General features: G+C 41.8%; 68 protein-coding genes and 1 tRNA gene (1 of these 69 cut by a window edge). 13 read left to right on the forward strand and 56 right to left on the reverse strand.

The window, feature by feature from the left end; genetic code table 11:
- The first annotated feature begins 1054 nt into the window (after window positions 1-1054).
- Complete coding sequence (locus tag GTU69_RS17065) at window positions 1055-1258, forward strand: transcriptional regulator (RefSeq protein ID WP_240921563.1); 204 nt, start codon at window positions 1055-1057, stop codon at window positions 1256-1258.
- A 280-nt stretch (window positions 1259-1538) separates the two neighbouring features.
- Entirely contained in the window at window positions 1539-1868 is a 330-nt protein-coding gene (locus GTU69_RS00580; protein WP_166166787.1) for a hypothetical protein, read from the forward strand.
- 523 nt (window positions 1869-2391) lie between these two features.
- Here the strand turns inward: GTU69_RS00580 and GTU69_RS00585 are convergent.
- The 4 genes from GTU69_RS00585 to GTU69_RS00600 all read right to left on the reverse strand — a co-directional run bounded on the left by GTU69_RS00585 (window position 2392) and on the right by GTU69_RS00600 (window position 4875).
- Entirely contained in the window at window positions 2392-3642 is a 1251-nt protein-coding gene (locus GTU69_RS00585; RefSeq protein WP_166166789.1) for a hypothetical protein, read from the reverse strand.
- Window positions 3643-3789: 147 nt separating this feature from the next.
- A complete protein-coding gene (locus GTU69_RS00590; protein ID WP_166166791.1) occupies window positions 3790-4023 on the reverse strand; it encodes a hypothetical protein in 234 nt (77 codons plus the stop codon).
- Complete coding sequence (locus GTU69_RS00595) at window positions 4023-4268, reverse strand: hypothetical protein (protein WP_166166794.1); 246 nt, start codon at window positions 4266-4268, stop codon at window positions 4023-4025. Before GTU69_RS00595 ends, GTU69_RS00590 begins: the two co-directional genes overlap by 1 nt.
- A gap of 31 nt (window positions 4269-4299) precedes the next feature.
- Window positions 4300-4875: a recombinase family protein gene (locus tag GTU69_RS00600; protein ID WP_166166797.1), complete on the reverse strand. Its 576-nt coding sequence runs from the start codon at window positions 4873-4875 to the stop codon at window positions 4300-4302.
- Between the two features lie 288 nt (window positions 4876-5163).
- On the opposite strand from GTU69_RS00600, the gene GTU69_RS00605 reads away from it, so the two are divergent.
- The gene (locus GTU69_RS00605) at window positions 5164-6135 is read left to right on the forward strand and encodes a hypothetical protein (RefSeq protein WP_166166800.1); all 972 of its coding nucleotides are present in this window, start codon (window positions 5164-5166) and stop codon (window positions 6133-6135) included.
- 58 nt (window positions 6136-6193) lie between these two features.
- On the opposite strand, the gene GTU69_RS00610 is transcribed toward GTU69_RS00605, so the two are convergent.
- The 44 genes from GTU69_RS00610 to GTU69_RS00825 form a co-directional block, all read right to left on the reverse strand.
- A complete protein-coding gene (locus GTU69_RS00610; protein ID WP_166166803.1) occupies window positions 6194-7393 on the reverse strand; it encodes a tyrosine-type recombinase/integrase in 1200 nt (399 codons plus the stop codon).
- A 435-nt stretch (window positions 7394-7828) separates the two neighbouring features.
- On the reverse strand, window positions 7829-8218 hold the full coding sequence (locus tag GTU69_RS00615) for a hypothetical protein (RefSeq protein WP_166166806.1): 390 nt from the start codon (window positions 8216-8218) through the stop codon (window positions 7829-7831).
- Window positions 8218-8514 (reverse strand): DUF6527 family protein, encoded by a 297-nt coding sequence (locus GTU69_RS00620; RefSeq protein ID WP_166166809.1) that lies wholly within the window; start codon window positions 8512-8514, stop codon window positions 8218-8220. The genes GTU69_RS00615 and GTU69_RS00620 overlap by 1 nt, the downstream gene beginning before the upstream one ends.
- On the reverse strand, window positions 8511-9020 hold the full coding sequence (locus GTU69_RS00625) for a lysozyme (protein ID WP_166166811.1): 510 nt from the start codon (window positions 9018-9020) through the stop codon (window positions 8511-8513). The genes GTU69_RS00620 and GTU69_RS00625 overlap by 4 nt, the downstream gene beginning before the upstream one ends.
- Window positions 9004-9249 carry a holin gene (locus GTU69_RS00630; RefSeq protein ID WP_166166813.1) on the reverse strand — a complete coding sequence of 82 codons (246 nt, stop codon included), beginning with the start codon at window positions 9247-9249 and terminating at the stop codon, window positions 9004-9006. The genes GTU69_RS00625 and GTU69_RS00630 overlap by 17 nt, the downstream gene beginning before the upstream one ends.
- A gap of 36 nt (window positions 9250-9285) precedes the next feature.
- Window positions 9286-9513 carry a hypothetical protein gene (locus tag GTU69_RS00635; RefSeq protein WP_166166816.1) on the reverse strand — a complete coding sequence of 76 codons (228 nt, stop codon included), beginning with the start codon at window positions 9511-9513 and terminating at the stop codon, window positions 9286-9288.
- Between the two features lie 57 nt (window positions 9514-9570).
- The gene (locus GTU69_RS00640; RefSeq protein WP_240921564.1) at window positions 9571-10122 is read right to left on the reverse strand and encodes a DUF4376 domain-containing protein; all 552 of its coding nucleotides are present in this window, start codon (window positions 10120-10122) and stop codon (window positions 9571-9573) included.
- Window positions 10122-14705, reverse strand: coding sequence for a phage tail protein (locus tag GTU69_RS00645; protein WP_166166819.1), 4584 nt, complete (start codon window positions 14703-14705; stop codon window positions 10122-10124). The genes GTU69_RS00640 and GTU69_RS00645 overlap by 1 nt, the downstream gene beginning before the upstream one ends.
- 54 nt (window positions 14706-14759) lie before the next feature.
- A complete protein-coding gene (locus GTU69_RS00650; protein ID WP_166166822.1) occupies window positions 14760-15341 on the reverse strand; it encodes a tail assembly protein in 582 nt (193 codons plus the stop codon).
- Window positions 15325-16074 (reverse strand): NlpC/P60 family protein, encoded by a 750-nt coding sequence (locus GTU69_RS00655; RefSeq protein WP_166167812.1) that lies wholly within the window; start codon window positions 16072-16074, stop codon window positions 15325-15327. Before GTU69_RS00655 ends, GTU69_RS00650 begins: the two co-directional genes overlap by 17 nt.
- Complete coding sequence (locus GTU69_RS00660) at window positions 16074-16871, reverse strand: phage minor tail protein L (protein WP_166166825.1); 798 nt, start codon at window positions 16869-16871, stop codon at window positions 16074-16076. The genes GTU69_RS00655 and GTU69_RS00660 overlap by 1 nt, the downstream gene beginning before the upstream one ends.
- Window positions 16872-16885: 14 nt before the next feature.
- Entirely contained in the window at window positions 16886-17329 is a 444-nt protein-coding gene (locus tag GTU69_RS00665) for a hypothetical protein (RefSeq protein ID WP_166166828.1), read from the reverse strand.
- Window positions 17323-18417, reverse strand: a complete 1095-nt coding sequence (locus tag GTU69_RS00670; RefSeq protein WP_166166831.1) for a reverse transcriptase/maturase family protein — start codon at window positions 18415-18417, stop codon at window positions 17323-17325. The genes GTU69_RS00665 and GTU69_RS00670 overlap by 7 nt, the downstream gene beginning before the upstream one ends.
- A gap of 283 nt (window positions 18418-18700) precedes the next feature.
- A complete protein-coding gene (avd, locus tag GTU69_RS00675; RefSeq protein ID WP_166166834.1) occupies window positions 18701-19048 on the reverse strand; it encodes a diversity-generating retroelement protein Avd in 348 nt (115 codons plus the stop codon).
- Between the two features lie 70 nt (window positions 19049-19118).
- Window positions 19119-20372 (reverse strand): SUMF1/EgtB/PvdO family nonheme iron enzyme, encoded by a 1254-nt coding sequence (locus GTU69_RS00680; RefSeq protein ID WP_166166852.1) that lies wholly within the window; start codon window positions 20370-20372, stop codon window positions 19119-19121.
- 188 nt (window positions 20373-20560) lie between these two features.
- The gene (locus GTU69_RS00685) at window positions 20561-20725 is read right to left on the reverse strand and encodes a hypothetical protein (RefSeq protein ID WP_240921565.1); all 165 of its coding nucleotides are present in this window, start codon (window positions 20723-20725) and stop codon (window positions 20561-20563) included.
- Window positions 20726-20846: 121 nt separating this feature from the next.
- Entirely contained in the window at window positions 20847-21188 is a 342-nt protein-coding gene (locus tag GTU69_RS00690) for a phage tail protein (RefSeq protein ID WP_166166858.1), read from the reverse strand.
- A gap of 57 nt (window positions 21189-21245) precedes the next feature.
- Window positions 21246-21665 (reverse strand): lipoprotein, encoded by a 420-nt coding sequence (locus GTU69_RS00695; RefSeq protein WP_166166860.1) that lies wholly within the window; start codon window positions 21663-21665, stop codon window positions 21246-21248.
- Window positions 21666-21720: 55 nt separating this feature from the next.
- Complete coding sequence (locus tag GTU69_RS00700; RefSeq protein WP_166166863.1) at window positions 21721-24231, reverse strand: hypothetical protein; 2511 nt, start codon at window positions 24229-24231, stop codon at window positions 21721-21723.
- 56 nt (window positions 24232-24287) lie between these two features.
- On the reverse strand, window positions 24288-24683 hold the full coding sequence (locus GTU69_RS00705; protein WP_166166865.1) for a hypothetical protein: 396 nt from the start codon (window positions 24681-24683) through the stop codon (window positions 24288-24290).
- Between the two features lie 64 nt (window positions 24684-24747).
- Window positions 24748-24957, reverse strand: coding sequence for a hypothetical protein (locus GTU69_RS00710; protein ID WP_346764423.1), 210 nt, complete (start codon window positions 24955-24957; stop codon window positions 24748-24750).
- Between the two features lie 17 nt (window positions 24958-24974).
- Window positions 24975-25412 (reverse strand): hypothetical protein, encoded by a 438-nt coding sequence (locus GTU69_RS00715; protein ID WP_166166868.1) that lies wholly within the window; start codon window positions 25410-25412, stop codon window positions 24975-24977.
- The gene (locus GTU69_RS00720; RefSeq protein WP_166166870.1) at window positions 25412-25891 is read right to left on the reverse strand and encodes a phage tail tube protein; all 480 of its coding nucleotides are present in this window, start codon (window positions 25889-25891) and stop codon (window positions 25412-25414) included. The genes GTU69_RS00715 and GTU69_RS00720 overlap by 1 nt, the downstream gene beginning before the upstream one ends.
- A gap of 71 nt (window positions 25892-25962) precedes the next feature.
- Complete coding sequence (locus GTU69_RS00725; RefSeq protein ID WP_166166873.1) at window positions 25963-26334, reverse strand: DUF3168 domain-containing protein; 372 nt, start codon at window positions 26332-26334, stop codon at window positions 25963-25965.
- Window positions 26331-26810: an HK97-gp10 family putative phage morphogenesis protein gene (locus GTU69_RS00730; protein ID WP_166166876.1), complete on the reverse strand. Its 480-nt coding sequence runs from the start codon at window positions 26808-26810 to the stop codon at window positions 26331-26333. The genes GTU69_RS00725 and GTU69_RS00730 overlap by 4 nt, the downstream gene beginning before the upstream one ends.
- A 6-nt stretch (window positions 26811-26816) precedes the next feature.
- Entirely contained in the window at window positions 26817-27143 is a 327-nt protein-coding gene (locus GTU69_RS00735) for a phage head closure protein (RefSeq protein ID WP_166166878.1), read from the reverse strand.
- A gap of 21 nt (window positions 27144-27164) precedes the next feature.
- Entirely contained in the window at window positions 27165-27380 is a 216-nt protein-coding gene (locus GTU69_RS00740) for a hypothetical protein (protein ID WP_166166881.1), read from the reverse strand.
- Window positions 27373-27534, reverse strand: coding sequence for a hypothetical protein (locus GTU69_RS00745; RefSeq protein WP_166166884.1), 162 nt, complete (start codon window positions 27532-27534; stop codon window positions 27373-27375). Before GTU69_RS00745 ends, GTU69_RS00740 begins: the two co-directional genes overlap by 8 nt.
- 9 nt (window positions 27535-27543) lie before the next feature.
- A complete protein-coding gene (locus GTU69_RS00750; RefSeq protein WP_166166887.1) occupies window positions 27544-27831 on the reverse strand; it encodes a head-tail connector protein in 288 nt (95 codons plus the stop codon).
- Window positions 27812-29086 carry a phage portal protein gene (locus GTU69_RS00755; protein ID WP_166166890.1) on the reverse strand — a complete coding sequence of 425 codons (1275 nt, stop codon included), beginning with the start codon at window positions 29084-29086 and terminating at the stop codon, window positions 27812-27814. Before GTU69_RS00755 ends, GTU69_RS00750 begins: the two co-directional genes overlap by 20 nt.
- Window positions 29087-29091: 5 nt before the next feature.
- Window positions 29092-29355: a hypothetical protein gene (locus GTU69_RS00760; RefSeq protein ID WP_166166893.1), complete on the reverse strand. Its 264-nt coding sequence runs from the start codon at window positions 29353-29355 to the stop codon at window positions 29092-29094.
- A gap of 54 nt (window positions 29356-29409) precedes the next feature.
- Window positions 29410-30735, reverse strand: coding sequence for a phage major capsid protein (locus tag GTU69_RS00765; RefSeq protein ID WP_166166896.1), 1326 nt, complete (start codon window positions 30733-30735; stop codon window positions 29410-29412).
- Complete coding sequence (locus tag GTU69_RS00770; protein WP_166166899.1) at window positions 30732-31346, reverse strand: HK97 family phage prohead protease; 615 nt, start codon at window positions 31344-31346, stop codon at window positions 30732-30734. The genes GTU69_RS00765 and GTU69_RS00770 overlap by 4 nt, the downstream gene beginning before the upstream one ends.
- A gap of 20 nt (window positions 31347-31366) precedes the next feature.
- Window positions 31367-31546 carry a hypothetical protein gene (locus GTU69_RS00775; RefSeq protein WP_166166555.1) on the reverse strand — a complete coding sequence of 60 codons (180 nt, stop codon included), beginning with the start codon at window positions 31544-31546 and terminating at the stop codon, window positions 31367-31369.
- Window positions 31543-33231 (reverse strand): terminase large subunit, encoded by a 1689-nt coding sequence (locus GTU69_RS00780; protein WP_166166901.1) that lies wholly within the window; start codon window positions 33229-33231, stop codon window positions 31543-31545. The genes GTU69_RS00775 and GTU69_RS00780 overlap by 4 nt, the downstream gene beginning before the upstream one ends.
- A gap of 1 nt (window position 33232) precedes the next feature.
- Window positions 33233-33736: a terminase small subunit gene (locus tag GTU69_RS00785; RefSeq protein WP_166166904.1), complete on the reverse strand. Its 504-nt coding sequence runs from the start codon at window positions 33734-33736 to the stop codon at window positions 33233-33235.
- A 299-nt stretch (window positions 33737-34035) separates the two neighbouring features.
- Window positions 34036-34206 carry a hypothetical protein gene (locus GTU69_RS00790; RefSeq protein ID WP_166166907.1) on the reverse strand — a complete coding sequence of 57 codons (171 nt, stop codon included), beginning with the start codon at window positions 34204-34206 and terminating at the stop codon, window positions 34036-34038.
- Between the two features lie 536 nt (window positions 34207-34742).
- Window positions 34743-35039 (reverse strand): HNH endonuclease, encoded by a 297-nt coding sequence (locus GTU69_RS00795; RefSeq protein ID WP_166166910.1) that lies wholly within the window; start codon window positions 35037-35039, stop codon window positions 34743-34745.
- A complete protein-coding gene (locus GTU69_RS00800) occupies window positions 35039-35392 on the reverse strand; it encodes a hypothetical protein (RefSeq protein WP_166166913.1) in 354 nt (117 codons plus the stop codon). Before GTU69_RS00800 ends, GTU69_RS00795 begins: the two co-directional genes overlap by 1 nt.
- Before the next feature lie 192 nt (window positions 35393-35584).
- Complete coding sequence (locus GTU69_RS00805; RefSeq protein ID WP_166166916.1) at window positions 35585-36058, reverse strand: hypothetical protein; 474 nt, start codon at window positions 36056-36058, stop codon at window positions 35585-35587.
- Window positions 36059-36457: 399 nt separating this feature from the next.
- Window positions 36458-38332 (reverse strand): DUF5906 domain-containing protein, encoded by a 1875-nt coding sequence (locus tag GTU69_RS00810; RefSeq protein WP_166166919.1) that lies wholly within the window; start codon window positions 38330-38332, stop codon window positions 36458-36460.
- On the reverse strand, window positions 38329-39237 hold the full coding sequence (locus tag GTU69_RS00815) for a primase-helicase zinc-binding domain-containing protein (protein ID WP_166166922.1): 909 nt from the start codon (window positions 39235-39237) through the stop codon (window positions 38329-38331). Before GTU69_RS00815 ends, GTU69_RS00810 begins: the two co-directional genes overlap by 4 nt.
- Window positions 39237-39731 carry a phage regulatory CII family protein gene (locus GTU69_RS00820; RefSeq protein ID WP_166166925.1) on the reverse strand — a complete coding sequence of 165 codons (495 nt, stop codon included), beginning with the start codon at window positions 39729-39731 and terminating at the stop codon, window positions 39237-39239. The genes GTU69_RS00815 and GTU69_RS00820 overlap by 1 nt, the downstream gene beginning before the upstream one ends.
- Before the next feature lie 2 nt (window positions 39732-39733).
- Complete coding sequence (locus GTU69_RS00825; protein WP_166166928.1) at window positions 39734-39964, reverse strand: Cro/CI family transcriptional regulator; 231 nt, start codon at window positions 39962-39964, stop codon at window positions 39734-39736.
- 100 nt (window positions 39965-40064) lie between these two features.
- Here GTU69_RS00825 and GTU69_RS00830 point away from each other — a divergent pair, with 100 nt between their 5' ends.
- From GTU69_RS00830 to GTU69_RS00860, 7 genes are all read left to right on the forward strand, one after another.
- Window positions 40065-40706, forward strand: a complete 642-nt coding sequence (locus GTU69_RS00830; RefSeq protein ID WP_166166931.1) for an XRE family transcriptional regulator — start codon at window positions 40065-40067, stop codon at window positions 40704-40706.
- A gap of 93 nt (window positions 40707-40799) precedes the next feature.
- Window positions 40800-41114 (forward strand): hypothetical protein, encoded by a 315-nt coding sequence (locus tag GTU69_RS00835; RefSeq protein WP_166166933.1) that lies wholly within the window; start codon window positions 40800-40802, stop codon window positions 41112-41114.
- A complete protein-coding gene (locus GTU69_RS00840) occupies window positions 41111-41335 on the forward strand; it encodes a hypothetical protein (RefSeq protein WP_166166558.1) in 225 nt (74 codons plus the stop codon). Before GTU69_RS00835 ends, GTU69_RS00840 begins: the two co-directional genes overlap by 4 nt.
- A 150-nt stretch (window positions 41336-41485) precedes the next feature.
- A complete protein-coding gene (locus tag GTU69_RS00845) occupies window positions 41486-41734 on the forward strand; it encodes a hypothetical protein (RefSeq protein ID WP_166166936.1) in 249 nt (82 codons plus the stop codon).
- A gap of 2 nt (window positions 41735-41736) precedes the next feature.
- The gene (locus tag GTU69_RS00850) at window positions 41737-42246 is read left to right on the forward strand and encodes a hypothetical protein (protein WP_166166939.1); all 510 of its coding nucleotides are present in this window, start codon (window positions 41737-41739) and stop codon (window positions 42244-42246) included.
- Entirely contained in the window at window positions 42239-42520 is a 282-nt protein-coding gene (locus GTU69_RS00855) for a DNA-binding protein (RefSeq protein ID WP_166166942.1), read from the forward strand. The genes GTU69_RS00850 and GTU69_RS00855 overlap by 8 nt, the downstream gene beginning before the upstream one ends.
- Window positions 42521-42547: 27 nt before the next feature.
- Complete coding sequence (locus GTU69_RS00860) at window positions 42548-42889, forward strand: hypothetical protein (protein ID WP_166166561.1); 342 nt, start codon at window positions 42548-42550, stop codon at window positions 42887-42889.
- 33 nt (window positions 42890-42922) lie between these two features.
- Here GTU69_RS00860 and GTU69_RS00865 read toward each other — a convergent pair whose 3' ends face one another.
- The 8 genes from GTU69_RS00865 to efp all read right to left on the reverse strand — a co-directional run bounded on the left by GTU69_RS00865 (window position 42923) and on the right by efp (window position 51351).
- Complete coding sequence (locus tag GTU69_RS00865; protein ID WP_166167818.1) at window positions 42923-43948, reverse strand: site-specific integrase; 1026 nt, start codon at window positions 43946-43948, stop codon at window positions 42923-42925.
- A gap of 145 nt (window positions 43949-44093) precedes the next feature.
- Window positions 44094-44170 (reverse strand) — tRNA-Val (locus tag GTU69_RS00870).
- A 31-nt stretch (window positions 44171-44201) separates the two neighbouring features.
- Window positions 44202-46211, reverse strand: a complete 2010-nt coding sequence (locus GTU69_RS00875; RefSeq protein ID WP_166167821.1) for a DUF3488 and transglutaminase-like domain-containing protein — start codon at window positions 46209-46211, stop codon at window positions 44202-44204.
- 3 nt (window positions 46212-46214) lie between these two features.
- The gene (locus tag GTU69_RS00880; protein WP_166167824.1) at window positions 46215-47120 is read right to left on the reverse strand and encodes a DUF58 domain-containing protein; all 906 of its coding nucleotides are present in this window, start codon (window positions 47118-47120) and stop codon (window positions 46215-46217) included.
- 24 nt (window positions 47121-47144) lie between these two features.
- Window positions 47145-48095 (reverse strand): MoxR family ATPase, encoded by a 951-nt coding sequence (locus tag GTU69_RS00885; protein WP_166166945.1) that lies wholly within the window; start codon window positions 48093-48095, stop codon window positions 47145-47147.
- Window positions 48096-48203: 108 nt separating this feature from the next.
- Window positions 48204-48506, reverse strand: a complete 303-nt coding sequence (locus GTU69_RS00890; protein WP_166166948.1) for a YbdD/YjiX family protein — start codon at window positions 48504-48506, stop codon at window positions 48204-48206.
- Window positions 48503-50608, reverse strand: a complete 2106-nt coding sequence (locus tag GTU69_RS00895) for a carbon starvation CstA family protein (protein WP_086195644.1) — start codon at window positions 50606-50608, stop codon at window positions 48503-48505. The genes GTU69_RS00890 and GTU69_RS00895 overlap by 4 nt, the downstream gene beginning before the upstream one ends.
- Before the next feature lie 173 nt (window positions 50609-50781).
- The gene (gene efp, locus GTU69_RS00900) at window positions 50782-51351 is read right to left on the reverse strand and encodes an elongation factor P (RefSeq protein ID WP_086195645.1); all 570 of its coding nucleotides are present in this window, start codon (window positions 51349-51351) and stop codon (window positions 50782-50784) included.
- A 70-nt stretch (window positions 51352-51421) separates the two neighbouring features.
- Here efp and epmB point away from each other — a divergent pair, with 70 nt between their 5' ends.
- The 3 genes in view from epmB to GTU69_RS00915 are tightly spaced (at most 13 nt apart) and all read left to right on the forward strand, a layout consistent with a single transcriptional unit that may run on beyond the window.
- Window positions 51422-52438, forward strand: coding sequence for an EF-P beta-lysylation protein EpmB (epmB, locus tag GTU69_RS00905; protein WP_166166951.1), 1017 nt, complete (start codon window positions 51422-51424; stop codon window positions 52436-52438).
- 13 nt (window positions 52439-52451) lie between these two features.
- Window positions 52452-54197, forward strand: coding sequence for a GTPase (locus GTU69_RS00910; protein ID WP_166166954.1), 1746 nt, complete (start codon window positions 52452-52454; stop codon window positions 54195-54197).
- Window positions 54179-55907 carry the 5' portion of an EAL domain-containing protein gene (locus tag GTU69_RS00915; protein WP_166166957.1) on the forward strand. 386 nt of this gene lie beyond the right edge of the window, so the window shows 1729 of its 2115 coding nt (coding positions 1-1729); its start codon is at window positions 54179-54181; the stop codon falls past the right edge of the window. The genes GTU69_RS00910 and GTU69_RS00915 overlap by 19 nt, the downstream gene beginning before the upstream one ends.

Here is a 55907-nt window from a genome sequence, read left to right on the forward strand (position 1 = left end):
AGGTGAAGTCTTTGATAACCATTTTATTATTTTTATTAACGCTGTGTTCTCTTGATGTAGTTAAAAATTATCACTCTAAAGCAAATTACAAAGTATAAAAAATATGCATAAATAGTTTCTGTTCGGTTACTTTAAGTTATTTTTGATTCTTGTTAGACAATAATAATTATTAAAATCTAATCTGGGTGCCCTGATATTGCTTACACAAAAAACATTTCTCAGGGCATTAAAAACGCTCACATTACTGTGAGCGGTTATGGTACTTCTCGTCTTTCCGAGTGTCAGTCGTTTTTCCCAGCTAGGCGATATATAACTTCGTCTAACCTGATAAAAAATTACCCGGTATTTGCTATTTAATCAATCAGTTTATTTCGTAATTTTTTGATAAATATCACGTTTATTTCACAGCTGATCTGATTTTGAATTGATTACCACAGAAGTTCTATGCTGTGGTTCATAGCGACTCACAATCACACCAACCTAACATGCATGGTCTGCTTTACTTGCTTTCATTCTAAAGTTTGTTTGAATTGTCACACCCGTGCGAGGTTTTTACTCTAAGGCATGTTCTGCTAAGCAACACCAAAGCAAGTTTAAGCCACCACGGCTATGGCGTAAACCACACGTTCTTGGCTTAGGTATTTTCATGACGCAAATTCCAAAAATCTTGACGTAAATTTAACTGCATTATCAGCAAAAAATAGCGATTTTAAAGATAGTGCTGTTAAAGGTAGACTTTATTCAAGACAACAAAAAAGGGTTTTAAGCTACTGATTTCGCTTAAAACCCTTATAGCACATGGCTTAGAATTTTGGTAGGTATAAGCAATACTTAAATACACCCTAACACATTGTTAAAAATAAAATTAAATTTAAATAATCCAAATGTGATACATATGTGATACACAAATCTGTTTGTTTAAATTACAAACAATTGGTTCATATGATTAAACAACAAGCACTTAAATCAACTTTAAACTTAAAAGTACATCCCGGCTAACTATAGTGTAACTGAGATTCACTTATGCCCATAAAGATTAAGGGATGCCAACACAATGAACTACAATATTCAACCGCTACGTCTTTCAATGAATGACACATGTAAAGTTTTGAGCATCAGCCGTAATGGTTTACGTTGTTTAATTAGTAAAGATAAAACATTTCCTAAAGCGATCAAGGATGGGGTATCTAAGCAAGCGCCCGTGTATTTCGACTATAATGACCTTCTTCAGTGGCATAATCAGAAGAAAGCTAGTTAAAAAAAAGCAACCTCTTGGTTGCTTTTTTTAGCATTAAAGGATCATCATAATTTACTGAGTCCTTCTTTCACTCAATATGTGCCATCAAACCGCACTAATTACGTTCCAACCTCTCATAATTATCAATATATATCAAGTAATTATCACAAGGCGTATTAATCAGTATTTGTTCACCCGTAGCACTTTGAATACTGTAAATGGTCGCATTCGCCGTATGTTGCTGGGCAATACCTCCTTGTAATTCGATCAAATCCGCTGTTTCTTCAGAGGAGGGGTAAGAATGTCATTAACTAAAGAACAAGCCGTTGAAAAAGCCTATCGCGGTATCGAATTAGAGCGAGAATTAGAGAACGTTATCAACCCAGGCCTCAAGAGAGCTTTGCAGTGGATGTTTTTATTCTTGGTTATTGGAATTTTTTTCTTTCCCTGCTTAGTGGTTGCCTTAATCTGCTTTGCTATTTATCACTTTGGAAGCAAGAAAAAGCAGGATTTGTCGCTGGAACTTCAAGAAATTCAAGCAACTTTAGTACATGAGATTGAAACGCTTGAAGAAACTTCTGAAGTACGAATCGCCCTAGCTGAGATTATGGCAAAGCATACTTCAATTTAGCCCTCTGAATGCTCCTAATTTGCGTTGTGAACGCGTTTAGCTTGTTAAGTGAAGAATCCCACATGCCCGATAATTAAATCGGGCTATCGTGTTAAGGTACAGGCAAGTAAAAGTTAAGAAGTATAAGAACTCTGAAAAAACCAGAATTTTTTTGAATGCTAGGCATAAGCCTACTTTTTGTACAGCTAAGACTTCGCTCATTATTCAATCACAAACATGCTTGAGGTTTTGCATAGCGGTAGCGGTGCAAAATCGAAAGGTGCTGAATGATCTTGGTTGCGGGTCTGTTGGTCTGGGTGAGAATTGACGGAGCGGAGCGTAGGCAATTCGATCGGTGGACGGTTGTTTGTCTTTAGCGTTCGTCACTCGCTTTGCTCGTTCCTCTCGTTTCTTTGTCTATATCTTAAGGTAGATAGGTTATTACTGTTATCAGGCAGTCTTATTTCACAATTCCGCTCTAAACGTTATGCTGTTTGGCTTGGAGCGGAATTGGTGTAAAAAAAAGTGTTCTCAAATTTGCGAATTAAAACCTTTTTACAAGAGCTTTCACGGCGGTTCGTTTTGCCTTATTCAGCCACGCATGACTTTCGATTGAATCGGGTAAACTTCGCTTGTGCCTACTGATACTCACCATGTCAGCCTGTTCTTTTCCAAATGGTTTGACTTGGGTGTAATACGTGTCTTTTTCCATTCCCGTTGCTCGTTTACTTAATTTAGTAAATTGCATTTTCTTGAATCCATAAGTAATGACTGCTGACAATTTGTCCAAGTGAAGATCAATCTCATCGTTGAGAAAAGCTGATTTCTGCAAAGTTACTTCAATACGTGCTCTGTGCTCATCAATAGGCAAAGGTTGCCCACCCTTGTCAGTTCGTTTGAAATACGCTCTCACACAAAACGCATCACTCCGATGATCACCCATGCCGATGTTAAAGCCAGTCTCAATAAGGTCATGTAGGGTATGTGGTGCAGTTGGTATATCTTGCTGTGTCCACTTTGTTTTATAGGTTCGTAACAGCTTAGCATCTACTGGATACTGCATGGCTTTATGTAATTTAATGACCATTGCCGAACCATTATCGCAATAAAAATCAAGCGATAATTCGATTGCATCAATGGTCATGGATTCATACTTTGAGCCATATTGTTTAATCAATAAATCAGTGATCTTTTTTAGGTCGCGCTTGTTACGAATATCATGCAGTCGAATCGTGAATGATGCATCGTATTGATTGATGTGACTCTCATCAAATGCAATGTAGTGGCGTGTGCCTGTCTGCTCTGTGATAAATTTTTTAATGTGGCTTCGTGCGTCAGGTTTTCTGTAAAACTTGCACATTGTTGGATCTACCGTAAACCGCAAGTCTAACCAGTCAATAACAGCTTCGATCTTCGCGGATGAAAAAGGCTCTATATTGATTGGATGGTAAAGCTCGGCATCTTTCACGTTGTCGGCAAGCCTTTCCTGATAGGCGTCAAGAGCTTCATTTAAACGTGCGGTTTCACCATATGGGTCTGTTGTTCTAGTTTCACTTTTCACTGAGAGAAATTTAGGAGGGACAATTTTTGCCGGTGTCGGCTTTGGCTTTTTGGTTCGCTTCGCCTTTTGTTTCGTTGGTCGGCTGTCATCCTCATCGGTAAGTTGGATATCATCCCAAGTGACTGAGAGCTGAGGCTTCTCCTTGAAAGAATCAAGCATGAAGCTGTCTAAATCTGCTGTGAGTTCATCAAGCTCACGTTGCTTAATTGGGCTTAAATATTGTGCAATTCTCATGTTGTACCTAACTGCTTTGAGTCGGTAAAAATGCTATAATGACGCTCAGTTCATTGGTCACTTGCACATGTTTTGCCGACTGTGTAATGAGGAAAAGGAAGTGTTTCAGCACTTCCTTTTTTTTGTATTTGTTGCTCGCTAAATCGTTTAGCGTAGTTGCCGTTTCAATTCGGTGATGACCGCTTGAACGTCAAATTTTTCACCTGTTGAAATTTCAAGGTAATCGACGATCAGTTCCGCCGTGGCTTGTATGCCTGCTTTACTTCTAAGGTTTAAGCCATCTGGGTTCTCAATTGCGTTCTGTACAGCCGATTCAATCAGCTGTTGCATTACGTCTACGGTATTGGCTATAGAATTGTCGGGCAATATTACTTCAATCATCACGCCACCTTTTTGGCTTGGTTTTGGTAGTGACCTGTAGGCTTGAATAAGTTTGAAAACGCTTTCAATCCGCCTAGTGTGTACATCAACTCACCTTCAATTAAGTGACTGTGAACACGTACACCGTCTTGCTGACGCCACTTTTTCGAATTCCAATGTAAGTAACCCCACCATTGTTGCTTTGTTTTGTGCGGCAATTCCTTTGCCAAAAATTGAGCTGCTTCGTTCATCGTGAACATTTGCATTGTCTGCATCCTTACTGTGTTATGACCGCTATCAAGCCGTCATTATTAAAATTTCTTCCTGATGGGCTTTAACAGCACGATCTACCGTACCAACTCCAACACCGAACTGCTTTGCAACTGCCCGATATGACATACCGCTGTCAATTGCTTTTTTCAGTTTTGCATAATCAACTTTCTTGCGTTTATCTTTGTTGTAAACGCCTTTCTCTTTGGCTTTTGCAATGCCTTCCATTTGTCTTTCCTTGATAATGGCACGTTCAAATTCAGCGAATGACGCCAACATATTGAACATTAAGTCTTGCATTGGATTTGCTTTGCCTGCTGAAAACTCCAAATTCTCTTTATGGAATTTTACAGTCACACCCTTTGCATTCAATTTTTTCACTAGATCTTTCAGGTCGGTTAATGAACGTCCCAAGCGGTCAATTGAATGAACATGTACCGTATCGCCTTCTCTCACGTATTCGAGCATTGCTTGAAGTTGTGGGCGTTGGGTGTCCTTACCGCTTGCCTTATCTTCAAACTGCTTGTCGACTAAAACACCATCCAATTGACGGTCAGTGTTTTGCTCGATAGTGCTTACTCGAATATACGCTACATATGCCATGTTATTTCCCCGCTCGGAACATAACTGTTCCGCATGTTCTAGATGTACCAATAATGCTCGTTCCGAGTTTCAAAATCAACCTTGCGGAACACTGAAAGATCAAGGTTTGCGCTATCAATTGGAACGTTCCAATTAAGTACACCATGTGGAACAAAAATTAAGATGCTATATGATCTTCTGATCGTGGATAAAATCATTAGCAGAAAATTATTTAAAAAATTGCCTTCACCCTTGAAGTATAAAAAACAATCCCCAAATACATTTTTTAAACTAATAATTAGGGGATCTATGACAACTAAACCAACAATTTATAAATATGAAGAACTTTTGAAGGTCGAAAAATTTGTACCTGATTATCCAATAACAACCGATACCTTTGCTAATGTGGTATGTGAATACCACATAGTAGAAACTGAACTTAAATGTTGTCTTATTCGAATTAACAATAAATGTAGTCGTCCACACAATAAAGGATATGTGGTCGAATTACAAAATGGGAATTTAAGCATAATCGGCAAAGACTGTGCCCATAACTATTTTGCAGCAAATTCGCAAATCAAGCTCAAACTCGAGACATTCGATAAAGAGTTAGCAATTCGAGAAAGATTAAGTACAGTTTATAAATATGTCGAAAAATACGAGCACATTAAAAAACAACTTGATGAGCTTCATACTACAATCGAGAAAAATCATCAGTACTTATTTCAAATTAAAAATGGCTTAGGTGCAAATGCAAACTTGCTTAATGAACGATACAAAGTTGATAAGCCGACAATTAATGTGAAAGCATACAAGTTTGGTGAAAAAGATAATTTAATCTATCAAGCTACCTACCCTATTGGAAATATCGAGTCTTTATCTCTTTTCGGTGACCATCCCAGTAAAGAAGAAGATCTTAAAAAACTTGGTAAATTATCTGAAGCGTTAAAAGATGCTAAAAGACTAGAGATTCAATTAAAAGCTGGGAATCAAATTAAAAGTAGGGACTTAAAAGAAAAAGTTAGCAGGATCATGAGTCAGCTCAGGGACTTAGACGATTTTATAGCAACTAAAAATCGTATACGGACAGATATACATAAGTTTATAAATTCTGATTTATCAATCTTATGTTACTTAAGTACAAATCCTAGATTACAAGAAAATGCTGCAAATTTCATTCTAGAACTAAATGAGGAAAGTATAGAACCATCCAAATTTATACGTCAGTTGGAATTAAAACTTTCAACCAAGTTTAAATGCCATAGAGTTCATGCTGAATAGCTATCTATTTTCTGCTAAGAGTAAAGGAGGCGATATCGCCTCCTTTACTTATTTGTAATTAGAATTGATCAAGTTCATCAGCCCACCACTGCATCATCATTATACGCTCCTCAAAATGTGCTCCCTTGTCATAAACGCCTTTCACCCCCTTCTTCATATGAGCTAAACAAGCTTCAACCACCTGTGGTTTATCGCTGAACTTGTTATTCAATTGCGTACTAGCAATATGACGAAAACCATGTGGATTTTGTCGATCTTTATAGCCAAGGCGATTAAGTGCCATATTGAATGTATTATCCGAAATTGGCTTTAACAAACTATCTCTGCTTGGGAACAATAAATCCCCTGTTCTATACGTAGCTAATTCTCGTAACAGTGTTATAGCTTGGTGTGGCAAAGGAACGCCGTGGCTAATACCCATTTTCATAATCTCAGCAGGCTTAACCCACACACCTTTCTCTAAGTCGAATTGACCCCAAGTGGCAAACCGCAGCTCAACAGGACGGGGGAATAGCAATACAAACAATTCCAAACCAATAGCTAAACTACGTTTCGGATACCCACGTATCGCCTTTAACAAAGTCGGCAGTTCTTCATATTCGACATACTTCATATTTCCACCTCGGTGTTTGTCGAGATGCTTAGTCATACCTTCAATGGGGTTATATGGCACTCTGCCGTGAAACTTTGCCCAATCATAAGCGTTCCGGCAATATGAGGTTAATTTCTCTACTTGGGTATGGATATTTAAATTACGTTGCAACCCTTGGAAAAAATCGAACCATTCCTTTGGCGAAATTTCATCAAAACTCCGCTTTCCAAACATTGGAATAATATGTCTTTCAATCGACTTAACTGCTTTACTATAAGTCGCTTCCCCCCAAGTATGTTGTTTGGTGTTAAGCCATTCAGACATCAAAGTTGAAAAGTAGCGACTCTTTATATCTTCCGCTTTACGAGCTTTTACTTTCTTCGTTTCCAACTCTACGCCGTTTGATAATTGATTGATCTTTTGTTTAGCAATAGCCCTTGCCTTTGCCCCACTTGTCATTGGATATGAACCTAAGCCGTGGAATGTCCATTTCTGTTCACTATTTTTATAACGTAATTGCCATGATTTCGACCCTGACTTGCGTACCAAAAAATATAGATTGGCTTCAACCAATACCCGATAATCCTTATCTGCTTCAGGCTCTAGGTTAGCAAGGATAGTATCCTGATATGGACGGCGTTTTCCTTTAAGATCTTCTCTTTTCACAACTTTACCAAACAGCTTGTATCACAAGTTCGAGATTTTAAGAGGGATACATGAGGTGATACAAGAGTGCCTCTGCTGTACGGGTTTATATGGGTATATAAGAGGCAATAAAAAAGCCCTAAATTGTTTAAATTCAGGGCTTTGCGTATCATATGAGTGCATATTTAATCATATGATTTTAATGTCTTGGTAGGTATAAGCAGACTCGAACTGCTGACCTCTACGATGTCAAGGACAGACTAATTCATTTAATATCAATAAGAAATTATTAATCTGTCGCATTCCTGTCGCATAAGGTGAAAAACTCACCTGGAGGGCTTATGAATCTTAATAAATGCATCAACTTTAGCAGCGCATTCAGCACCGGTTTCTAGGCTTTCAATATACCGAGTCAGCAATTCACCCATTGTATTGTTTTCCAGGGCCTTGTATTCATCACATGGCACCAATAGGCTTGCGGGAATTGGCGGCAATACGGGCGGCTTCTGCGATTGACATGCCATCATCTGTAAGCTTGCAATCAGTATAAACACGCTGAGTAATAACTTTTTGAGTTTCATGTTTTATGTCCCTAAATTGAATTTTGATGTTTTGGCGCTCAGCTTCAAGCTCTGTTTCGACGGTTGAAACTTTTGTTCTCCAAGCATTAATTGCACCTTGATAAGCATCATTTACTTTATTGATACGCTCAACACACTCAGCATCTGCAACTTTCAGTTTTGAGCTTAAGCGGTTCGTGTATGCAATTTGGCCCAGCCACAAAAAAGAAAGGATCGCTATTGCGACCCAGTATTTGAATTTCAATAAGACTAAAAATATTGGCATTAGAATTCCTCCACTGGCAATAAATCAACGGTTTGGCCAGCTAAACTGTGATTACAATCAGATAAAAATTTAATCTTCCCATCAGTGATAAATGAGTGGCATTGACTTGGATGACCTTGATTTACCATCAATGATGGTGTGAATGTTGGAGCATCTAAATTCCCATTAAAGCCCCATCGGATACGATGCTGTTCCCCAACATGGATAGGATGTAAGGTTTTGCATCCTGGACACTCAATGAAATAGATACCATTTGATTCAAGTAAAACATTACTTACTTTTTTAAACTCATTCATTGCTGTGCACCTATACATTTTTGATAACGATCAATTTGCCGAGTCCAAACCCCATAGCAGTTGTTAGATCGGACTGAGCAATCGCGCTTGGCTACATATTTCCACTTCAAAAGAGACTGGCATGCCTGGACATATTTGCCTTGCTTCAAGTTTCGAAGCATGGATGATCCATTCCAGTTGGCTTGGCCAAAGTTGTATGTGAAGTCCAGATAAGTGTCATATTCCACCTGGGATAACTTCACACCATGCAGCGATTTACGAAAAGCAATCTCATCTTTCGATACATGTGCTTTTGCCCATTCAAGTGCAGTTTTTCGGGTAATGGGTGCATCAGTCATTTTGATTGGCTGACCGTTTGGTTTTACGGTTGATCCGATACCTTGGGTGACTACCCCGCCACCATCTTTATAGGGTTTTTCTGAGTACCCCTCTCGAATTTCTAAAGACGTAAAAAAAGCAGCCGAAGCTGCTAATAGTGCGACTGGAATTTTAATCTTGTTTTGCATCACAACAGTCCTTTTCAATACGCATTTTGCGCTCATGCAGTTGTTGCTCTCGCTTGTCTTTTCGGTATGTTGACCAGCCCTGAATTAATAGACCAAGTACGGCACAAAGGCCGCCAATAATTGCCATCCATTCAGTTGTTGTGAACCCCCCCAGAACTGCGATGCTGCCGCCGGTGAGATTTGTTGCCAAGCCATAGCCGGCAGATGTGCTTGTTGCTGGTTCTGCCATGTGTCCCCCTATATTTTTTGGCATTTGAATTTTCTTTTAAAAGTTTGGCGGCAATTGTTTACGATCAAGTTCAGCAAGATAAGACTGATGGCAGTGGTCTTTTTGCCAAAAAAATAATCCATCAATTAATCGGCGCATGAATCTCCATCGCCAACTTTTATACCGGTTCCGGTGAGCACGGGATGAAATGGTTTCATCTGCCATTCCCCCTAAAAAGGTATTAATTAACTGATCGAAAGCGATCAGGATTTGCAGGATTTTCATGAAATACCCTCATAAAAAAAGCACCCGGTTGGGTGCTTTGAAAATCTCATTAGTGGTTTATAGCGTTACAGCTTCAACATCTTCTTTCGTAGTTGCTGACATTATCGCTTCTCGTGCAATTCTCCCTCGTTGATGTACTGATGCAGTATGTGTTTGCATTGCTGCACAGAGTCGCTGTAATCGGCTTGCTGTGAGTAATCTGGTGGAGTTATCAGCCAAAGTCCAAACCTTGTCTACTCCAGCAATAGAAGCACCTAGTATTCTGCCTTGTGAAACCTGATCTGAGTCATAAATATCGCCATCAAACTCAAACCCGCCAAATTCTATTCGGTCACGCTCTGATTTAATCTCGGCCCATTTCTGAGCCTTGATTTCATCAAGTGTGCGAAGATCGACCCACTCTTTTATGGCGTAATCGAATGTGTGGTTAGGCGTTGGCGGATTTCCGATACTGATAAATTCTGATCCATTCCAGTAGTCAGTCTTTTCTGAATACTCTATATCATCAACAAAATCAGCAGTTGACGGAGTATTAAGTTCAATTAGCTCTTGCAACCCCTCAAGCATAGAATTAATGCTTGAGTCATTGTTGAGAATTACTCGCTTCATTATTTTTTAAGCTCCGTTATAGCCATCGATAGCTCAGAGTCCCTGATAAATGTATTTATGTTACTAGGAGATGCGTAATTAACTCCGTCCAGTGAAATCATTATGGTATACGTAACAGTAGTACCAGATGTTACAGAATCAAGTATAGGAGGAAGAGCACATGCTAGATTATGCCTATAAGCGTCTACGTTTTCGGCGCTTATTTTACCGTCAAAAATACCGTAAAACGTAAATAACTTAATCACAGTGCCATTGCGTAGAACTCTAAGATAGAATACGGTAGAGTTATATGTAGCTTTGTTAGCTACTGTCTGTATACCTATATCAAGTCGTATTTTGCCTCCATTACTTACTGTAGTTATAGAGCTTATTCCTTGACCTCCTACACCAACTGAAACAGCATCATCCTTAATCTTTAGAGTATCAACCTGAAGATTTCCGATCTTCGCACCTGTAATCTGAGCATCTGCAATTTTGGCTGTAGTAATTGCCGCATCATTAATTTTAGCTGTGGTAATTGCAGCGTTATTAATCTTTGCTGAAGTCACAGCTAAATCATCAATCTGCGCGGATTTTACGGCCAGAACTTTAATATTGGCTGTATCAATCGACGCGTAATCAATAAATGCTGATTTCAGATAAGCACCTACTGGGAATACTGTTCCTGTGTTTGGATCGGTATAAGGTGCTGTTCTAAAAATAAACGGATAGTAAGCAGTGCTATCACCACTTCCGATCGCAAACGAATCAAAGTTCAAAATGAAACTAGATTCTTTGCCTGTATTGGCACCACCCCAGCCTGCAATCTTGCCATTCACATCCAGCTTAATGAATTTCTGCGAATATAATCCGTCTACACTTTCACTCACCTCCTGTATTGATGCTGTGTTATTGCCAACTGTGGTTTGCAATGTATTAACCTGGTTGGCAGTGGCTGTTTGCGCTGTAGTCAGAGCATTCACCGTGGTTTGCACAGTTGCAACATTTTGTGTTGCAGTATTGGCTTTGCTAAGCGCATCATCCGCTGTGGTCTGGGCTGCAGTGGTAGATGATTGAACCGTGTCTACCCGTGAAGCCAGTGCACTATCTGCATCAGCTCGTGCTTGTTGTTCAGAGCGAATTAGTGCCTTGCTATTCTCAACCTGACTTTGCACGGTATTGATTTGTGTAGCTAAGGCCACATCAGCATCAGCTCGTGCTGTAGATTCAGTTTGAATTGCTGCCTCATTGCCAGTGATCTTTGCTGTTGTGACATCGATGCGCTGACTTAAAGCTGCATCAGCCTCAATCTGGGCTGTCAGCAATGACCAGGTTCCGGCATAACCAGCTTCACTGCCAATCAAATCGCTAGTTGAGCCCATCATCGATGGGTTGACTTGTGCATAAACACCATCAACCTTGCTTGCATTCGCACTCACACGCCCATCAATCTCAGCAACTTTAGCATCTGTCTGGCTAAGTGCCCCGGCAGATGCCTTGGTTCCCAGGCTAACCGTGATTGCATTGATCTGGGTTGCATTGGCAGATGACTGGGTTGCGGCAGCATTTGCTGTAGACAATGCTGTTGCTGCTGTTTGGCTTGCAGTATCTGCAGTATCTGAGGCCTGGTTTGCAATAGCACTTGCCTGTTGAGCAAGTGATGCTGCTGAACCTGCCTGAGTCGTTGCTGTCTCGGCCTTGGTTAATGCAGTAGCGGCATTGGTTTTTGCTGTTGTTGCATTTCCCTCCGCTATAGTTACACGGCTATCCAAAGCCTGGACGGCTTGGGTATTAGCAGTGGTTGCTGTTACAGCTGAGTTGACTTGCTGTTGAACATTTGCAAGTGCTGTGTCATTACTGGTTTTGTAATTGTTCAAAGCATTCAGGTTGGCAGCATCACCTGACTGACGATCAGTGATCTCTTGCGTCAAACCGTCATCAAGGTCATTTATACCTAGAATACGTGCCTGAGTCTCTTGTGATAAAGCTGTGTTTAATTGATCAACTTCAGTTTGAACCTCTGAGACATTTTGAATCAGATTACCAATATCACCATCAAGCCCTGCAATTGTTTCAATCTTATCAATCTTTGTTTGCAGATCCTGGTGAAGCTGTGTCTCGGTAATTTTCCCAGATAAAATTTCAAGCACCGCAGCTGCATCCGCAGATGTTGTTGCACCGGTCCATGCTGACCAAGGTCCAATATTTCCAATTCGATCGATCAAACGGCCACGAAAAAAGCGGGTCAGATTTGGCTGCATGCCCTGGATTACATGCGTATCAGTTGGATATGCAAATAGCCCAAGTGGTGCGGCATTTGCACCATTAGCTGTACTTGCAATTTCAATTTCAGTATAAGCCGTATCAAGAGCACCGGTTGCTGGAAAATTCCAGTCCAGCTGATAACCAAACAAAATTCCTGTAGCACTTAGGTTTGCAAGTGCTGGCGGCTGCCCAATTTTTCCCTCAAGCGCAGTCAGGATTGAATAAGTTGGAAGTGATGCAACATCAAAAGCATTAATTGCTGTCACGCGCGCCTGGTAATTACCAGCATAAATCCCTGCAACCTCAACAGAGTTATTGCCAGTGACCGGTAATTTAATCCAGCTACCATCATCCTTGCGCCACTCTATCTGATACTTTGTGGCACCTTGAGCCTGTGGCCAGGCAATAATCATGGTTTCAATCGACAAGCCTTGCTGGACCATAGTTTCAGATGAAATCACTACAGATGCGACCGGTGCCTGAATAGTCGGGTTAATGATTGAAATCGGGCGCTCATCAATGAAAGCACCGTAGTCGATTGCATCATATTTTGCAGACTCATACTGAAGTGCTGTAATTGAAAACTGATGCTTCTCATCTTGAGTAATACTCATGACGCGAAATTTCATAGTCTTCAGATCCTGTGCATCAACGACCCAGACATTCTGTGCAGCAACAGAATCAAATGGAACTGTAACAGTAATTAATCTTCCAATTTTAGACGATACAACTCGTACCTGTGCTTTCCCGTCTTCACCATTTACCACCAGGCGATCACCTGCACGGCAGACAACATTATCCCGATCAATTGTGATGACCTTTCGATCTGCAGATACTGCAGAAATACGACCACCATTGGCACGACCAGAAAATAGCTCATCTGCAATTTCGATAACTTTTCCGGGTTGTGGAATATAACCATCAAGACCGACTTTAAAAGAAATGGTCCTGGTTTCAAGCTGCTCAGATTTTAAAGCCCAAAGACCTGCACGCTGCGCCTGACCCTCAGATGTACAGCCCCATGCATCAATTTCTGCAATTCGTACACCCAGTTTTGCGATCGCTGGTTCATCACGCACATAAACATATTCAGTTTTGTAGTGATTTACCGGGTTATCCCAAGCAACTTTGGCAACTGTATGTCGATCACGCGCACGTGTACCTGAATATTCAAAGATTCCATCAATCACATTAGCTCGGGTATATGTGAAATAAGTATCCTGGGGAATATCAGCATCACAAACAATTGAGTTGCCATCCCAGTATGATATTGCCCGGAATACTCCGGCCAATTTACCCAAAATTGAATAAGCATCTTCAGTCGTCTGTAGGTACACATTGCAGGTAAAACGCGGCTCTTGCCCACCTTTACCATCATCTACCATTTGATCGCAGTACTGAGCCAGTCGATATAAAGACCATTTATCCAGCATTGCAGATGTTAGCCGATTGCCTAGCGCATAGCGTTTTGCAGTACAAAGGTCATAATAAATCCATGCCGGGTTATTGGTGTAAGCGCGTTTAAATGTTCCATCCCACATCCCAGTATATGTACGGGAAACTGGATCATAATTTGATGGAACTTGCAGCTTGATGCCTTTTAAATCAACTGCAACTTTGGCTACATTTGAAAATGCTTCTGCATCATATTGCAGCCCAAGCAATGCTGTATTGGGATAGCTGAATTTTAAGTCGATCACCTCGGTCAGCGCATCAATGTACATTTTGTCGCTGATATATTCTGAGGTTGAATTAGGCGTTAATCGACGTACACGAATTGTCCATCCAGTATTGGCTTTAGGTAAGTCAATGCGATGTGAACGCTCATAGTTTGTTGATGTTTTATCTGAAATTTGAGTATTTAATACTTCAACCCATGTACTGCCGTCAGTCTGTAGATCGATGGCATATTTAATGGTGATCCCATTTACATCGCCATTATCTGCATTCTGTTCACGTAATGGACCCCATTTAAGGCGAATACGAACTGCATCAATATCCATATTTGATATTGATCTAACCCACGGTGTATCTGATTTCAATTCAACATTAATGCTACTTTCGGATGAAATATCTGGAAAGCCTTCAATATAGTCCTGATCATTCGCACCATGTCGGAAATCAGCAACTACTTCAAAGTTATTCCCGCCTGCTGGGTTTTGTAGTGGGGTTTCTTCAAGATAAACCGACTGTAAGCCATTGGCCAAGCCCTCTACCTCACCTTCAGATAGGCCATATAGAATTTTAATATTGGTTTTAGATTGTGCTGAATCTGGTGCAATGACTGCTTTTCTTGCTTCGCCACTTCCCGCTTTTGCGCCTTTAATTGCTGTATTCATACTTTCTCTCAGACAATAAAAAAGGCGCTATATGCGCCTGTATATTTCAATTTTTTAAATTAGATCTTCAGGATATTGTCCAGCACTTGCGATAAACCCACCTACTTCGCGCTGGCCGTAAAGTACGGGGACTGGATTGCCTTGTGCTACTGTTGTAACAGCGCCACCGAATCCTTTGTTTGCCTTGTTGCCATCCTGGTTTTGATCTTGAGTATTATCAATTTTTGGCATCAGCATTTGAGCTATACCGCCAACCATCATGCCAATACCAGCACCAACAAGATTTGCACCCCATGCCTGCCCATACGCCATCGCAACAATACCAACTACTACCATTACAGCGCCCAGGATTGTTTGCAGTACACCATTATCACCACCAGCACCAACTACTCGCGGCACAATCTTGATCACCTTGGCGTCAGTATGCATATCAAGTTCAGATTCGCTAATATTTTGCTTGTCCTGGAACACTGCAAAGCGTAAACCTTGTTCATGTGCATGTAGCATGAAATGTTCAAAACCTGGAATCTGAACGCATAAAGCGCGCATGGCTTCACGGGTATTTTCAACTTCAAGCCTAAATTCTTTACCGTACTTTTTGGCCAAGACACCATATAACTTAATTGTTTTGAGCATATCGAACCACCTTTGCAACTCGTTCCTGCCACTGCTGACCAAATATTTCACGGCATGATTTTCGACCATAAGGATGATGTAAGATCAAAGCAGATCCGATGCATGGTTCAGTTTGCTCAGACTTAAGCATGCCATTGTCACCAAGCCAAATTACTGCATGATTAACATGCTCGGTACGACCGACACGGCAGAGCAAGACATCGCCATACTGTGGTTGATCTACTTCAACAAACCCTGCCTGACCAAAGCCTTCCATGTATAGTGATTTATTCTCTTTGGATTCCCACCAGCGATCCTGACGCTCAAAATCAATTAGCTGAATGTCGAGTTCACGCTTATAAAAGTCACGAACAATGGCATAGCAATCCTGAATGCCATGAATATAGTTGCGACCAATTAATGGGGCTTTGTAGCCACAAGGTTCATAGACCTGAAATTCAATCTCTGGCCATGCGCAAATCACCCAGGTTTTTTTATGTAATTCGATCTGCAGCATATCCAGATCTGAGGCACGCGCAGTAGCATTTGGGTGTGAATGCACATAAGCCTGAATCTGGCCAAGATCTTCTGCATTGGCCAGATCTTCAGGATGGATCTCGAATTGATCTTGATTTGAGGAAATATTGCGACATGGCACATAATAGTCATCAATAATTACCCCACAACATTCAGATGGAAAACATTCTTCAGCATGTGCAAGAATGCCTGCCTTCAGCTTTTCAGTTAATTTCATCATAGTAAACTCGACGCTGGAAAGCCTCCAAAACGGCTTTCATTATTGCGAATGCGACATGAAGATAGCCGCCCAGAACATCGATCAAATGCAGGATTGTCTGTTGGTTCATCCTTATCGGTAAATAGGGCTGTACCGGTGTACTGGCACTCTTCACCTCGATAGTTGCCCATTGCACACCAATGACAATAATTTGATATCTGCCGGACTGGTATTTTTAACCCTTCAAAATCAATTGGGTTAGATAGCTCAAAAGTGACTTGCTGAGCATTTTCCGAGGTCTTTTGCTCGATATACCACAGCTGTTCCTTGGCTTCATTTGATGCTGACAAGTTGCCGGCACTAAAATTTTCAGCATCAAGATACTTGGCCAGGGTTGTAATAACTTTAAGCTTTGCGCCGGCAAAATCACCGAGCTGTAGACAATAGGCAGAAACAGCCCCCTGAATACCATTGATATTATTTGCCATGCTGAGTGTTGGTGCAGATGCTTTGCCATCGCTACGCATTTCAAGGCCTGAGACTTCAAGTGCTACTGGACTAAAAACCTCACCTTGCCAGATGATATCTCTGTACCAGGTTTTTTGTTCGCCATCACCATAGATCTCGCCAATCAACTCCGACTCATTCCCAAGCAGTTCACTTGAGCCAATGAAGCTATAAATTCGCTCCCAGTCAGCATGGGAAATATGGCCATGAAAACGTAAAATGCCCGCCCCAAGGGAGCGAACATCCAGTTCAAATAGCGTGATCAGACCATCTACATACAGTTTTTGAAAATCACTGTTCAGCGCCATTTAATCCTCCTGCACTAAAGTGCCAAAGCCTGAGTCCAAAGTGCATCTACTGTAGGCTTATCCATTCCCATCAAGTCAGCCATAACCAGCAAATTGTTACTATGCCGTTCAAACGTGGTTGCATCCTGCCATTCAACCTGAATGATTTGGCGCTGTGTTTGATCTGCGATTTGATTAATAAGCAGTTCAATATCTGCCAGGTTATAGCCATTCAGCACCAGGGCAAGCCGGAATTGCCGGCGAGTTAATGCCGGAACCGGTGGATCTTGATAAGTCACTGCCCAGACATATTCTTGATTGAAACTGGACAATGCATTCAGGATTTGCTGCTTGTTTCCATTGAGAGGAACAACAATCTCAATGACTCCAGGGAAATCCGGCTCAATCGTGCAGCCAGTTTCATTAATTTCCAGGTGATGGATCTCGACACCATCTTTATTTGAGATAAGTTTTAGCATCTGCTTGAATCCTCTGCTTTGGGTAGTAAGACATAGCTCGTTGTATTGCGGTCTATTTTTCTATAAAAAACTGCTTTGGCCAGGATTGACTTTCGTAGGCCATAACTTTGTGCATGTGAGGCATGGGCCAACCAGGATGTGATGGATGCTCTAATCCGATCAGCACTGATTTTCCCCTTGCTATACTGCTTTTTCATAAATCTGATTTTTCGGTGAATCCGTGAAATAGAGCTTTTACGCACACGCCGATGTGTTGGCCACATTTGATAGCCCAGGAAGTCTAGTGCCCGGCCATTTGTTGCGGAGACCGGAAAAATCTGGGTTTTAGCATTGGTTTTTAATTTCAGCTTTTCAAAGAGAAATCGCTCAATATCAATTCTCAAATGCCTGAGATGATCCTTGTCATGGTGAAAAAAGCAAAAATCATCCATATAGCGGATGTAATATTTTTCATTTAGGCGATGCTTTGCGTAGTCATCCAGCTCATGTAAATAAATATTTGCAAACAGTTGTGATGTCAGGTTGCCAATTGGCAACCCAACACCGCCTCCTGATGAATCAATAATTTCATCCAATAGCTTTAAAGTGGGCTTGCATGAGATTTTCTTTCTGATCAGATTTTTCATAACATCATGGTTGATGTTGTAAAAAAACTTGGAAACATCTGCTTTAAACACATATAGCTTGCCGTGAGTTCGCAATACAGACCGCATCATTTTCTGAGCCTGATCTGCACCAATATGTACACCTTTTGCCGCCCTGCAGGCATAGCTATGGTGAATAAACCGTTTTTCCCAGATCGGTTCGATCACCAGCAATATGGCGTGCTGAACAACACGATCACGAAATGGCAGAGCAGCAACATCTCTTTCCTTGGGTTCATAGACTTTAAAAGTTCGGTACTGGCCTGTTTTGTACATATTCCAGATCAATTCATTCTGCAGCTGGATTAGGTTCTCTTCCATATTTAGCTCAAACTTCAGCACCTCACTTCTATTGCGCTTTCCGCGTCTGGCTTTCATGTAGGCACGATGCAGGTTTTCAAAGTCATAAATCTGACTGAATAAATTGTTGTAAGTGATGGCCATGTGTACCTCAAAAGGAAACGGCATGGTTTTTCGCTATTGCTACTTAATCATGCCGTCAGTTCAGTTTTTTAGATTTTCATCTAAGGAGTGCGCATCCTTTTAAAGTGTTCTGCCATGACTCCCTTGAGAGCCAAGTTTCTGACACGCTCTAAGAGCTGGACGCGCCCCGATGTTCGTATTCGTGTTCGTACGGACGTTATTCAAGTTCAAGGCGAACACGCCAGCATTGGCTGCGTTGTTCCAATTGCCGCCACGGATGGGCACGTCGTTGTAACGCACACCCCTATTTACTGTTGCCAGCAAATGCTTTGATCCAGCCACCAATCATGCAGCCGATCTCGTTATTTAATCTTGCCCAGTGTTCATATTTCTTAAAATCGATATAACCTAATTCTTTTGAAATACGCACCTGGGCACGAAGTAGGTCCAGTTCTGCATCTAATTCCTGCAGGGTAGTTTTCTTGTGGTAGCGTTTATTGCAGACAACAATGAGCCGTAATATTTCCCACATTACATGCCTGATTTCAGCAGAAAGGACATGCTTTTCAGATTTTGGAAATTGACGTAATGCAACATAACCGTAGCTAATCATTTCTTCACATTTTTGTCTGATCAATAAATCGGTTGACACAATAGGCCTCTACAAAAATAAAATTAATAACGTGCGTTATCACGCACGTAAACAGATCACACGGACCGGATTACAGACTTACGAAAGCTGGACGCGCCCCGATGCCCGAATGCGTGCCCGTACGGACGATATTCAAGTTCAAGGCGAACACGCCAGCACTGGCTGCGCCGCTCCAATCGCCGCCACGGGCGGGCACGCGCTCACCAGTCATGTTTTTATAAAAGTAATCACTATTATATGAAGCGGTGTTTTCAATATGTGGATATAAGCACAATGCTTTTAGCTTTGCCAAAGCGGCTGCAGTCACAGGCTTGGTCGTTGATAGGTTTCGGATCGCTCCAAAGTTGGCACCATTGATTGTGTAATCTGCTGTACTGCTATCTGCATATTTCACTGTCCCGACTGTAGTTCCGTTACCATCCGGTGTAACCAGGTTGCCGGTTTCACCATCAATTGCTTTCCACTGGACTGAACTTTCACCCATATCCAAGGTCAGTAGTGCCGCATTGTTATCAGCAATTACTTGAATCTCACCATTCACTATGCGCATTCCTGCATTCCATTCCCAGACATTTCCAGAAAGATCTGCAATACCGCTCGGTTTTCGATTATGTCGCCATTCAACCGGTCCAGATCCTGTTAATATACGCGCCGATCCAGTTGTATTGCCTGGATTTAAACCATCTGCACGACGGCCAACTAAAAGTGGATCTTCCGAGCTGCGTCCGTAGTAGCTATTGCCCAAAGGCTGCTGATTTTTCTTGTAGCATTGTAATGCCACAGCAGACCACTCAGCATTGGTAATCAGATGATGGCCATTACCACTAGCCCGCGCAGCTGCTAAAAAGTTGGTGAAATTGGTGGAAACTGTTGGGTCCACATTCGGCAGGCTGAGCAATTCACCCGATACGATTTTGCCCTGATATGTACCAATAAATATTTCAGGCTTTTCTACACCGTTGACGATAAATGCCGGATGTGTACCGCTAAGTGATGCATCGATGGTAGACAGGTCAAACTTTTGAATAATATTCATATAAGTCGGTTGACCTTTTGCGGTATACAGTACGGTCTGCTCACCTCCGGAGGCGAGTTCGACAGACTGACGTAATGAATCCTTAACCAGAATTGTAAGATTGGTTTTGTCTGTATCGATTCCCAATGCAGTTCGGGTTTTATCTACAGTAAGGACACCATCAGCAGCGGCACCAAGGTGTGTATAAAGTTCATTGTCGTTTGCTTGTAGTTTTGCAGATCCTGAGCGGAACGTATCACCGCCAGCACCAGTAGGCGCTGTACCCTGATTAATAACTTGCTTAGCCATAATAATTCCTGATTTTTAAAGTTAAGGAGATACCGGGATGCGGTTGCCCAGTAACCCTTCAGATGATCCAATCATGTATATAGTTGAGCCGAGGAGTAGACCTTTATCGGTGCTACCCTGGGCGATTCGAGTCGTTGGTGGTGTTTGGACTCCACCGGTCAAAACTGTGGTTCTATTCATCGGCTGTCCTACGTTGAAATGGAAACAATGACTTCATCAAAATGTGCAGCCCAAGCCCACATAGCACCAAGGCTGCCGTCAGTGTAGATCTGCATATCCTGGTGATAGATTGTTAGGTCTGTCGGCTGAGTCCCTGAAAATGCAAAACGTACCAGACCGCCCATTGATTGCATGTAAGCTGGAAAGTTTCCGTCCGAAATTTTCTGAGGTGTACGATTTAGTGTTTTCTTTACTGTAGGCATCGTTTTTACTCACAAAAAAGCCCCGACTAAGCGGGGCATGAATTAAATTTAGTTAAGGGTAAAACACCTGGATAAATGTTGTAGAGATTCGCCAAATGTCTCCACCCAGGCAAACAGGACTATATTCACTGGTTTTGACACGAACCTCACCATCCAGTGGTGAATCCCACAGGAAGGAATCGGCACCTTTGTGTTCATCAAAAAAGGCCTTAATCTCTAGGATTAAAGCCTTTTTAGCAGTCTTAGTGAATGCCCAAGTGCCAGACCTGTTGTTAATGCCAACTGAAATGCTCTGCTCATAACCATCACCAAACTTTGATGACAAAGTATTGAATGATGCATTTTGAGAATTGCCCTCCAGATCCGGCTGTACTTCAAATTTTCTGTTGCTCATAAATTGCGTCCAATAAAAAAACCTCCCGAAGGAGGTATTAATTTCTGCTCTTATTGCTTATTTCATTCTGGTAAGTCGCAAATTAAAATCAGATGGAAGAAGAATCCTATATTCTGCTTTTGCACCCGGCTTTAAGTCTGTTTCCTGAGATGTGGATATATTTGGACACATGCCGCCACCAGTATCCAATCTAAAAATATAGTAGTCAGGATTTAAATAAATGACAGCAGACTCATTAGGTCGAATTGAGAATATCTTTATGTTATTAACATAAATATCATGACTACAACCACTACCAATAAAGCCCTTATCTCTTTGAAAAGAGACCTCTACTTGCTGCTCTGATGTCTTGGTGAAATAGGCAGGATTATAAATGCGACTTACTGGAATTGATCCAGCATCACCAGTTGTTATTGGAGTAGTCGAACAACCCGTTAATGTGAGTAATATTCCAGCAAGAACTATTAATTTTTTCATAAATCTACCTCGTTATTTTGAGTAAATTTAACAAAATAGCTATCAAGCTAAAACATTATTTTGCCAACAATCCACCTTGACGTTGCTCCTGGCGAATTACCGCCCGCACTGCATTACCAATCATCTGGCCGAGCTGCTTCTGATCCGATTGGTTTGACTGGGCAGAAACACCTGAATCAGTGACATTGACCTGTATGTGAACATCTCCACCATTCTTTTGATTAGCAATCATGCCCTTCAAATCAGCATTGGTTCGGCTATCTACAACACGTTCACCCTTATCCAAAAGCCATGTGCCCTCTTTTGGAATGTTGTCTATGCCGTCGTGGGCCATACCCATAGGGGTTGCTGCCTCAATTAATGATAGAAAGGACCCTGATTCAATAGTTGCAAGCGCTGCCGCCCCCATTTTCTGCCATACAGTGCCTGGTTCATTTGCATACGCATCAGATGCAGACTTCCATACATTCATGCCTGCTTGCGCAAGATAAAATGATTTCTGAGCAAAAAATAATGCCTGATAAGCACTAGATGATTCGCCAAGCATTGCGCCAAACATTCCTGATAATGCGCCAAGATATTCACCACCATAGCCAACCTGTAGAGCCAAACGATCGCGCTGATATTCTTCTTCAGTAATTAACATCTGCTTACGAGCTTCAGCAAGCAAGTCCATATCTTGCTGATATGGAGATTCATCCAAGCCCATCATAGACTTATAGTCACCCCATACCTGCTCACGCTCAGCATTCTGTTCCATTCCTTGCTGAAGGTTCGCTTGTTTAATTTTTGCATCCTTCATCTCAGGTGAATAAGACGGAGTATTAAGAATTTCCTCACGAACTAAAGCGTAGTATTCCTGCGCGTACTCACCAGCGGACATCCAAAGCTTTTTGGTTTCAAGAAGCTCTTTATCTTGGTTGATTCTCAATTGCTTGCGCTGATATTCATATTGCTCATCAAGGAATTTGAGTTTTGATTCTCTTACCTCATCGGCAATTTTTACGTCATTTTCCGCAATCTCACGATCCATCTGATATGTGTATTCGAGTTTCTTTTCCTCGGACCACTTGTATTGATTGAATTCTAGGTTTAAAGCTTTAAAGTATTCGGCATTTTCGGCATCAAATCGCTTTTGAACTAAAGCTAAATACTTTGCTTGCTCCGAGGCGCTAAAGCCAGAGTTTTTTACCAAGTCTTGCTGTTCTTTTTCATCCCAAACCATATTTTGAAAGTCGGATGCATACGTCTTGGAGATTTGCTCACGATCACGTTTTTGCTGTTCAAGTAGCTGATTCTGCTCTTGCAGTGCTTTATTTGCCCCAGATGTTGCTTTTGCAGCCTCATTCTGCTTTTTAATCCACTCGTCCGACCCTTTGGTTACGCCTGCTTGACTGCCTTGAATTTTAGCCATTGCCGACACAGATTGATTGACAGCATTGCTGTAAATTCTACCGATTGAACTGGCGACATCATCAGCAACCTTTGCATTGTCCTTGGCTGCCATAGCAACACCACTATTTGGTGCTTTAGCCATTGTCACACCAAAGATGGCTGTCTTAGCAAACTTAACACCTGGCAATTTGTCCGCCCAAGTGCCTTTTTCCGCCGCAAGGTCTACAGTTTTCTTCGCATTAACAGCATCAACTGCCAATCCCGCAACCGCATTCGATAGCATCTTAACAACTGCGTAAACCCCCATGCCAGTTGCAGCAACTCCCTTAAATACCTCCCCAAGGGTTTCTCCTGCATCAGACATTAAGTTTGTTTCAGTTGCAGCGTTAGACATACCATCACCGACTGATACCAGCGCTGGCACTAACCCCTGGATGAATTTGTTTTTTGCACCATCAACCTGTAATCCCAGCAATCCCATCTGTACTTTAAGCTCATTGGCTTTGGCTATAGCTGATTCATCCATAATCATGCCAGCACGCTCAGCAGCATCAGCCCAATATTCAAAGCCCTTACCGCCATCCTTTAGGAGTGGAATAAGGTTGGTTGTATCCGATGCCATGCTTTCCAAGTAGAAAGACATTTGTTGCTGAGTAACACCCGCCTCTTCAAGTTTATTTACATAAAGTTGCAGCGCCTGAGGGCCTGAAAGATTTTGCATTTCAAGTGCTAATTTTCTCGCACCTTCCGCAGACCCTTCAGTTTTAATTGCAATTTGCTCAAAGAAATCTACTGCACCACCGGAACCAATTGTGATGAACTCGCCCAATTTTTCATTAAAGTCTTTGAGTTGATCGGATAGCTGCTCCTGACTGATACCCATTGTCTGGGCACCAACAGCCATCTTTTGAAATTCTTGAGTGGTAGTATTTGAGATTGACGCAAAAATCTGTAATTCACGGGCTGCATTAGCGTACTCATTCGCCATTGCAAAAACGCCGGCCCCAACAGCAGCAACCCCAGCCACTGCGATAGCACCATAATTATTAACATGATTTCGCATGTTGTCGAAGCTAAGTTTGGTTTGCTTTTCTGCATCTTTGATTGGTCCTGTAAAGTTACCAATCTTTGCAACTAGATCTAGTGTTAATGTTCCAAGCTTGGTACTCATACAAAACCTCAGGCAATAAAAAACCGCCTTTCGGCGGTTTTTGTATGTTTTTAACTTTATGGAGATACGCATTCAATAAAAAATGCATTTGCATACTCATGGGCGGATAGATTTATTGCATCTTTAGAGGTTAATAGTGGCCGCCTAAACACATCAACGATAATTGATTCCATCGCCTCTTTTGCTTGTGCTGAATCTTTAACCACAACATTAAACATTTTTGATGCATCAACTCCGTTTTGGCGTGCCTTAAAGCTGCTTTCTGCGAATCTTGACATAGCTTCACAATTCTTAATTTGTAAATCCCTGTCCACATCAGACATTGCTTTTTGCTCAACAATTTGAGTAGTAAAAGTCCCATCCTCAAGAACTTTAATTTGTCGATTAACGCCCCCTGTTCCAGCGTGGACAAAAGTGCTAAATACCAATACTAAAAATATTATATTTTTCATACCCCACCCCAAATATTTATTATTCAAGACAAGATACTAATTTACCGAGCAAAAAGAAACCAAGCTAACCTGATTTCTTTTTAATATCTTTCACCCTTTGTTCTTCAAAAGTCAATTCCGGAGCCTTTTCATGAGGCATAAAATCAAAAGCATCAACCTCAACATCACTCCCTACTTTAAACTGCGTGTAATGTGCCATCAAGTTACCGAAACCTTGCTCAATACGCCGACCAACAAAAAGGGAGCCTCTCTTTTGTCGAAAGGCTTTCCATATTTGGAGTTCGGCATTGCTTAGGTTTCTTCTTGCTTCTGCGATGGTTCGCCCACCGATTCCGCAGCTGACGAGTTCACAGTAGAATTCTGACTCTTCGTCGAGATCCAGTACTTTCCCGTGAAATTGATAACCTGATCAGCAGCCAAATACATTGCGACTTTCATTTCATCAGACACTTGGCCCGTACTCTTTAAATCAGGAAAAAACGGTTTATCCTTCCCCTCAAAGACAGTTTGTACCAACATTGCATCACGGTATTGATTGATGGTGTATTTTTCGTCTTTTTTAAGATTTAAAATATCTGTGATATTTGCAACTTCATCTGAAGACAGGACTTTAATATAAATCTCGCCTTCAAATGGTTTACCATCCACATCACGAAACTTAATAGTCTTTTCAACCAGGTTGCCAATACCGACTGCTTTTTTTGCTTTCTCTAAAGTCAATTTAGCCATTATGGAGTCACCTTAAATTCTTCAGTTACTTCGGTTTGTCGCTTCATGGGAATTGTGTGATTCACCATCGCATCAACAGCGAACACTGGAGAACCTTTACGAAGAATTGCTTCGAAGTGCGACCATGTGCGAGTGGTAGGCAATGTGATATCACTGCCCGTTAATGTTGGCTCCGCAATACCATCCGACCAACCTACATACACCATCACCGTTTCTTTATTGGCAGCAAGCTCCAACAAAGTCATATGCGATAAGTTTTTAGGATCTGTATCGATTTGAATTGAGCCTTCACCTGGTGTACTAAGTCCAAATTCAGAAGTTTTGGTACTCGCTTCTTCCAGACATGTTGTATCAATTTCACTGGCGCTATCATCACCCAGAGCTAAAGCTTTAATACAACCCATCTTTGTTAATGTTGGAACAGTACCATGGACAATCCATACCGCTGTGCCGTTTGATAAAACGCCTTTTTTCGCCATGAGTAGCTACTCCTCAAATTTTGGCATAAAAAAAGCACCCGGTTGGGTGCTATGTGGAAATTAAAATCTGTTTAGCGATCTAAAAACCAATTCGCATCAAAGCCACGACCAAAAATATTGGTATCGGCTTTGCGCTCGAAGTGATTTGGGTGAAACCGTGTAACGTGGCAGTACTGCTCGATGACGTTTAAAACTACTTTTCGTACCTCTGATGCCCTGGTCTTGTTTGTGTCGTATACAACAATCTGAAAGGACACATGATCAATATTAGGAGGGCAATCCAGATTATTCTCCGGTAGAGCTGTAATCATCGTCCAGACTGCGTAGGGATAACTGGTTTTATCTGGTGCTATGTCTTCAAAGATGCGAACCGGATTTGTACCAAGCACAGCCCTTACAGCATCGACAACACTTAGCACTGGGAATACGGGTAAAATATTCATGAAATCGTTCCTTTCGCAATTGCCTTATCAATAGATTTCATAAAAGTGTTGGCAAATTCATCTGTAACTTTTTGCAAATTTTGTTGTAAGGCTGGTCGCATAAATGGAGTTGCAGGCATTTTACTTGTTCCGAATTCTATATAACGCCAATAAACAGTTTCACCACCAGGCAAAGCAGCAAGTTTTGCACGGTCTGTTTTCCCATTAACTGCAGCACCACCCATGATCCCAACACGCATCACTACTTTACCAAAATCACGGGTTTTACCATTTCGAATAACAATATTTTTCTGGATGTCTTCACGGGTTTTGGGGTCATCAATATATGCCGCTCCCATTTGAGCGGAAAGCTGGACAATCTTCATGGCTTTACGCGCAGCAGATCTTGCACGAGAGCGTACTTTTTTCACGTCCTTAAGTTCTGCAATTTTCTTGTTGAACTCATCTAGCCCGCTAATATTTAAATCAACTTGCATAAGATATTATCCCAGCAGGGACAACTCGACAGTCATATAGGTTAAACCGTCCACGTTGTCAGGTTTGGGTGGAGACACAATCTGAAAAATTTGACTACGATGGATCACACGCATTTTGGTTGTAATGTCATCACGCTTATTGAGTTTTAATCGGGCGGTGGTTTCAGATCCAGCAGCTTGGGCTGTGATCGTATCTTTAACTGAAAGAAACTCAATTTTACCCCAAAGGGTTTTGTAATCGGACCAGATCAAGTCAGTCTCATTGTTGTAATCATCGCGCCCAGAATTGGATGCTTGAATTGTGACACGATGACGAAGTTCATTTGCACGCATATAAAGCCTACCTATTTACCGTTAATCATCATCAAGACATTTATGGAGATCGTCTTGTGTAGTAGGTTCATCGCTTTCTGTAAGCTGGATTAGCAGCTCACTAATCAATGCGTTTTGCTCATTATTAACCATAATTAAACGGTTATTCTGCTCAGTCAGCAGATTATGCTGGGCCAGCAGTTGGTTATTTTGGATCAGTAGATTTGCAGAAAATTGTTCAAAGTCAAAATTACTCATTATTTCCTCCATGGTATAACCATGCTTCATAGGCCATCTGTACAGCAGGAATTGCAAACTCACCATCACGGATCATAAAAAGACGTTCTCCATGTATAAAAATCATATTTTTATAATACTTAGAGCACTTGACCCAGCTTATAAAGGCATCCATAAGACATCCTTAAATGCATAACGGCAAATAGTATGCAGACAATAGATCTTTGACAGGTTGTGGCAAAAAACCATCATTTGATGGGGTATCTTTGTCCACACCACGGTTTTCATCAAAATACCCACACATCATCAAGATTGCTCGCTGCTGGATCTTGTTTTCTGGGTCAAATTTAGTGAGTACATGATCTTTTACAGCCTGCTCAGCACTATCTAAAATAGATTGTAGGTCTAGGTTGATCATGTCGTCACTGTCATAACGCAAATGCCTGGCAACATCATTCGCTGTTAGTGCCATTGCTATCTCCTTCTGATTTACTTGCCCCTGATGCAAATGGATCATCCTTCGAATCACGCTTGGAAATTGCTTCAAGTGAGAAATTTTGTTGCTGCATATATGGTGTATCGCCACCAGTCTTTGGCATGTAATTAAATACGGCACGTGCTTCATTGGGTGCAAAAATCCCACGCTGCACACCAAGCGAATAAAAGTTCATCTGAGAAACACTATCCATTCGTAATAAGGTCGAAAGGTCCAGAAAAACTTCATAACCAAAATCTTTCAAGCCGAAAGCATCATCAAAGCAGTTTTCAATTGCTTCAATAGGACTTTGCAGGCAACTATTGAGATAGATCCGCTCCATATCTTCAACTTTTTGTCCCTGTGGAATACTGCCAATGCCAATCTTCCAGGGTGGAACATTGAATACAGAACAGCAAATCTCAGCAGACCATTTGTGTTGTTCAATCATTTGAGCATCTGCAGCCGGCATGGCCATTGCTATGTATTTCACATCACCACCCATAACAGCAGTTTTACCTACGTTCTCACCAGAGTAGTTTTGATCCCATGCTTCCTTAATTTTTTTAGCATCTTCATCTGCGATCTTTCCGGGCATTGTAAGAATGCCACTAGGCCGGCCGTTATTTTTAAAGAACTTGGCACCATATTTCTGAATAGCCACACCTTGAGCACCGGCCAGTCCGCATGCAAGGATAGGGCTAATTCCGACCAGTGGGTGGTATAGGCAATTCCATCGGTCATGAATGATCTCAGATGCAGGCAAAATGATAACCTCTTCCTGCCTAGCTAGCTTATCTATGCCGATTCGATAAAAAACATCACCTTTATCGCTAATCAAAGGAGTGACATTATCTGGGTTTAATACAATCAGCTGCTCTACATCGCCTTTAAAATTTCGAAGCTTTAATACATAGGTATTGCCGCGCGTCTCCTTGGAGATCATGTAGTATTCAAGGAACTGTTGCATAGTTTGAAAATGGTTTGGTTTTTCAAAGAATGGAAATTTTTTATCCTTAACTTTGACCCATACACCATCTTTTTTAGCTCGAAGCTCCAGTGGGAGTTTCCCAATATCCTTGGATATAATAGAAATACAGGCAAATACAGCATGAAATGAAAGCAGGTCTTCTCGATTAAGCTCAATATTTCTTTGCCATGCACCCATAAAAGGCTCAAGCACACGCCAGCTTGTATTACTATCTACGGGAGACATTGCTTTTTTACGAAATATATTGCCTAAAAAACCCATATCTCTCACCCTTTCCTTGATTTAGTGCCTTTTTTTACAGGGCTTTCAATCACAATATTTGCTTCAACCATTTCGCCAAAATCATCAATTACTGGTGTTTCATTCAAATTCATCAGAATTGGTGCAGTTTGCTGGTTATTTTCTTTAGGATTTTCATAAAGTACTGCAGCACCTAACTGAACCAATACTCGTGCCTCATAATCCTGAAGGTTTTGCACTGATCCGGCACGACCGGAGCAAAGATCTTTCAAAAATTTAACTTTTGGCATTTTTCTTACTCAACAAAAAAGCCCCTCAAACGAGGGGCCTTGTAAGTGTTTTAATTAAGCAAACTGCAGGTATGCGGCCGCATGAACGTGACGCTTTTTCCAGCGGATAAAGCGCTCTGCACGAATGGCCATCAAGTTTTGCTCAAATAGGTTGACCCATTCTGGAGCTAGGTCTGTGCCCATGTTGATTGATGCTTCGCTACTTACTGCAAAATCCAGTACATTGTCATCTGCTAGCATAATTTCACCTGGTACAACAAGAACAATCTTATCTGGAGTTCCTGATGAAATTAACACTGGCAGAGTCAAAAGATATTTAGCACCATTCAGATTCATGTCTTCAAAGTACTTTTTGCCCAAAGCGTCACGCATAATGCTGAGTGACGCAGCACGGCTTTCGGACATCACCCAATGCGCGCCTTCCAGAGGAACATTTGCGTCTGTTAGTACTTTGATCACCTTGGCCAGATCGGCTTCAATGTCGGCACCAGTTGCACCACTGCTATCAATTTTGTTGGAATCCTTCAAAATTGATGCTGGGCTGTCATCGGTTTCAGCTTTGGTTGGGTCAAAGAAATCCGCATCAATAAACTGAGCTGTAGATTTCACAAAGTCATCACGAATGATTCGGTCTGCTTTGGGGCTGGAAAAACGCATTAATTCGTCAGATAGCAGCACAATACCCGCGACTTTTGATTTAGTCAGAGTTACTGACCCGATGGTTGGGTTTGTCGTTGGCTTGCGTTTGGTTTCACCTACCCAGCCAACACTGACAGCACCGGTCTGTTGCGGCATTTTAATGTTGAAAGGTACTTCACGCATACGAGAAGCCAACTGGTCGACAGCTGTTCGTCCACGAAGCAATTCAATGAATTCGTTGGTCAGGTTCTGGAAGTCTACCAATGCTTCACCAAACTGTTCGTTGTTTGTAGCACCAATAAGCGCTTTCTGGTTGACTGCATTTTTTACAATGTCCGGCGCCCCCCATGAATCAAGAACGTCTCCAGCCGTAACAGCACCCTTACTATTTGCAGCTAGTGCCATGGATTTCACCATCAGCGCAAAACCAATACCTTTTTCAAGGTTGCTTTCGACTTGAATAGTTTGACCTTGGGTGCTTTTGAGACCTTGCTGTGAGTTACCGCCAGCTGCTGGAGTCGTGGTATCAGCCCAGCTTGCCTGAGATTTTTGGATATCCTCAAGACGATCCAGGTTTTTCTGCATTACTGCAATTTCATCCTGAAGCTGTTTGATTTCACCCTCAGTTTCCTCACTTGGCGTAGCACCTTTTGAGATGGACTGACCTGATTTTGCAACGATCTGATCCTGGTGCGATTTAATATTCGCTTTTAATTTTGCAATTTGCTCTGCAAGTGTCATACGAGTTTTACTCCATAAGATTTGGGTGTTTCAGCAAGTTTCACTACTAGGTGTTTTGATTCTGGCTGGATTGATAGGGGTTTTTTACATGGCACAGACTTTTCTTTCTGCGGGGTTTCTTGTTGATTTGACTGATCGGTCTGGCAGAGTGTCTTAATGCCAGTGATTGTCGCTTCCTGATTAGCAGGAATCGTAACAGCTGATAATTCATACCAATCCCATTTGATAAATTTATAGCCCCAAGTACCCTGGATATCGGCCACCTCAAGACCACGGAATCCAATAGAAAGACCACGAACAAGACCAGTTTTGATACTGTCCCATGCTTCCTGAAGGCGTTTTTTCAGGTCCTCAGATTCAACCTCATCTGGCTTAACCAGCTGAATGACTACTTTGATCCCATCATCAGTGACCTGGGCCTCAACAACATTTCCAATCGGTTGGCGCTTATCGTGCTGCCATAAAAATGGCACCGGTAATGTGAATTGCGCACCCTTAGGTTCGACAACATCATCAACACGATCTGGTGTTGGTGTTGTGGCAATACCTTCAAGCCGCCACTCAGTGTCATCAATTGCTTTGACTTCAAGCAAGCTGTAAGCAAGCTTCATCGCTTCTGTACTCCTTGGTTTTATTTTTGCTGCAAGCCTGCTTTAAGTGCATCAGCCTTTTCACAAGCCAAAAAAAATCGCTCATCTATTTGAGCGATCTCTTTATTTGTTTTTCCCACTGTGGTACAGGCCCCTAAATGGTCAAGCTGATACTGGACCTGCCGGAGTTCTTCCTGTTTTTTTCGGTAATCTCTGATCATACAAAGTAGACTCCATAGCTTTGTGCACTCTGTTCAGGGTTTAGGGACATCAATGCAACACCATTAAATGTTGCAATCAAGGGGTCAATTTTCCCCTTTCCAGACTCCTGCTTTCGGATTGTCATTGCATTGCCCTGGTACACGCCCTTCGCATTACCAACACACCAGTTCATCATGCGCTGGCCGGCATGTAGGAATTTCCCTTCAGCAACTTTTCGTTCAGTTGTCTGCACATATCCAGATAATTGATAGCCCTGGGGCACACCAATCAACAGCTTAAAAGGCACCTCCTCGAGCAAACCATCTTGTAGTGAAGGCATACCAAGTTTATCCAGTCCAATTGCGGCTTTTTCGGGCAGCTTTCCTGCATCATAAATACGCTTGCATATTTGAGCAGCCTGGCGAACGTCATCACCTATATTTTTTACAATGACCAGATCACCATCCTGCTCAAAATCCTTCAAGGCAGGAGCAATTTCTTGTCGGCGTTCCAGGGCGATCGGATGGGCCCAGGCGCGGTTCCAGCAGTACCAGGTTGATCTGTCATTCTTATCTCGACCAATTACCGCCATGCCAAAAAGGTCATCAAGACCACCACCATCAAAGCCAATCGTGCATATCTCACTTAAATCCAGAATGGATTCAACAAAAAGCCTGTCCTTGTAAGCTGACAACATCCAGAAATCAGCACCAGCCCAGCGATCTGCTCGCTTGTTCATGCCAATTTCGACATTCAGATATTTAGCCAGGAAGATTTGAACTGAATCATCACCACTTTGCTTTGCCTGCTCATATTTATTTAGCAAGTAGCGGATGTGTGTAGAGCGGCCAAGATTCGGATTGGTCACATAGAAGTAATCCGGGTTCAAATAACTTTCATCATCAATCATGCTTTGCGGAAATTCATACAACAGCGGCAAGAATGATGGATTATCAATTTCCCCATCTCGCACCTTACGGGCATAATCTAATTTCTTTTTAAATACCCCAGCTGGCGGCTCATCCGACTGCGTAGACAGCCAGATCAGAAAGCCTTCTGGAAATGAAGCCATACCGCCAGTTGCTTCCTCAAGCATAGCTTCAGCATTGGCACGTTTTCCAAATATCCAAAGCTCATCTACTAGAATATATGCGCCTTTTTTACCGCCAACTGAACCTGTATCTGCTGCAACAACTGCCAAAGTAGCCCTTGTTTTTCTGTGAGTCACTGTCCTTGTATGTTCTGACACACTGAACAAGGCTGATAACTTTGGATCTTCACGAATCATGTCACGAATCGGTTTAAATGAGTTATCAGCAACCTCCTTGGTCGGTGCCAGGATGATAAATTCAGCTGAATGACGGTCATTCAAGATAATGGCCGTTAGCATAATGCCTGCAGCTAATGTTGATTTTGTATTTTTCTTACTAATCAGTAGAAAGAATTCATTGATTAAACGCTCATTTTTTTCGTAGTCATAAGCGCCAAAAATTACACCAACAAACTCAAAAACCCACTCACCTGTAACCTCACCAACCTTAGGTTTTCCAGCTACATCGACCAACGTCAGTTTTTTAAATACATTTAAAGCCATGTCGGCTTCATCTGGATACAACGGCTTGCAGGCAATCAGTGATTCTTTCGCCAGAATCTTCTTTTCCCAATCTGGGCAAGCTGTTGTCCAGATCGGGGACATTGAAGACATATCAACTCACTCTTTGCTGACCTCGTGCAGCACGCTGATTTCCAGCTGTTGCAAAGTCATTATCATTTTCTGAAACATCGCCTGCAGCATTTTCACGGCCTTGCTTAACACCCATCTCACCAACTTTGCCAAACTCATAGGGCAAAGCTGCCTTGGCCGCCTCAATCCGAACCTTCCGCTCTAGACGTGAGTTTTTATAAATTGATCGCAAAAATTCTAAAGAGTTTGTTACACTTTCCATCTCTTTGATGTCAGCTTGTATAGCAGCTTCACCTAGAGGCATAGATTCAAAAACTGCACCTGCCCCCTCTCCCCCTGATTTTAAAAGCCCGTCCAGATAGGTAATTACCTCGGGATTTTGTGCTAATTGGCTACCTTTAGATCCTGCAGACTTTTCTGAATAGCCCGCCTCAATTGCGGCCTGCTTATTTGATAACTGGCGGCCATCTTCACCAGTTTTTAATTTGGCATGAGCAAATTTTTTCATCTGTTCAGTCAAAGCCATATTTTCACCTTAAAATCTGAATATTTAAAAAAATTAACCTAAATTTATGATTTTGAATAAAAAGTTTATTTACTTTTGCTCAAAACAGGAATTTTTTTACAAATGAGAAAGGGGGGCGGTGTCCGCTGGGACCCAAATTTTTAAAAATTTATACCCCCCGCGGGGTAAGCTTCGCACCAATTAAGTGCAAAATGTTTATTTCCTTAAGGTGTTCCACGAAAACCTTAAGGAAATAAACATTCAAATATGTTCCACGGTGGTGGCACCAGGATGTAGGGCTGACCCTGGTGCCATGTCCATCAGTTCAAGATGTCTTCATCAAACCACTCTTCAGCTGGTAGGCCATTCTCTTTTTCGTACTTGACCAGATATAGATTTGGGCGGTCTAAGTATTCCGCACGACCAATGATCTTGGCGGGTCCACTGTAATTCCCAACCTTGACCACGGCTCCTAATTCAAACTTAAACATACTGTTCTCCAAAATTTTATGTAATTAAAAATCCCTGCCGTTGCCGACAGGGATTAGAGTTGCTTACTATGGTCAACTTACGTGTTAATGGCTTGCCGTCACCAAGGTCAGATCCATCTTGTACCCACCTTATCTCAACATCCTGTCGAGCATATGAACGTTCATGGGTTTTGCTTACACATGAAGCGTGCCGTCTTTCCGAGCTGCCAACATTAAGCAGTGCTAGCGTGTGCCTGCTCAGTATGTCTCTTCTTAGCAGTACCGCTTGTATACAATGCGGTCTGCTGCATGCTTGCTGCTCTTTAATACAGAGCATTCAACATCATCATCGCGGTTACTAAACCAGGATGATTTGCTTTTTGTTGGTTTGGATCTGGTGGTCGAATAACTGCGAGCCGGTGCACTGTATGATCGGGCAGATGATGAGGATACCGAACTTCCTCGACCACCACTGCCTTTAGCGTTCGCTAGTGCTGGTGGCATTGTGAACGCAATGACTACAGTTAAGACTGCTAGAAACTTCATTACTCCCTTGCTCATCGTCTGCTCTCCACTTGAGATTTCTTCTGGTGGCAAGGAACACAAAGCGACTGGAGGTTATCCATGTCATCAGTACCACCCTGGGCCTTGTTGATAATATGGTCACACTCCATTTGCATGGTGACTCGACCACACTTGCAACAGGTCCAGTTATCACGCACATGAACATCACGCTTCAGTCTGCGCCATGGACGACCGCCACGGCCCTGACCGTAATTGTCTTGACGTTGCAGTGTGGGCTGACTGCTGCTCAAGGTTGGCAGTGCGCTCCCCAGTTTTGATAATTTCGCCATCATTTCACCGTATATAATTTTGCATCCTTAGGAATTGGGTCCAGGATATCCAGCTCAGTACCACCTGTGATCCGATGGAAGCATGGTTCACACAATGCTTTCCAGTTCAGGATGTTCCAAAATTTCACCTGGCTTCCATCTGGTGGATCAATGTGCAGTACATGAAATGCCGGGCTGGTATAGCCACGCTTTGAACACTCATAGCACAGTGGATTGACTTCCAGGTATTCACTGCAAGCTTTTCGCCATGCCTTGGCCTTGTTGTTCTTTACTGGCTTGGATCTGGCTTTCTCAGCCTGATCTGCTGCCCGCTCATGGTTATCCCAAAATTCTTTACGCTCATGCTTGCCCATTTGCCTACATACCCTATAAAAAATCCCGCCTGTTGCGACCAGTGCAACATGCGGGCATAAAAAAACTGAATGCTTCAGCACAAGCATTCAGTTCAATAAGCCTTTCGGCTTTGGAGAAACTACAGCGTTTTAATTACAGTTTTCCATTGTGGTAAAAATTAACTTAAATCTGCTTTTTGGTCAATACAAAGTTTACTTAGTTTTACTGAGCTGAGTAAAAATTTTAACTTCTCCAATATGCAACTCCAAGTTCAGATCTTCCAGAATGGTTTGTATATGGAGTTTCATGTGATTTCTCACCGTAGTATCACTAAAACCACAAATTGCAGCACGCGCACGTTCAGATGGCTTATAGCTGGCAGGAACCATGCAAAACTCAGTTAAGCCAATCAATGCGATGGAATAGTGGTAGATATTATTCACCCCAGCAGCAGAAAATTGTTGCTCATACTTGCTCGCCAGGATCTGGGCAAACTTGTTGACGTTGGCCTGAGTATTGGCTTCGAAGTATTTAAGTCGGATCAATACATCCTGAAATGGCGATAAGCGAGCAAAACCCATTGCTAGCAAAACATCCTGGGCAGTCAGTGCTGGTGATCCACCGTCAATGCGATCTGCTTCATAGTTGATTGACTTTGGATTGAGTAGACGAAGGTATTTTTCCATTAAATACGCTCCTTAGCAATGGTACACATGTTTTCATTTTTAAAAACAATAACTTGGAAAGCCATGTGTACCATTAAGCCGTTTTTGTGTACCATCTTGAAAAATGGTACACACAGCAAAGCCTTATGTAGTAAAGCTTTTAAGTAAATGTTTACCATGTGTACCATTATTACAACATCTCTTACGCGAGAAAATTTTTTACCATGATTTGTATGTTTAGATTTAATAAATATATATGGCTGTGAAAAATTCCCTCGTGTGCGCGCGCGAGAAAAATGGTACACATGGTACACATTGGTGGTAAAAGTCTTATGTGGTAAGGGCTGCACGTGTGTACCATTGGTCAATAATGGTAAACACGATGGTACACATGGTACACATTTGCGCTTATTTTTATGGTTATAGCGGGCGCGGAACATCATTATTGTCACCTTGAATAGCATTGTCAAATTTTTCTATTTCTGCACCGAGCCAGTCCATTTTAAGTAATGGCTTTTCTTTGCCATCTCTATCAGTGAATGTTTCTGGTACAACCCCAATCACAATAACTTTGGTTTGCTTCTTATCGTGCGGTCTGGATGGTTTACGCCAGTGCTCCTGCTTGTCAGATGAGACAATGCCGTACTTTTTAGCCTCACCCATAAAGCGTTTAAGGCTCACAATATGCTCATTTGTGGTCTTACTCCATCGCTGATAAGCATCATAGAGCTGCATGGTAGTACAGCTGCAGTACGGGTAATTGGTTTCACCTGCGATCCACTGGGTAATGAACGTGTCATACCCTGGCCTGGTGTATTCAATAATTTCCTTTTTAGCCCGAGTCATTGGTGGCTTGGTATGAGCATTAAACCCGGTCAGATCGATTTGCAGTAGTGCAGTATAAAATGCCTGTATTGCTTCAGGGGATTCTATGTCAGCTACTACACGATCCAATAGATCTGGCGGAACAGTAGATTTTGGGTACAACACTAGAAAGCGCCGATCATTCTCTTCAATGGGCAGTGGCTGGGTGTGGTTTGATAAAAAAACCGTATTCATGTGGTTTGCTTGCTGCATTGATGATAAGAATTTTTGATGAATTGATAACTTTGAGCCAGTAATCAAGTGCTTAATAAATCCCATCATGCCGTGCTTGGTTTTATTATTGGCGATCTCTTCAAACAGGAGGAAAAGTACTTCATCTGCCCAGTCATTATACTGGCTCTCAAGGTCACGCTGGTCGAGTGTCTTGTGGTACTTTGTGTAGATTTTCTCCATAATCCCACCAAAGAAAAGTGATTTACCAGCACCGTGAATGTTACCGTGCACTAGAACTGACGTTGCCATTTTCGCCCCTTTGTGTTGCAAAGGATAAGCTAGCCAGCGAATCAACCAACCGAATGCTTCTTTCTCACCAGCTGAAAGGTGTCGAAGTAAATCTATGAAACTCTGTGACTTTTTATAGGCATCTTGAAGATTCATGAGCATATCCGGGCAATCTGGATCTGATCCTGCTTGCACTTCTAAACCTGTAAATCGGTTGATTTGGTGTGGCTTGGCCGAGTTAGTTGGATCGAAAACAAGGTCCTTATGATGGATCATGCGACGGTGTGGTGATTTAAACCAGATTTCATAATGATTTGGGAATGCCTCTCGAATTGCCACGTTTTTAATACGCTCTCGATTGACGGTATCCCACGATTCCAATGTTCCTTCTAGGTGAACATAACGGCCAATTAGATCGGTAATTTCTGAAGCACTTTGGCGGTCGATTTCGGCTTTCAATGCATCTTGGTCGATCATTTTTCGGTTGATATGTGATTGCCACTTTCCAGCAACAAGTTTACCAACCATCTTGGTGAATGCGGTTGCCTTGATCGTTTTCTTCTTAAAAGAGTCATATACATCGGTTTTTCCCTCAACCAACATGAATCTGGCCAAACACTTCTCCAGTGTAAAATCCGGACGCTCAAATTCAATAATTTCCCCACTCCCCTGTGGTTCCGGCTGGCCATGTTCCAACAGATCCGGAGCACCAGACAGATCTGGACTCATTTCAAGGTCAAAATTGTCGGGTTCTGGCCATAAATCTGGCCCAATTTCCGGATTTTGCCCTAAATTCTGGCTTGCCATTTCAAGGGGGTGTGGGGGATTTTGGTCAAAAGATGAAGATTGTTCGGAAATCCCCCGCTCGATTTGCTCGCGTACTGCCTCTATCCCTGCAGCAACATGCAGATCATTGAAATCAGATAGAAATGATGCCTGTGGCTGCTCTAAAATTTCTTCATTACTCATACGTTTACCACCTGGCTAAAATCGGGGAGAATCACTATGCCGCCTGTTGCAGCCACAGCTTTGTTGGCAGCGTTTAAGCCTGCATCTGGTGGTACTGAATGACTGTCATCATCTGCGCAGTACACCAATCGCGCATAGGGGTGCATTCCTCTGATTTCCTTGCCCACCTTGTCAATATTTCCAGAATTGAACGCGACCACTGTAACGTGGCTGGTTGCCTGACGAATGCTCGCAGCGGTGGCATAGCCTTCTGCAATGCAAATTACCTGGTCTGGCTGGGTAATTTCGCCAAGCACAAAAAAACATCCGCCAACACGACCGCCAAATAAAAAAGGCTTATGGCCATCCGCATGGATTTCCTGGATGTTCCAGATTTTCCCCTGGGCATCGAATAACGGCACAATCAGATTGCCTTTCCCATTGATCTTGCACCCATAATTATTGACCTGCTTGCGCTCCAGATAAGGGCAGTCACGGTCTACTGATTTACCAGCCCAGATTCGTGCTGCACGTTTTGATGCCGATTCCTGCTCCTTGCGCTCCTGCATTTCCGCATCACGAGCCTGTTGTTCTGCTCGTTCCTTCCATTTGCGACGGTCTTCATCAGTTACTTTGGTTTCTGTAGACAGGCCTAGTACTGCACCGACTTCTTTTAGTACTGTGGAATAATTCATATTTCGGGATTTTTCGATTAAACCGAAGCCATCGCCAGCACCACACTGATTGCAGATCCAGCTGCCCTTGCCTTGCTTGTCATCACAACGAAAGCGGTCCTTGCCACCACAGATTGGGCATGGGCCATGTTGATTGCGTTTTGCTGGCACCTGAATACCAAAAGCAGGAAATACCAGGTCTTTCCAGCGGCCAAGCGCAGCATCACGAACCTGATCAAAACTTAAATGCATTATTCACCCCGAGATTGTTTTTCAGCCATGGCCAGCAAGTTTGCAGCAATGCGGATTAGGTCAAACACATCCTTACGGATCACGGCCAGCTCATCATCACTAATGACATCATCAGAAATAGCCTCGGCAATGCTTTGTGCCAGTACGCCCTGCTCTTTCGCAAGTTTTCCGATTTTGGTCATAAATCCGTGCTGAGTCATCGGCTCAATCTTTGGCAGTTCAAACCATGCTGCATTGCCATGAATGGCGCAAATACTGTCCATGATGCGAGGGTCTTTAGTTTCAGAAAGCACTGCTTCCAGGTGGTAAATATTAGCTTTATGCGTATGTGTAGTCGGATTTATAGAGCTTCGAAAAGTATTGATATTAAATGCATTTTTTTCTGCAATTAAAGCCATCAATGAATCATCATTTGGGCGGTATACAGCAGCTTTCAGAGCCATTTCCAGTGACATAACTGATTTCTCACGACGTTCGCTAAGAGTTAGACGCATGTTTAAATTCCCTCAATGCATTCATTTTTTTTGTTTATTGCTTGGGCTAAATTTGAATTATTAGCAGAAGACGGCTTTTCAGATTTAGCTGCCAACTCTCTGATTTGGTACTCGCGTAGCAGTGGGATTTCATCTTTATCCCATTTTGCAACAGCGGCTGTGGTAATCCCTAGCTTGCTCGCAAGCTCGGAAAGGTTGCAATTTAATAACTGAATGGCTTCATCTCTAGTCATGTTACTTCTCGAAAACTAACTTTAATTAGTTTATTAAATTAGAGTTTAGTTTGTTAGTCAATAGCTAATATAAGTTAGTATTAATTAAATGAGCTTAGTTATGAGCACAGTCGGCACTAGAATCAAAAGTTTACGCAAAGAAAAAAAATTAACCCAAAAACAATTAGGAAAGCTTGCTGATGTTAGTGATGCAGCAGTAGTGCTCTGGGAAAAGGATGTAAATACCCCTAAATTTGAAAAACTCCAGCTTATTGCTCCAGCACTAAATACAACTATTGACTATATTTTGTATGGTGTGACAGATACCGGATCAAATGTTGGTGACTATAGGCCTGTCACTAGAATGCTGCCTGTTCTTTCTTATGTTCAGGCAGGGAATTGGACTAATGTGCAGTCTGTTAGCCAGCTTGACATTGAGCAATGGCTGCCAGCACCTCCCACAGCTGGAAAGAATAGCTACTATCTGATCGTCCGCGGCATTAGCAATTCACCATACTTTAATGATGGTGATTTTATATGTATCGATCCGGATATTTGCATTGAACATGTGCAGACTGGAGAGATGGTAATCGCTGAATGTGACGGAGAATCAACTTTTAAGGCACTAATAAAGGATTATAAACAGATGTACTTAAAGGCATTAAATCCAAACTTTCAACCCAACATTATCGAGTTAAAGGAAAACTGCGTTTACAAAGGAAAGTACGTGGGTAAGTTTGAGCCAAGCAAAAAGTTTATTTAAATTAGCAAAAACAAAGTTTAGTTAATTTTCTATTGACACACATACTGAGTAAAGTTAGTTTATTAAAACAAACTTTACTTAGCAGGTGCTGTCATGAACAAGCAATTTCAACCCGTCGATCAGTTCGACTCTATCATTCGCTCACGCTTATTTGCCGAAGATTTTGGCCAACCCCAAATCAAAGATGAAAACTGGTACAAGAGCCGTGCCACCAATCAAATCAAGAATGCGATTCAAGCCATTCTAAATGCCACAAATCAACATGATTTTACGACCGCTATCGCTCAAGCAAATGCATTCATTGATGCAGCCTTAAGCTATGAGTTTATTGACATTTCAGAAAAATCTAAATGGCTAGATGAAATGGCTGCAGCCGTACGCACTCAAATGATTGTGGAGCCGGCATGAAGTTAATTGATACTCCTGAAAGCCTTGTGCCGGTGCAGTCTGTAATTGATTCATGGCCAAAGCTTTCTCGCAAAAAAGAATCTCATCCATGCCAGGACAAGTGTCCAAATTTTACGGATGAACAGTGCTGTCACTGTTTAATTCAGGATAAAAACGAACTAATAAGTGATGAGCAGAAATTCATTAACCGTGCCATTGAATCAATTGAGGAGATTTCATAATGCTGCCTCAGTACGGTTATCTAGCTGTTTTCGTGTTTATCATTGTTCCATTTATTCTTTTTGTCACATTTTTTGTTGCGCTAATTAAAGAAAGTAAGCGGCTAGGAAAATGTTCTGACGTTATAAAAAATTGATTAAGGAGTCCATCTCATGACTTCATATTCTGAACAACTGCAAGATCCGGTTATAGCCCACCAGATTGAAAGCAGACTAAGTGGCTATATTGCACAGTCTTATACACGTGCAGGTATGCAACCACCGATTCCAGTGCTAAACAATGGCGTATTCATTTATGCCGACACACGTGCAAATAAAATCATTAAACATATGCGCAATGCTGTTCATCTGCATGCGGCTTTGCTTGATGATTTAGAAAAAAATGAAAGTGAGGGTGACTAAGAATGAACAGCAACTTAGCCCATGATATTTACATTAACCAGGGCAAATCTATTTCCCTTGCCAACCAAGTCAATGACTTCTTGCTTGCACAGGGCAAATCAGAACCAACTCAAATTCCTTTTGGCCAGTCTGGATACCTGCAGCATTGCAAGGAAAATAATATTGATCCGAATCAATTTTCCCTAGGTAGCCAGATGACTGCTGCAGTTCAAGAGACCTTTGCCAATAAGAAAGAAAAGATGCTGCCGAATCCGCCTAGAAAAGAGGTAGTTTTACGTGAGCATATTGAAGATATTAAAAACGATGATGAGCGCCTGGTCTTTAATCGTCATGCACGAAAACAAGCCTGGGAAGCTGGTAAAACCACATTTATCGGAATGTGTACCATTCATAAGGAATATGTGTTCTCAATCAGAATGAATGGATCTAATCATCGCTGTACTGCATGTATTGCGCAGTCAAACAAGAAGAGTAAAGCATTGCAGAAAAATGAGGCTTTGAAAAATGGCTGAGTTTATTGTGACAATTGAGGCGGATTCAGCACCACAGATTGTACTTGGTCAGCAGGTCTTTGGCGGTACTGTTACCGCCTTGAGACTTGAATCTCGTAAACTGGTGACTGTTGCAGACCTGGTGAAAAAATACGGGCTGTCTGATGAAACCATTCGTACTAAATGTATCTCTATCAACCAGGGCAGCAATGGAAAACATCTTTATGATCCAGAGGCTGCTGATGCTCTGCTTAGAAATGCCAAAGTCCGACGTGGACCAAAGCGTAAGAATTAAAAACTAAACATAGGAATTATCATGAACATGTCGCGTCAAAATGAACAATTGAAAGAGATTGTGAGCTATCTTCTGAAAAACCCAGCCATCACGATTCAAGAGATTGAAAATCAGGTTTTGGTTCATGGCGGTATCATGAAGCTGCAAGGTGGGGATGAGAATCACGGAACTTATAGCATTTTTCGAAAATACCATAAATCGCAAATAGACATTACAAAGTGCCATTGTGGCCATATCCACTTACTGGAGGATATGTGCATTAAATGTCATCCAGACTGGGCTGTAACATTTTACAAGGATGGCTCAATAAAATTAAATCCTGATTTCACTCAATCACTTCAAGAAGATGATTTAGGTCTCCCGTTTTGACTGCAGAAAACCCAATGCCCGCGCCATGCGGGCTTATTTTTGCCCATTAAATGCCTCAACCAGATCCTCTGCATTTGGGTTGTAATAAGTGTTTACCAGTACATCGATTTTCTTATGGCCAGTAATTTTGGCCAGAACTTCAACTGGCAGCTTTCGGACCCGAACCATGCGTGTGATCGCCTCATGCCTGGTATCATGAAAATGCAGATTCAACAAACCAATTTCAGCCTTTCGTTTCTCCCACATCAATCGAAATGCATTTTCTGACTGGGGAATAATCTTACGGCCCGTATGCTTAATCAAACTTAAAAGCGCTTTAGCCTCCCCGGATAATGGCACCACACGTGGCTCCCCATTTTTGGTTTTTGGCAGATGGATATAGCCGTCATATATATCTTTTCTTTCCATTGCCAGCAACTCACCACGACGTAATGCCGTCTCAATAGCAAATAGAAAGCCCCAGGCAACATAATGTTGTGACAGTACCGGCTCAGTTCCCATTTCATAATCTAATGCTTTAAGCATCAATTCAATTTCTGAGGCATGGATACGACGCGCCCTGGCTTTAGGCTTTTTGGGTTTGGTGATCTGCATCCATGGATTTTCTTCCAGAAGAAAGAGTTCTTTTTGGGCGTAGGTAAACATCGCACTGTAATGTGATATTTCCTTAAGGACAGTATTTTCACCAACTTCTTTGAGGCGTTTATTGCGCCAGTTGGTTAAATCTTTTGGAGTGATGTCATAGATTGACTTTTGTGCCAGTGCACCAAATTTCATTTCAAAGTTTTTATGCTGACCAGTGATCCAGGCGCGAGATGATTTTGACGGATTGTGTTGGCCAACATCGTCATAGTATTTATTGTTTAGGTCCCGGAACATGAATTTCGGCTTGAGTTCACCTGTTTCTATTTTTGTCTGAGCCTTAAGTTCTAATAATTTTAATGCAGCCCATTGCTCACACTCTTTTTCGGTATCGCGGGTGCAATAGTATCTTGTTCCCAGGTATGAAACAGTAACGGTATAAGTTTCACCACGTTTTCTAGGTTTTGGTAACTTCATCTTGTCGCAGATTTGTCGCAAAAGGCTAGGAAATATTGCCATTTTTTGCCAATTTTTCCAACTATGCCAATTAATAAAAGCGACAAACAGGCAAAAAAAATGACCTATAAGCATTTGATTTACTTATAAGTCATTGATAAATATATGGTAGGTATAAGCAGACTCGAACTGCTGACCTCTACGATGTCAACGTAGCGCTCTAACCAACTGAGCTATACACCTAAGTATTGTGAATCATATTCACTTTTATTTTTTAAGACAAGTGCTTTCTATTATTTTTTAAAGTATTTGCACATGTTTTAAGCATTTTTCTAAATTGCTTTATTTGCTGGTGATTTTGCATTAAAGAATAGTGCTGTTGCTGATAATGCTGTGCTGTTTGAATAAATATCTGTTGCTGGTCCTGTTCTGCCCGTTCAGCCAAACGAAGCATCCAGCTATAAAAAGTTTCTGCAGGCTGCTTGCGCAAGCTGAGTTCCAATTGTTTGGAAAATTGTTGAATGGCACGCTCATAATCTGAAACCGACCGACTGTTTCGATAAAAAATCCAGATAAAATAAACCGCCACCACCAGCAGAATACTCAATAACATGATGATACTGCTGGCATAAGCATTTTTAATACCAAGCTTGGACAACCAGCCTTGCTGCTTTTCGGCATCATAGCCCACCACCTTGCTTTGCCATTGATAACTCGCATAGTCACTCCAGATTCGCAGGTTTTTCATCACTGCAAACTGGCGATATCTCCATTTCTGTTCTTTATTGCCCAAAATACTGCGATCACTTTCAATATAATTTTGCATTCCCCCATCTATGCGTTGTGGCGCGATAATCGCTGTAGGATCGATTCTTTGCCATTTTCCCTGCAATAAGACTTCTGTCCATGCATGTGCATCGAGCTGTCGCACCTCCCAACTGGCTCGATCAGGAGCAAGTTGTCCACCCTGATAACCCACCACTACACGTGCAGGTATGCCGACATAACGCATAAGCAAAGCAAAACTTGAGGCATAATGTTCGCAAAAACCACGACGTGATTGAAACAGAAATTCATCTATCCGGTTTTCTCCCAGCAAGCCGGGATTCAAGGTGTAGGCAAAATGATTATTTTTATACCACTGCAAAATATTGCTGACATAGCGTTCAGGTTGCTGTCCACTCCGCTTGAACATCTCGAATGCAAACTGGCGTGATTGCTCATCTAGGCGCTCTGGAATTTTGGTATTGATCTGTTGCAAAAATCCTGTTTTATATAAAGTCTGTTCTTGCGACTGAGCATTGCCCAGCCATCGCAATGCAATCGGTTGATTCTGCAAAATTTGTCGTACCGGCGTAATACGGCCATCCTGTTTTAACTGATAATTCTGTTGTAATGGCCGTGATTGTTCGAGTCCCATCACCCACATCACATGAGGATCAGCCGCTAAATACTGATAATTAAAACTGTATTTCCCGTTCTTTAGATTTTGAATTGCGACCGGTTTTTCATTGACAAAACTGCTGGTCCAGGTTTTACCGTCATACTGGTCTAAAACCATCGCTCGCCAATATAAATCATTGCGGTCTGGTAATTGGTTCATATCGCCAATAATTCGAAATGCCAGACTGCTTGACTGCGACAACTCGGCAATATCCCCTGGTGACATGCTGTCACTCATCCCAGTGACACTTTTTTGTACCGGGATCGGAATCGCCCAAAGTGGTGGCAAGCGCGGGAAAAACACAAACAGCAGGATAAAAAAAGGCAAAGCCAGAATCAGGAATTTAGCCACATGTTTGGCATCACTCTGCCATGCGCCAGATGAATTTTGTAACTGTCTAAATTCATGGGTCTGTAAACGATACAGGCCGATCAGGCAGCTGAGTAAACAGAGCAGTACCATCAGCGCCATCCAGATGGACTGGCTAAACAGGAAGGAACTGGCACTGACAAACATGGCAAAATTAAACAGGATAATGACATCGCGTTTATTTTTGCTTTCTAAGGCTTTGGCAAATAAAAAAGTCGATAAAATGGCAACACCGGCTTCTATACCAATAAAGGTTTGATAGTTAAAATAAATTGCAGCCAAAGCTATGAAAGTCAGGACAAAAGTCCATATTCTGGATAAAGCCCTGGATTGATCTTTTAAGCTATAAAATAAAAAAAGAATCATCAGGGCAAAAATAAGGCTTAATAGCAGCGGATTAAACCAAACCTGTGCCAGAAGTATCAATGACAGGGTCATCAGTATCGAGGTTCTGATCTGTGTATCAATCATCATTTAAGCCTGCGCCAAAAGTTTTTTGGCCTGTAATAACTGACTGTTACCCAAACCTGCAGCCAGTTCAGCTTGCGGTAAAAAAACTGCATATGCACACTGCATTTGCTCACATTGTTCAATTAAGCCCATCATGAGGCTCAGTTTTTCTTCATGCTGAGTACTCGGCATATTGTGATAATGAATTTCAATATTCGGCTGCTCATTGTGCTGTTCAAATACCTTGATATATAAACCTTGTCCGCGTGCGGCCTGCTTCCATGACACCGCTTGCAAGCTATCTCCAGCCTTGAAATTACGCAGTTCACGGAATTCATCCATGTCCGGCTCAAAACTGTGCTGATGCTGCTTGTTTTCTGCAGGATAAAAAGCAGCTTTGGGTGCCACCCATGAATATTCTTTCAAGTAAAAATAGGTCCAGGCACGCACCAGCCCAAAAGGATAAACTGAATAGACCTGAAGGGTTGGATAATCAAACCTCCCTCTTTTTTCAGCAAAAAATGACAAGGTCATGCTTTGCTTCAATTCTGAAAGAAAGATTTTTTCCAAATGCTGGCTGGTTTTAACCCACAAATAACGCGGCTGCTTTTGCGCTTGCTGAAAATGGAGTTGCAAATCCAGTTGATGCCCTACCTGTCCAACTTCATTGACTGAAACCTCAACCTTGAGCCCATGCAGCTGCTTAAAAGTTAAATAAAAGCTAATACATAAAATGGCACTGACCAGAAAACAGAAACCCAGAATCAGGTTGTTGGCATAATTTACCCCGGCAATAAACGTAAGCAAAATCAACACCAGATACAGGTATCCCTGCTGATAGATAAAAATCAGAATGTCTTTTTGCGAGAGCTGTTTGATTTTTTTAAACTGGAAGCGTTTCGCTAACCATTTGTGCCACGGCTGGGTCAAAAGTGTAGTCAAGTCAATCACCCTTTAGCTGATCTGGACTTGCTGCATCAGTTGCAAGGTTTCTGCTTCACTTAAGCCTATACGATGCGACACCACAGCGGCAAATACTGCCTGTACATCATCTGGAGTCACATAACTACGCTGTTCAATAAAGGCGTGCGCCTGAGCTGCTTTTTTCAAGGCTAATAATCCGCGGGTCGATAAACCATGCGGGCTTTTACGGGTCTCAGCAGCCAGATCCAGCAGATAATCCAGCACTACATCGGCAATATAAAGCTGTGTCACCAATTGTTGAATGGCTAGAATTTCATTTTCATTAAAGACATGTTGCAAGGTTGAAATCAAGGCATAGCGGGAATCTTGCTGTAATAACAGTTTTTCTGCAGAACGTGATGGATAGCCCAGTGACAAACGCATCAAAAAACGGTCGAGCTGCGATTCAGGCAAACTATAAGTTCCACTCTGAAACAACGGATTTTGCGTAGCAATCACCCAAAAAGGTCGCGGTAAGTCATAACGTACCCCATCTACCGTCACCAGGCCTTCTTCCATCGCTTCCAGCAAAGCACTTTGCGTTTTGGGACTACAGCGGTTAATTTCATCAGCCAGCAAGATTTGGGTAAAAATAGGTCCCTGCTTGAATTCAAACTGATGCTCTTTCTGGTTAAACATGTTCACCCCAATCACATCACTGGCCAGCATGTCATTGGTAAACTGAATACGCTGAAACTTCAATCCGGCAATATGCGACAAGGCACTAGACAAGGTGGTTTTACCCAGCCCCGGCAAATCTTCAAACAGCACATGTCCACCGGATAGCAAACAACATAAAGCCAGTTTGGTTTGCTGCTCTTTATCCAAAATAATGCGATTGATTTGAGTCAGGAATGCCTGAATTTTTTCAGCAAAAAATTCTACCTGAAAATTCAGCTCTTGTTGTGCTAGCGTGAGTTCCTGTTTTTGAACTTTATTCATACCCCAAATCACACTCTTTCCCCAATAAAAAACGGTGCATGATTAACATACACCGTTTTGTTGTTTTTCCAAATAAATCAGAAGATTTCAGACAAACATATCTTCAGGCTAGCAGGGACATTTTTTCATTCCACCGCCTGCGCTTGGATAACGTGCATCCACACAGTGACGGTAAAATGTTTTGGCATCCATGGGGGTTAAATCAGCATGATGTTTTGCCATATGCGCCAAATAGGTCTGATAATCTGGCACACCTACCATTAAGCGAAAGCTTTGCTGCAGGCGTTGCCAAATGAGCTGAATGGTTTTAATGCCATTTAGCATCAAAAACTGTTTCGGTTGAGCCAATACCGTAAACTTGATGATTTTACCCAGTGCCAGTTTTTGGCGAATTTGATCTTTTAGACTCATTTCACCTCTCCTGCCACTTCATTGGAGCTAATCTCATCACTGTAAATGGCTTCAGATTCATGCACAGTCGGATTTGGATTTGCCAATGCGCGGCGAATGACACCAATCGCAGCAAACAGCATCACCACCGCCACAATCATGAAGAAACCGCACAGTACTGCATTAATCTGATTAGAGAACACAATCGTTTGCATTTCAGCAATGTCTTTGGCTGGCTTTAAGATTTCTCCACGAGCAATGGCATCAGAGAAACGGTTGGCCTGTGCCAGAAAACCAATTTTCGGATTTTCATGGAAGATTTTTTGCCAGCCAGCAGTCATACAGGTAATGAACAGGAAAATGGTAGGAACAATCGTGATCCATACATATTTTTCTTTCTTCATTTTAAACAGAATGACTGTACCTAAAATCAGTGCCATAGCTGCCAGCATTTGGTTACCAATACCAAATAGTGGCCATAAGCTGTTAATCCCACCGAGCGGATCAATCACACCCTGATAAACGAAGAAACCCCAGCCTGCAACAGCGACTGCGGTACCCAACAAGTTACCAAAGAAATTGTGCGATTGTTTCACCGCAGGAATTACAATACCGACAGTATCCTGAACCATGAAACGGCAAGCACGTGTACCGGCATCTACCGCTGTTAAAATAAACAATGCTTCAAACAGAATGGCAAAGTGATACCAGAACGCCATCATGGAACGGTTATTGAAAATTTCCGTAATAATGTGCGCCATACCAATGGCAAATGTTGGGGCACCACCGGTACGCGATAGAATTGAACTCTCACCTACTTCCTGAGCAAGCAGGGTCAAGGCTTCAGGTGTCACCACAAAGCCTAAAGTACGCACCGCTTCTGCCGCGCTTTCCACCGTTGTACCGAGTACCGCAGCAGGTGCGTTGATGGCAAAATATACACCTGGTTCAAGAATGGTGGCACAAATCATTGCCATGACCGCAACGAAAGATTCCATCAACATGCCGCCATAACCGATCACACGAATATCCACTTCGTTATTAACCAGTTTAGGTGTCGTACCTGAAGAAACCAGGGCATGGAAACCGGAAATGGCACCGCAGGCAATGGTAATGAACAGGAACGGGAACATCGAACCGGCAAAGACAGGACCTGTACCATCCACGAAATGCGTTACCGCCGGCATTTTCATTTCAGGCAATGCCACCATAATGCCCACTGCCAGACCAGCAATCACGCCAATCTTCAAGAAGGTAGACAAGTAATCACGTGGAGCTAGCAGCAGCCAGACCGGTAATGCAGAAGCAATGAAACCATAAGTGATCAGACACCAGGTCAACTGCGTACCTGAAAGGGTAAAGATGGGTCCCCAGTACGGATCAGCTGCCACATTACCGCCATAGACAATCGCCAGCATCATCAGCACAAAACCGATGATTGAAACCTCGGCAATTTTTCCCGGACGGATATAACGCATATATACGCCCATAAACAAGGCGATTGGAATAGTGGCTGAAATGGTGAATACACCCCATGGACTGTTGGTTAGAGCTTTCACCACCACCAAGGCAAGCACAGCAAGAATAATGATCATGACGCCTAATGCACCCAGCATCACAATGATACCGGCAAAAGAACCAAGCTCCTGCTTTGCCATTTCACCCAGTGATCGTCCATCACGGCGGGTCGAAATAAACAGGACTAAAAAATCCTGCACAGCACCTGCAAGTACAACACCGACCAGCAACCAGATGGTTCCTGGCAGGTAGCCCATTTGTGCCGCAAGAATTGGCCCGACTAAAGGCCCGGCACCGGCAATGGCTGCAAAGTGGTGTCCAAACAAGACATATTTATTGGTCGGGACATAATCCAGACCATCTGCCAGACGATGAGCGGGGGTTAAACGTCTGGCATTGAGTTCAAAAACTTTATTGGCAATAAATAAGCTATAGAAGCGATAAGCGATGCTATAGACACAGATGGCAGCTAAAACTAGCCAAACTGCATTGACATGCTCACCTCTGCTGATTGCAAGTATCCCAAAGGACACCGCACCTAGAACTGCCACCAGAAGCCACACTATTTTGGAAGTTATTGATAACTTCGGTTGAATCGTTTCCATGTAAAGCCCTCATATCTAATGCATAAATCAGCCTTCATTTTTTATTGTTCGGTATACTGCTGTTTTTTCCCTTGCGACTGTACTCCTCATATTTTGCTTTTCATCTAATACTTTGGCATAAAAAAAGGGATGATTTTGATCATCCCTTTCGATAATAGTCTATTTTAAAACCATTATGCACGTTCTAAATAGTCACCCGTACGAGTGTCTACACGAACGCTTTCTTCTTGCTGTACGAATAATGGTACACGAACAACAGCGCCAGTTTCGAGTTTAGCTGGCTTGCCGCCGCCGCCAGAAGTATCACCACGTACGCCTGGATCAGTTTCCACGATTTTCAATACGACGAAGTTAGGTGCACTTACTGTCAATGGAACGCCATTGAATAACATAATTGTACAAAGTTCGTTAGAATCGTCTTTTAACCATTTTGCAGCATCACCCATTGCAGTTTTGTCTGCAGTAATCTGTTCAAAAGTTTCAGGATCCATGAAGTTCCACATTTCACCATCGTTGTACAAGTAGTTCATTTCTACTTCTACGATGTCCGCTGCTTCTAAAGAGTCACCCGATTTAAAAGTTTTTTCTAAAACTTTACCTGTTTTAAGGTTACGAAGTTTTACACGGTTGAATGCTTGACCTTTACCAGGTTTTACATATTCATTTTCCATGATTGAACATGGGTTGCCGTCAAGCATTACTTTAAGGCCTTGCTTAAAGTCATTTGTAGAATAATTGGCCATGAAAGGCTCGCTCCAAACTTACTAACTTAAATCTATTAATGCTAGACTAGCATTATTTTTAACATCTGGCATGATAAACTATTTGTATCAAGAGCAAAACTGGCAATCTCAACTGAGTGACCTGATTACAGACCCTTTAGAGTTGCTTGAAACACTTCAGCTCTCGCCTGATCAATTATTATCAGGGGCAATCCTGGCTTCTGAAAAGTTTAAGTTGCGTGTTCCCCGTGCGTTCGTCGGAAAAATGAGCATTGGCGACCCGCTTGACCCTCTGCTGTTACAAGTATTACCCCATCATCTGGAACTTGAAGATCATCCTGGTTTTGTAACCGATCCTTTAGGTGAGGAACAGGCCAATCAACAGCCAGGTGTATTACATAAATATAAATCGCGTTTTTTACTCACCTTAACCGGGGCTTGTGCAGTTCATTGTCGTTACTGTTTCCGCCGCCATTTTCCTTATCAAGAAAACCTGCCAAAAAATGAAGATTGGCCAAATATTAAACAATATATTCAAAATCAAACAGATATAAACGAAGTTATTTTGAGCGGTGGTGACCCGCTTACCCTGTCAAATCGAAAACTTGCCCTGTGGATTGAACGTCTTGAGTCCATGCCGCAAATTAAATTTTTGAGAATTCATTCACGGGTTCCGATCGTAATCCCCAACCGTGTCGATGAAGAGCTGATTTCCTTATTAAAAAACAGTAGGCTGCGCATTATTCTAGTGGTACACTCAAATCATGCCGCTGAGCTGGATGAGTTTACCTGTTCCAAACTTTCAGCGTTGGTTCAACATCAAATTACCGTGCTGAATCAGGCAGTTTTATTAAAAGGGGTTAATAATTCTGCGCAGCTGTTAGTGGACTTAAGTTATCGTCTGTTTGAAGCGGGCGTGATGCCATACTATTTACATGTATTAGACAAAGTAAAAGGTGCCCATCATTTTGACTTAAGTCCTGAAGAAATTAATCTGATATATAAAGAGGTTTTAGAGAACCTGCCGGGATATTTGGTTCCTAAACTCGTTAGGGAAATAGCGGGCGAAAAAAATAAAACACCGCTTTTTGGGGTTTCAACTTTTTGAGTTAATAATAACGATGCTTATGAGTAATTCAGATATCTTCCAAACACCAACAGAGTTAAAGTTGGAAAAATTAAGCTTCTGCCCAACCAATGCAAAAGGCTTACAAGACTGGGTATGCAATTTATCCATTCTGCAACTGGGGAATTCTTCCAAAGAACTTTTCAATGCATTACTGGAAATATCAGAACTTAAATGTCCTGAAATGTTGCGTTTTGACTTGATTCAAATCCTGCATCCTACCCTGGATAATGTTTTAGGCAGCCTGGAAAAGCATTTTTTCAATCAGGGGCTGATGAGCAATGACCGCAGCGACCAGATCATTGAGCTAGCGATGCTGCTACGTAGTCATTTTGCCAAAATTTATATCGATATTTCAAAACGCTGCAACGCCCAGCTCAGTATGCAAAAGTTTTCTCTATTTGCATTCAACCAAAAGAAGAGTTTGCAAACGGCCAGAATTGTTTCTACTTATTATGCCTTGCAGCAATTGTCTTTATTGCTTTATCAACAACATTTGCTCTATAGCACGCCTTTATTTGGACAATGGTTAATTGCACATCAGCTGATTGAATGTGCAATTAAAAATAATTTTTATCAAACCAATATTAACCAGATACTGGATACGCAACATCCTTTACAAACCGTTGCTCAGGCTTATTCACAACTGGTGTTGCTGGAAATTCTGAATACCCATCAAATCCGGCCTTCTGAAATGCAAGGCTTATATTTATGCAGTTTTGACTGGGCCAAACTGGTTCATGTCTTACCCAAAGAAACCTCGCTTTCTCGCTATATTGTCGATATCAATAAAGACTATCCACCTGTTTTTAATATCAATCAGGCCAGTCTTTACAAACCGACTATCTATATTTCAACACAAAATTTATTAGATCATCTGTCTGAAACCCAAACCAAAAAGTCTGGTTATTTATCACGTAATGAAAAGCTATTTTTAACCCCGGCCCTGCACTTTCATATTCACAATCTGCTTACCAGCAATACAGAACGCCGTCATGAGCGTTATGAATATTCTGCACAATTACAAATCTGTTTTAGTCTTTCGGTGGCACACTTTTACCTCTCTAAGGGCAAAAACTTTCATGAAACTCTGGAGTTAGATACCAATTATCAATTCCATAATGAAAGCAGCTTTATTAATTCGATGAATTCGAATATCCCAGCTGAAATGACTACAGCAAAAACTTTGGATCGTGAAGCCAAACAGATTTATCCAGCAGAAGTTCTGGACATCAGTGTCAATGGTTACAGAATTAAATGGAATGGCTCTGCACCTTCGAATTTGAAAACTGGTGAATTTATTTTAATTCAGGAAAATACTAATAGCCCTTGGCGTGGCGGTGTGATCCGCTGGATCAAGCAGTCAACAGCCAAAAGCCTGGAACTGGGACTAGAAGTACTGGCACAAGATTTATTTCCTTGTGCTGTCATGATCAAAACAGATCGTCATAGCAATAATTACCAGCCTGCCCTGATCGTTCAGTCTAGCCAAGTTGATGAGGTATCCACCAGCCTGATCGTGTCTGGTTCACATATGTTTAGGGAAAAACAAACTATTCATTTACGCCTGGGACGAGAAGAAATAAAAATTTATCTCACAAAAGCACAAATCATTACACAAAGTTTTATCCGTTTTGAGTTCGAATTACTGAATGAGCAACAAGAAAACTTGATCAACAACTTTATTAATAAGCAAACGAATGAAGTCAAGAATCACGATTTATGGGAAGCATTAAAGTGAGAAATCCATTATTGTCTAAAAAGTTAAAACGTACTGAAACACGTTTACTCATTATCGATGATAATCAAATACGTTTTAACCAAATTCGTGACCTTTTAACATCCAGTGAACATTTAGTACATGCAACCTTGCTGGATGATTTACAAAACTTCGAAAAGCAATTACATCACACTTGGGATCTGGTTATTTTTGGTCGTGCTTATGACTTAAAATATGAACAGGCGTTAAGCTTAATCCGCCTGTCCAAGCAACCAAACCTTCCAATGATCCTGCTCAAACCTGATGATTATCAGGCCGATCAATACGCAGGTTATATTCGCAAAGGGATTTATGACATTCTTAATCTGGATTATCCAGATCGTTTTTATATTGGTATTTTACGTGCCCTTTCACTCAGTCGTTTGCTGCTGACACAACAACATTTAATGGAAGAGCTAGAAACAGCTCAAACCCAGGCCCAGTCTTTAGTTCAAGAGAGCAACAAAGCCATTGCACTAATTCAGGAAGGTATTCATGTCCAGGCAAACCCTGAATATTTAGCACTTTTTGGACTTAACAATGAAGATGATATTGTTGGACTTCCCTTACTCGACCTACTTCAGCCTAAAGATTTAAATGATTTTAAGTTACGTTTTAAAAAAATTTCACAAGGTCAGTTTGATTTAGGGCGTTTTGAAATCAACAGCTTAAATCATCACATATCTGTTCCAAACCCGCTTAAAGTTGAGTTTTTACCTTCTACGAATGAAGAAGATGCCGTACAAATTACGATTGATATTGAATCTTCACCATCAGTTCAGCCTACATCTACAACAGCCGATGCTCCAAAGTCCAATACCTATCAGCTGATTAATCGTACCATCACTCAACAACCTTCAGATATTAATGCCCTCGTGGTATTTTCCCTGGCTTCTTGTCCTGATAATATTTTTAAAGAGGAGTGGGATACACTCAAAAATTATTCCACTAATATCAAGGATTTTTTAAAAGAGCAAACTCATGCTCCATTATTTCAAACAAGTTTTGGTATTTATGTGGGCTTGTTCCAAGCCGAATCTAAAGCCAAATTAGAGTCCAAACTTATCGGTTTAAGTTCATTAACTAAACCGCAATTATTGTCCATTGATCACACATCCTATCCGCTGAATCTCAGAATTGGCTATACACTGCTCGATACTGAAATACGTGATGAAAAACATTTTGAACAATTTATTGCTACAGCTTACAAGACTGCTTTACCGAAAAATCAGCCGACTCCTGCACTTGAATTAGAAACACCGTTAAACATTCCAAGCATTGAGCTACAGCAACCCGAAATTAAGGCAGTACCTAGTTCACCTGAAGCAGCCCTACTCAGAGCCTTGCAACAAAGCTTAGATCGCGGTGAAATTCACCTTAAATATCAACAGCTCTACGATAAGCAAGACACTAATTTATATACTTATGAAGTCACTAGCGGCTTTATTTATGAAAATGCCTGGAAAGATCTGGTTAGCTTAAGAGAACTTGCAGACGATCCTGAGTTATCCATTAAACTGGATCGCTGGATATTAGTGGAATCATGTAAACAACTGCATAATTTCATTACTCAATATCCTGAAGCAAAATTGATTGTGAATTTGAATAAAGCGGTACTATTACACGACCGAAGCTTCCCTGAATTCATTTCCAAACTCATTACCATTGTCCGCAGTAAATTGAAGCATCCAT

Source organism: Acinetobacter sp. SA01, from assembly GCF_011319235.1.
GTDB lineage: Bacteria > Pseudomonadota > Gammaproteobacteria > Pseudomonadales > Moraxellaceae > Acinetobacter.

Excerpts from the sequence above, each read along its gene's own strand:
- GTU69_RS00725 (WP_166166873.1), bottom strand. The coding sequence starts at position 26,334 with ATGAATATTTTACCCGTATTCCCAGTGCTAAGTGTTGTCGATGCTGTA.
- GTU69_RS00890 (WP_166166948.1), bottom strand. The coding sequence starts at position 48,506 with ATGAGTCTAAAAGATCAAATTCGCCAAAAACTGGCACTGGGTAAAATC.
- GTU69_RS00800 (WP_166166913.1), bottom strand. The coding sequence starts at position 35,392 with ATGGGCAAGCATGAGCGTAAAGAATTTTGGGATAACCATGAGCGGGCA.
- GTU69_RS00650 (WP_166166822.1), bottom strand. The coding sequence starts at position 15,341 with ATGCTCAAAACAATTAAGTTATATGGTGTCTTGGCCAAAAAGTACGGT.
- GTU69_RS00875 (WP_166167821.1), bottom strand. The coding sequence starts at position 46,211 with ATGATTGATACACAGATCAGAACCTCGATACTGATGACCCTGTCATTG.
- GTU69_RS00595 (WP_166166794.1), bottom strand. The coding sequence starts at position 4,268 with ATGCAAATGTTCACGATGAACGAAGCAGCTCAATTTTTGGCAAAGGAA.
- GTU69_RS00820 (WP_166166925.1), bottom strand. The coding sequence starts at position 39,731 with ATGCGTCTAACTCTTAGCGAACGTCGTGAGAAATCAGTTATGTCACTG.
- GTU69_RS00695 (WP_166166860.1), bottom strand. The coding sequence starts at position 21,665 with ATGAAAAAATTAATAGTTCTTGCTGGAATATTACTCACATTAACGGGT.
- GTU69_RS00855 (WP_166166942.1), top strand. The coding sequence starts at position 42,239 with ATGGCTGAGTTTATTGTGACAATTGAGGCGGATTCAGCACCACAGATT.
- GTU69_RS00705 (WP_166166865.1), bottom strand. The coding sequence starts at position 24,683 with ATGAAAAATATAATATTTTTAGTATTGGTATTTAGCACTTTTGTCCAC.
- GTU69_RS00865 (WP_166167818.1), bottom strand. The coding sequence starts at position 43,948 with ATGAAGTTACCAAAACCTAGAAAACGTGGTGAAACTTATACCGTTACT.
- GTU69_RS00770 (WP_166166899.1), bottom strand. The coding sequence starts at position 31,346 with ATGAAGCTTGCTTACAGCTTGCTTGAAGTCAAAGCAATTGATGACACT.
- GTU69_RS00785 (WP_166166904.1), bottom strand. The coding sequence starts at position 33,736 with ATGGCTTTGACTGAACAGATGAAAAAATTTGCTCATGCCAAATTAAAA.
- GTU69_RS00845 (WP_166166936.1), top strand. The coding sequence starts at position 41,486 with ATGACTTCATATTCTGAACAACTGCAAGATCCGGTTATAGCCCACCAG.
- GTU69_RS00690 (WP_166166858.1), bottom strand. The coding sequence starts at position 21,188 with ATGAGCAACAGAAAATTTGAAGTACAGCCGGATCTGGAGGGCAATTCT.
- GTU69_RS00825 (WP_166166928.1), bottom strand. The coding sequence starts at position 39,964 with ATGACTAGAGATGAAGCCATTCAGTTATTAAATTGCAACCTTTCCGAG.
- GTU69_RS00685 (WP_240921565.1), bottom strand. The coding sequence starts at position 20,725 with ATGCAATCAATGGGCGGTCTGGTACGTTTTGCATTTTCAGGGACTCAG.
- GTU69_RS00910 (WP_166166954.1), top strand. The coding sequence starts at position 52,452 with ATGCTTATGAGTAATTCAGATATCTTCCAAACACCAACAGAGTTAAAG.
- GTU69_RS00835 (WP_166166933.1), top strand. The coding sequence starts at position 40,800 with ATGAACAAGCAATTTCAACCCGTCGATCAGTTCGACTCTATCATTCGC.
- GTU69_RS00625 (WP_166166811.1), bottom strand. The coding sequence starts at position 9,020 with ATGCAAAACAAGATTAAAATTCCAGTCGCACTATTAGCAGCTTCGGCT.
- epmB (WP_166166951.1), top strand. The coding sequence starts at position 51,422 with ATGATAAACTATTTGTATCAAGAGCAAAACTGGCAATCTCAACTGAGT.
- GTU69_RS00830 (WP_166166931.1), top strand. The coding sequence starts at position 40,065 with ATGAGCACAGTCGGCACTAGAATCAAAAGTTTACGCAAAGAAAAAAAA.
- GTU69_RS00790 (WP_166166907.1), bottom strand. The coding sequence starts at position 34,206 with ATGTTTAAGTTTGAATTAGGAGCCGTGGTCAAGGTTGGGAATTACAGT.
- GTU69_RS00585 (WP_166166789.1), bottom strand. The coding sequence starts at position 3,642 with ATGAGAATTGCACAATATTTAAGCCCAATTAAGCAACGTGAGCTTGAT.
- GTU69_RS00860 (WP_166166561.1), top strand. The coding sequence starts at position 42,548 with ATGTCGCGTCAAAATGAACAATTGAAAGAGATTGTGAGCTATCTTCTG.
- GTU69_RS00620 (WP_166166809.1), bottom strand. The coding sequence starts at position 8,514 with ATGAATGAGTTTAAAAAAGTAAGTAATGTTTTACTTGAATCAAATGGT.
- GTU69_RS00740 (WP_166166881.1), bottom strand. The coding sequence starts at position 27,380 with ATGAGTAATTTTGACTTTGAACAATTTTCTGCAAATCTACTGATCCAA.
- GTU69_RS00765 (WP_166166896.1), bottom strand. The coding sequence starts at position 30,735 with ATGACACTTGCAGAGCAAATTGCAAAATTAAAAGCGAATATTAAATCG.
- GTU69_RS00720 (WP_166166870.1), bottom strand. The coding sequence starts at position 25,891 with ATGGCGAAAAAAGGCGTTTTATCAAACGGCACAGCGGTATGGATTGTC.
- GTU69_RS00730 (WP_166166876.1), bottom strand. The coding sequence starts at position 26,810 with ATGCAAGTTGATTTAAATATTAGCGGGCTAGATGAGTTCAACAAGAAA.
- GTU69_RS00735 (WP_166166878.1), bottom strand. The coding sequence starts at position 27,143 with ATGCGTGCAAATGAACTTCGTCATCGTGTCACAATTCAAGCATCCAAT.
- GTU69_RS00615 (WP_166166806.1), bottom strand. The coding sequence starts at position 8,218 with ATGCCAATATTTTTAGTCTTATTGAAATTCAAATACTGGGTCGCAATA.
- GTU69_RS00655 (WP_166167812.1), bottom strand. The coding sequence starts at position 16,074 with ATGAAATTAACTGAAAAGCTGAAGGCAGGCATTCTTGCACATGCTGAA.
- GTU69_RS00755 (WP_166166890.1), bottom strand. The coding sequence starts at position 29,086 with ATGGGTTTTTTAGGCAATATATTTCGTAAAAAAGCAATGTCTCCCGTA.
- GTU69_RS00795 (WP_166166910.1), bottom strand. The coding sequence starts at position 35,039 with ATGGCGAAATTATCAAAACTGGGGAGCGCACTGCCAACCTTGAGCAGC.
- GTU69_RS00660 (WP_166166825.1), bottom strand. The coding sequence starts at position 16,871 with ATGGCGCTGAACAGTGATTTTCAAAAACTGTATGTAGATGGTCTGATC.
- GTU69_RS00745 (WP_166166884.1), bottom strand. The coding sequence starts at position 27,534 with ATGGATGCCTTTATAAGCTGGGTCAAGTGCTCTAAGTATTATAAAAAT.
- GTU69_RS00700 (WP_166166863.1), bottom strand. The coding sequence starts at position 24,231 with ATGAGTACCAAGCTTGGAACATTAACACTAGATCTAGTTGCAAAGATT.
- GTU69_RS00640 (WP_240921564.1), bottom strand. The coding sequence starts at position 10,122 with ATGAAGCGAGTAATTCTCAACAATGACTCAAGCATTAATTCTATGCTT.
- GTU69_RS00850 (WP_166166939.1), top strand. The coding sequence starts at position 41,737 with ATGAACAGCAACTTAGCCCATGATATTTACATTAACCAGGGCAAATCT.
- GTU69_RS00635 (WP_166166816.1), bottom strand. The coding sequence starts at position 9,513 with ATGAAAATCCTGCAAATCCTGATCGCTTTCGATCAGTTAATTAATACC.
- GTU69_RS00680 (WP_166166852.1), bottom strand. The coding sequence starts at position 20,372 with ATGGCTAAGCAAGTTATTAATCAGGGTACAGCGCCTACTGGTGCTGGC.
- GTU69_RS00885 (WP_166166945.1), bottom strand. The coding sequence starts at position 48,095 with ATGAATAAAGTTCAAAAACAGGAACTCACGCTAGCACAACAAGAGCTG.
- GTU69_RS00580 (WP_166166787.1), top strand. The coding sequence starts at position 1,539 with ATGTCATTAACTAAAGAACAAGCCGTTGAAAAAGCCTATCGCGGTATC.
- GTU69_RS00775 (WP_166166555.1), bottom strand. The coding sequence starts at position 31,546 with ATGATCAGAGATTACCGAAAAAAACAGGAAGAACTCCGGCAGGTCCAG.
- GTU69_RS00810 (WP_166166919.1), bottom strand. The coding sequence starts at position 38,332 with ATGAGTAATGAAGAAATTTTAGAGCAGCCACAGGCATCATTTCTATCT.
- GTU69_RS00750 (WP_166166887.1), bottom strand. The coding sequence starts at position 27,831 with ATGGCACTAACAGCGAATGATGTTGCCAGGCATTTGCGTTATGACAGT.
- GTU69_RS00590 (WP_166166791.1), bottom strand. The coding sequence starts at position 4,023 with ATGATTGAAGTAATATTGCCCGACAATTCTATAGCCAATACCGTAGAC.
- GTU69_RS17065 (WP_240921563.1), top strand. The coding sequence starts at position 1,055 with ATGAACTACAATATTCAACCGCTACGTCTTTCAATGAATGACACATGT.
- GTU69_RS00805 (WP_166166916.1), bottom strand. The coding sequence starts at position 36,058 with ATGGAAAAATACCTTCGTCTACTCAATCCAAAGTCAATCAACTATGAA.
- GTU69_RS00760 (WP_166166893.1), bottom strand. The coding sequence starts at position 29,355 with ATGCCAAAAGTTAAATTTTTGAAAGATCTTTGCTCCGGTCGTGCCGGA.
- GTU69_RS00605 (WP_166166800.1), top strand. The coding sequence starts at position 5,164 with ATGACAACTAAACCAACAATTTATAAATATGAAGAACTTTTGAAGGTC.
- GTU69_RS00645 (WP_166166819.1), bottom strand. The coding sequence starts at position 14,705 with ATGAATACAGCAATTAAAGGCGCAAAAGCGGGAAGTGGCGAAGCAAGA.
- GTU69_RS00715 (WP_166166868.1), bottom strand. The coding sequence starts at position 25,412 with ATGGCTAAATTGACTTTAGAGAAAGCAAAAAAAGCAGTCGGTATTGGC.
- GTU69_RS00600 (WP_166166797.1), bottom strand. The coding sequence starts at position 4,875 with ATGGCATATGTAGCGTATATTCGAGTAAGCACTATCGAGCAAAACACT.
- GTU69_RS00665 (WP_166166828.1), bottom strand. The coding sequence starts at position 17,329 with ATGCTAAAACTTATCTCAAATAAAGATGGTGTCGAGATCCATCACCTG.
- GTU69_RS00670 (WP_166166831.1), bottom strand. The coding sequence starts at position 18,417 with ATGGCCATCACTTACAACAATTTATTCAGTCAGATTTATGACTTTGAA.
- GTU69_RS00895 (WP_086195644.1), bottom strand. The coding sequence starts at position 50,608 with ATGGAAACGATTCAACCGAAGTTATCAATAACTTCCAAAATAGTGTGG.
- efp (WP_086195645.1), bottom strand. The coding sequence starts at position 51,351 with ATGGCCAATTATTCTACAAATGACTTTAAGCAAGGCCTTAAAGTAATG.
- GTU69_RS00630 (WP_166166813.1), bottom strand. The coding sequence starts at position 9,249 with ATGGCAGAACCAGCAACAAGCACATCTGCCGGCTATGGCTTGGCAACA.
- GTU69_RS00840 (WP_166166558.1), top strand. The coding sequence starts at position 41,111 with ATGAAGTTAATTGATACTCCTGAAAGCCTTGTGCCGGTGCAGTCTGTA.
- GTU69_RS00815 (WP_166166922.1), bottom strand. The coding sequence starts at position 39,237 with ATGCATTTAAGTTTTGATCAGGTTCGTGATGCTGCGCTTGGCCGCTGG.
- GTU69_RS00780 (WP_166166901.1), bottom strand. The coding sequence starts at position 33,231 with ATGTCTTCAATGTCCCCGATCTGGACAACAGCTTGCCCAGATTGGGAA.